Genomic DNA, 53,993 nt, shown 5'->3' with positions numbered 1-53,993 from the left:
CGACCAGCAGGCGCGCTGCGACCGCATCAAGAACAATCCCTATCCCCGGCAATACGCCATCGTCAGTTCCATGTTTGTCATGATCTTCTGCACGCTGCTGCCGTTCGGCGTGGTTCCGGTGTTCGCCGACATGGGCAAGCTGGGGGGAATGCTCGGCTCGATCGGCATCTGGCTGACGATCCCGTTCAGCACGCTGCTGGGCTGGGCCTACATGTCCCTCGATCAGGTCGGCGAGAGCAGCGCCAACCCTTTCGAGGGCAACGCCAACGACGTGCCGATCTCGCAAATCTGCCGCGACATCGAGATCGAGATGCGCGCCGGGCTCGGCGAGAGCGATCTTCCCAAGCCATTGCTGCCGGTCAATGACATCGCGACGTGAGGTCGGGCGCCGGAGTCGGGCAGAGCCATGCCTTCTCCGCGCCTAGCGGCGGGACATCACCCTCAGCCACGGCGCCAGATGGAAAGCGCTCATCAGCAGATACATGGCCGGCATGCCGGTCAGGATCGAGCCGGCCAGCGGCGAGGCGCCCATGCACAGCATGGTCCCGTCGCCGCCGTGAAGACGGGAAAGCAGCGCCATCACCGCAAAGGTCGGCGCCGCGGCGAGGCATAGCCAGTCGGCTATGCCATGGGGGACGACATTTTCGGGGGTCACGCTGCCGATGCCGGAAGGGATATCGCTCATGATCTTATTCCCTTGATGGTTGCGGCCCGTCATGACCTGGGGTCCTCGGCCCTGCCGGAGGCGGGAAGAGGAACCCAGGCTGGACGGACTTGCGCCAGCTTACTGGTTGCCCTTGTCGCGGAACGCGGCCTCGCCGGCAGCTGACACTTCGGCCCATTTCTTGTCGGCTCCGGCATCGTAATTGTCGTGCCAGTTCCACCAGCTGTAGAGTGGCGTCTGCGGGTAGCCTTCGGGCGAGTCTTCCCACACCTCCTGGCGGCCGAGCGGCGTGATGTCGAGATAGCTCCAGACGGTGCCCAAAGCCTCGTCGCCGCGGTTGTTGATGAAATAGGTGCGGAAGATGCGGTTCCCGTCATGGATGAACACGTTGTGGCCGTGCCATTCGTCGACGCCGAAGTCCTTGTCGAAGCTATCGGTGATCGTATACCAGGGCATCTCCCAACCCATCCGTGTCTTCAGCCGCTCGATGTCTTCCTGCGGGGCGCGAGAGGCGTAGGCAAGGGTGGTGTCGCGGGCGTTGAGATGGGCGAGGTGGCCGACCTGGTCGGCGCCGAGCGAGCAGCCGCGGCAGGCATGATCGGGCCAGCCATAGACGCCGGGCTCGAAGAAGGCGCGGTAGACGATGAGCTGGCGGCGGCCTTCGAACAGGTCGAGCAGGCTCACCTTGCCGTCAGGGCCCTCGAAGACATAGGCCTTGTCCACTTCCGTCCACGGCATGCGCCGGCGTTCGGCCGACAGCGCGTCCCTGGCGCGCATCGTCGCCTTCTCCTTCACCAGCATCTTTTCGTGCGCGGCGTTCCAATCCTGCTGTGAGACGATCGGTGGAGTGTTCATGGTCATGGTCATTGGTCTTCTCCTTTGCCAGTCGTGGCGTCGTTGCGATGTGGTGTTGCCTGGGCGTGTGGGGGAGCCGCAGGCGCGGCGAAATCCGAAAGATCCGGCCCGGCGCAGCAGGGGTGGCGTGCGGCGTGCTTGGCCGTATCATTGGCCGCGTCGAGGTCGAGGTCGGTGGAGGCAGGCATTTCTGGTTCTCCCTTGCTGCCGTCATTGCCGGCACGTCTTGCTGGTTGACGGTACTGACGTAAGTTAGGCGGCGCTGCGCCGAGGTGGGAGTTACAAGTGTGACGGGATTTGAATGGACTCGCTGATCACCGCGGCAGCGCTGGCGCTGGCGGCCGGCGATCCGCTCGGCGCGCTCGACCGCGTTGCCCTGCGCGAGGATGCGCCGGCGCTGGCGCTGCGCGGCATTGCCATGGCGCAGCTCGGCGACTTTGATCGCGCCAAGCTCTTGTTGCGACGGGCCGCGCGTGCCTTCAGCCCGAAAGAGGCGGTGGCGCGCGCCAGATGCGTCGTCGCCGAGGCCGAGATCGCGCTGGTTTCGCGTGATTTGGGCTGGCCGGCCAAGGCGCTCGACGCGGCCCGCACGGCGCTGGAAAAGCATGGCGACCGGTTGAACGCGGCCCATGCCGGCCACCTCAAGGTGCGGCGCCTGCTCTTGATCGGCCGCCTCGACGAGGCCGAGCACGTGCTGGCCGGGCTCGACCCGGCGCCACTGCCGCCGGCGGCAAGAGCCGCGCACGAACTTGCCGTCGCCGGCATCGCCATGCGGCGCCTGCGGACCAGGCCGGCGCGCGCGGCGCTGGAGTGGGCGCGCCATGCCGCTCGCAAGGCCGGCATTCCCGGCCTCATCGCGGAGGTCGACAGCGCGTGGCTGGCACTGGAGACACCCGCGGCGCGGCTGATCGCGCAGGGCAGGGAGCAGCCGCTGCTGCTCGAAGAGGTCGAGGCATTGCAGGGATCGCCGGCGCTGGTCGTCGATGCTTTCCGCTACGCCGTGCGCGTTGGGCGGACCACGGTTTCGCTGGCGAGCCGGCCTGTGCTGTTCGCCTTGGCGCGGACGCTCGCCGAAGCCTGGCCCGGTGATGTGTCGCGGGGGGAACTCGTGGCGCGGGCCTTCGGCGGCAAGCATGCCGATGAATCGCATCGCGCGCGCCTGCGCGTCGAGATCGGGCGGCTGCGTGCCGAGCTTCGCGCATTGGCTGGCATCAGCGCCACCAGGCATGGCTTCACGCTGGTGCCGCGCCAGGCCCATGCAGTGGTGGTGCTGGCGCGGCCGATCGAGGAACGGCACGCGGCCGTGCTTGCCTTGCTGGCCGACGGCGAGGCCTGGTCGAGCTCGGCCCTGGCGCTGGCACTTGGAACCGGCCAGCGCAGCGTGCAGCGGGCGCTTGAGCCGCTTGCCGAGGCCGGCAAGGTACAATCCTTCGGCCATGGCCGGGCGCGCCGCTGGATGACGCCGCCGGTGGCGGGTTTCACGACCACCTTGTTACTCCCCGCGCCGCTTCCCAATGGCTAGAAAGTGACGACGACCACCATCGAGGGACAAGGACATGAAACATTCGGCAGCCGAAATCTTGAGGGAATACGGGCCCTTTCCCGGGGCCAATACGGTGGCCGGGGTAAGCTTTGACGGCAAGAATGTCTGGTTCGCCTCGGGCGACAGGCTGAACGCCTTCGATCCGGAGAGCGGGCAGGCCTTGCGCTCGATTGATGTCGCGGCACATGCCGGCACCGCCTATGACGGCCGGCATTTCTTCCAACTCGCCAAGGACCGCATCCAGAAGATCGATCCCGACACGGGCGAGGTGCTTTCCACCATTCCAGCCCCCGGCAATGGCGGCGATTCCGGGCTGACCTGGGCCGAAGGCACGCTATGGGTCGGCCAGCACCGGGAGCGCAAGATCCACCAGATCGACCCCGAGACCGGCGCGATCCTGCGCACCATCGAATCCAACCGGTTCGTCACCGGGGTGACCTGGGTCGACGGCGAATTGTGGCACGCCACCTGGGAGGGCGACGAAAGCGATCTGCGCCGCGTCGACCCGCGGACGGGCAAGGTTCTGGAGAAGCTCGACATGCCTGCCGGCATGGGCATCTCGGGGCTGGAATCCGATGGCGCCGACCGACTGTTCTGCGGCAGCGGAAACGCCGGCGTGGTGAGGGCGGTGCGCCGGCCGAAATAAGGGTCCGCGAATTTTCCCCAATCGACTGGCCGTTGTGCGATGCCAAACCTAGATAGGCTGGACCATCCCCCACAAAAGGATTCTCCCATGCCCGAACAGATCACGTTGAACGACGGCACCGCCATTCCCCAGCTTGGCCTTGGCGTCTGGCAGGTCGATCACGACATCACGGCGCAGGTGGTGGGCTGGGCGATCCAGGCCGGTTACCGGCTGATCGACACCGCCGAGGGCTACCGGAACGAGGAAGGGGTCGGCGAGGCGATCCGCGCCGCCGGCGTGCCGGCGGCAGAGCTGTTCATCACCTCGAAGCTGCGCAACGGCGCCCACCAGCGCGATGCGGCGCTTCGGGCCTTCGACGACACGATGAAGAAGCTCGGCGTCGAGCAGCTCGACCTGTTCCTGATCCATTGGCCGGTGCCCAGCCAGGACAAATATGTCGAGGCCTGGAAGACGCTCGTCGAGCTGCAGCAGGCCGGCCGCATCAAGTCGATCGGCGTTTCGAATTTCAACAGGGATCATCTGGAGCGCATCATCGGCGAGACGGGCGTGACGCCCGTCGTCAACCAGATCGAGCTGCACCCGCGCTTCCAGCAGCGCGATCTGAGGGAATTTCACGCCCGGCACGACATCCATACGGAAAGCTGGAGTCCGCTGGGCAGCGGCCGGTTGCTGAGCGACCCGACCATATCAGGCATTGCCCGCAAACACGGCAAGTCCACCGCGCAGACAATGATCCGCTGGCATCTCCAGCAAGGGCTGATCGTCATCCCGAAGTCGGTGCGCCAGGACCGCATTGCGGCCAATTTCGATGTCTTCGATTTCGAACTGGACGCACAGGACCTGGAGACGATCGCCGGCATGGATTCGGCTGACGGCCGTAACGGTCCGAATCCGGTGACGGCGGCGTTTCTGTTCTGACAGGACGAAGCGGTCGGCGCGCTAAATCCCCGAGCCGTCCAGCTGTTGCGCGTCGTCGCCTTCCCACGGCGCCGGCATCGAGGCGCCCCGGCTGAGATTGGCCGAGGGCATCGGCATCCAGCACTTCAGCTCCGGCTCGGCATATTCGACGACGCGGCCGGGCGAGGAATCGGAGGCGCGCCAGCCCTCGTCACCGAACTGATCGGCGCGTGACCAGTAGGCGAGGTCGACTTCCGCCGGCCCCTGCTCGGATGGGCGGACCGTCACGAGGATCCGGCTGCCGTCTTTTGGCGCGCTCGACATGTGGCGCCAGCGGTCGGGCTCGTCCATCGTATTTCCTCCTGCCTTGCTGTGGGATGAAGTGTCGCCTCGTCGTCGGAGACGGTCAACCCAAACTTTGCGCAACCCATCCTGTTTCGATAGGCTGCTCGTTCCGCCCGGCGCACGGGGAGTGGATGATTTGTCGGATTGCACCAGCCGCATCCGTCCTTGATCTGGCGACGGTCGCCGAGACAAGGAGAGGCATTCATGAGTGACGAAGTCGAGCCGATGCCGGCTGGGGTGGAAACAAAACTGTACTTCAGCCGCAACCCCAATCCGCGCCTGGGGGTCGCGGTGGCGCGTCATCTCGGGGCGAGGGTGACCTTCGAATTCGCGTCGCCGTTCGCGCCGGGGCAAGCGGAGCGATTCCGGCCGCTCAATCCCAATCTTTCCCTGCCCATACTGGTCTGGCCCGGCGGAAGCCTGTGGGAGGCCGACGCCATAGCCTGCCGGTTGTCGCGCGACATGGGTTCCGATTTCTGGCGCAGCGGCGACGATGAGCCCGAGATGATCCGCTGGCTGAGTTGGGGCAAGGAGAATTTCATGCGGGCCTGCGACATGGTGCATTTCGAGCGCGGCACCAAGCAGCGCTATCACATCGGGCCGATCGATCACCAACTGGTCGAGGATGGGCTGAAACTGTTTCACACGACGGCGGCGATCCTGGAAACCGCGCTTGCGGGCCGGCAATGGCTGGTCGGAGACGAAGTTTCTTATGCCGACTTCCGCATGGCGACCTTCCTGCCTTTCAACGATGTCGCGGGCCTGCCGCTCGGCGACTATCGACTGGTCGATCGCTGGTATCGGCGGCTTGAAGCGATCGACGCCTGGCGTGATCCCTTCGAGGGTCTGGACGCGCCGCGATTGCCGCCAGTCCCAGGACAGGTCGAGCCGCATGAGGCGCCGAGGCTGTAGTCGAAAGGGGTGGCGACCGGCGTATACGTTTGGAGAGAAACTTGAAAACGCCGGCCGCCATTTGGGGGCGTTGGGGTGCATCGCTTTGGGGGGCGATGCAGAGGCCAGGCTAAGCGGATGGCCGGCCGCCGCAATCGAAACGCCGGCCCATGGTGAACAGGTGGTTACTATCCACAGGTCAGGGCCGCAATCCGGCAGGCCCGCCGGATTGCGGCCGTCCATCGCGGCCAGATCGTCATTGTCTCGGCTGTGCGCAACGCGAATCGCCGGCCATGCCACGCTCGACGGGCCGCGATCGGATTGCTAAGCCCGTCCGCGAAGGAGCTGATGAGTCTGGCATGACCGTTGCGATCGAGATGGGACACACGACAGCGGGCGCGCCGGCGAAACTCGATCTCGAGGAGTTGCTGGCGACCCGCCTTCTGGTGCAGGGCAATTCGGGGTCCGGCAAGTCGCACCTCTTGCGGCGTCTCCTGGAACAGAGCGCGCCTTGGGTGCAGCAGACCATCATTGATCCGGAAGGCGACTTCGTATCCCTGGGCGAACGCTACGGCCATCTGGTGATCGATGCCGAGGAGCACACCGAGCGCGGCCTGCAGGCGGCCGGCGAGCGGGCGCGCATCCACCGGGTCTCGACCGTGCTCAACCTCGAAGGCCTCGATGCCGAGAACCAGATGCGGCGCGCCGCCGCTTTTCTCGGCGGGCTGTTCGAGGTCGCGCGCGACCACTGGTACCCGATGCTGGTGGTGGTCGACGAAGCTCAGCTTTTCGCGCCGGCGGTGGCCGGCGAGGTGTCGGACGAGGCGCGCAAGCTTTCGCTCGGCGCCATGACCAACCTGATGTGCCGGGGCCGCAAGCGCGGGCTTGCCGGCATCATCGCCACGCAGCGGCTGGCCAAGCTCGCCAAGAACGTCGCGGCGGAAGCCTCCAATTTCCTGATGGGCCGCACCTTCCTCGATATCGACATGGCGCGCGCGGCCGATCTCCTGGGCATGGAGCGGCGGCAGGCGGAGGCCTTCCGCGATCTGGAGCGCGGCCAGTTCATGGCGCTGGGGCCGGCACTGTCGCGCCGGCCGCTCGGCCTGCGCATCGGCCCGACCGACACCAGCCCGCGCAACGGCACGCCCAAGCTGATGCCGCTGCCGGAGGCGGCGCTCGAGGATGCCCGCGCCATCATCCTGGCCGCCCCGCCGCCCGAGACGATGCGCGCGCCGCGCCGGGTGGCGTCGCCGGACCTGCTCGACCAGTTGATAGCGGCGAAGTCGGCTGCGCTGGAAATCCGCCCCGAACCGGCGGAGCAGCAAGTCAGCGCCGAGGATCTGGCGGAGCGGCGCGAGCGGGTGGACCGCGTGCTGCGCGCCATTCTTGCACAACCTGACGCGGGCTTCCGCGTGATCGGGGTGCTCTACCAGGAGTTTGTCGTGCGCTGCCGCATCGAGGGGCTCGCCTCGGTCGTGCCGGACCTGCCCGCCTTCCGCCGCATGTTGACGCGCGCCCGTGCCGGGCTGGGGGCCGAAGCCAGCGAGGACGATGTGTGGCGCGACGTCTCGGTGCGCGCTTCGTTGCTGCCGGAGGACATGCAAGGCGTGTTCATGATGATCGCGCGCGCGGCGAAGGAGGGCTGGCCGTGCCCGAGCGATGGCGCGATCGCCCGTGCCTACGGCTCGCACTCCCTGCGCCGCGCCCGGCGGCTGCTCACCTATATCGAGGAGCAGGGCCTCATCGTCTGCCAGGTCGACGGCACGGGGAAGCGCACCGTGACGCTGGTCGAACTCGCCTGGGCAACGGCGCCCGGCGATCCCAATGCCGAGGGGGCGGAACAGGGAAGCCTGGCTTTGTGAGGGCATCCAACGCGGCCGTGGCGGCATCGCGATTTCATCGACAAACGCTGATCCGCTGGTTCTCGATGGCGGACCTGGCGGCGGCCGGCATCGCCTCGCTGGCGCTTGCGCGGTCCCCGGCAAGCGGCGCCGGGTGGCTGGTGCCGGGAACCTGCGGCTCGATCCTTGCCGGGCTCGGCGTGGCGCTGGTCAATCATCGTATCTGAAGCTTGCTTGCAGACGGCGGGTGCGAAGGCGATGCTGAGGTCGCTGGTCGGCTTCTGGTAAGGTCAGCACCGCGCGATGACGCCGCCCTTACTGGACCGTGATGACACCGTCGACCGCCCGCCATTCCGATGGGGTGATGAGCCGGTGGTGGGCGATGTGGACGGAGTGAAGCGGCCCGTCCAATTCGCGCTCCCAATAGGAGAGAAAGCCCTTGAGTTCGGGGAACTCCGGCGCGAGGTCGTAGTCCTGCCAGACATAAAGCTGCAGCAGGCTCCGATGGTCAGGCAGACGGTAATGGATTTGTGCGGTGGTCAGGCCATAGCCTTCCATCTGGAGGCGGAACTCCTTGCTGACGCTTGCGATCATTCGTGTCTCCTTCCGGTGGCCGCAATGGCGAAAAAGTCTCTCGGCCCATCGATGTGCGCCGCCGGGAAACAACTCCTTGAGAGGGTGAGCGGTTCCGGCGCCGGCGATGGTACCGGCTCGGATAATTTTGCCGGATCTAGGCGTAAATTCAAGCGGCGGCTCCCGACGTAGAGCGAATAAGACCGCTATAACAGTGAGTTGGCACTCCGACGGCGTGAGTGCTAAAATTTTCTGGCCGGCCTCTTGAAACCGAAAAAAGGGAAAACTAGCTCGATATGCGCGCGCGATGCCTGACAAAGGGTCGCCGCATTCCGCATCGGCCCGAATTGCCGGTCCGGTGTGGAAGAAGCTGAAAACCTGTTTGTCCCAAGAGGAGAACGACATGGCGTTCCGTCCATTACATGACCGTATCCTGGTCCGCCGCATCGAGGCCGAGGAAAAGACCTCCGGCGGCATCATCATTCCCGATACCGCCAAGGAAAAACCGCAGGAAGGCGAAGTCATCGCCGTCGGTCCCGGCGCGCGCGACGACAGCGGCAAACTGACCGAACTGGATGTCAGGGTGGGTGACCGTATCCTTTTCGGCAAATGGTCCGGCACCGAGATCAAGCTCAATGGCGAGGACCTGCTCATCATGAAGGAAAGTGACGTGATGGGCGTGATCGAACAGACCGCGCAAGTGAAGAAGGCCGCCTGACGGCTTCTTAGAAAATCCACCAGTCAACGAATGCTGCCTAGAGATAGAGGAGTGATCCAATGGCTGCCAAAGAGGTAAAATTCCATACCGAAGCGCGCGAGAAGATGCTGCGCGGCGTCGATATCCTGGCCAATGCGGTGAAGGTGACGCTCGGCCCCAAGGGGCGCAATGTCGTCATCGAAAAGTCGTTCGGTGCGCCGCGCATTACCAAGGATGGCGTCACTGTCGCCAAGGAAATCGAGCTTGAGGACAAGTTCGAGAACATGGGCGCGCAGATGGTGCGCGAAGTCGCCTCCAAGACCAATGACCTTGCTGGCGACGGCACCACCACCGCGACCGTGCTGGCCCAGGCCATCGTCAAGGAGGGCGCCAAGGCCGTTGCCTCGGGCATGAACCCGATGGACCTGAAGCGCGGCATCGACAAGGCGGTGGACGCCGTCGTCGCCGAGCTGAAGGCCAACGCCCGCAAGGTGACTCGCAACGACGAGATCGCGCAGGTCGGTACCATCTCCGCCAATGGCGACGCCGAGATCGGCCGCTTCCTCGCCGAAGCGATGGAGAAGGTCGGCAATGAAGGCGTCATTACGGTGGAGGAAGCCAAGACAGCCGAGACCGAACTCGAAGTCGTCGAAGGCATGCAGTTCGACCGGGGCTATCTCTCGCCCTATTTCGTCACCAACCAGGACAAGATGCGCGTCGAACTCGACGAGCCCTACGTGCTGATCCACGAAAAGAAGCTCGCCAACCTGCAGGCGCTGCTTCCGGTGCTGGAAGCGGTGGTCCAGTCGGGCAAGCCGCTACTGATCATCGCCGAGGATGTCGAGGGCGAGGCGCTGGCGACGCTGGTCGTCAACAAGCTTCGCGGCGGCCTCAAGGTCGCGGCCGTCAAGGCGCCGGGCTTCGGCGACCGCCGCAAGGCCATGCTGGAAGACATCGCCATCCTCACCGGCGGCACCGCGATCTCCGAGGATCTCGGCATCAAGCTCGAGAATGTGACGCTGGAGATGCTGGGCCGCGCCAAGAAGGTGGTGATCGAAAAGGAAAACACCACCATCGTCGACGGCGTCGGGCGCAAGGAAGAAATCCAGGGCCGCGTCGCGCAGATCAAGGCCCAGATCGAGGAGACCACCTCCGACTATGACCGCGAGAAGCTGCAGGAGCGGCTGGCCAAGCTTGCCGGCGGTGTCGCGGTGATCCGCGTCGGCGGCTCGACCGAGGTTGAGGTCAAGGAGCGCAAGGACCGCGTCGACGATGCCTTGCACGCGACCCGCGCGGCTGTCGAGGAAGGCGTGCTGCCCGGCGGCGGCGTCGCGCTGCTTCGGGCCGCCAAGGCGCTCGATGCTGTCCAGACGGACAATGCCGACCAGAAGACCGGTGTCGAGATCGTGCGCCGCGCCATCGAGACGCCGGTCCGCCAGATCGCGGAAAATGCCGGTTCTGAAGGCTCGATCATCGTCGGCAAGCTGCGCGAGAAGAGCGAATTCGGCTGGGGCTGGAACGCTCAGACCAACGAGTTCGGCGATCTCTATGGCCAGGGCGTGATCGACCCGGCCAAGGTGGTGCGCACCGCGCTGCAGGATGCGGCGTCGGTCGCCGGCCTGCTGGTGACCACCGAGGCAATGGTGGCCGAGAAGCCGAAGAAGGAAGCCGCCAGCCCGGCAATGCCGGCCGGCGCCGGCATGGACTTCTGAGGTCCGACCAGTCCGCCCGCTCCCTCGACAGGGAGCGGGCATCGGTTGAAGGGAGAGAGATATGGATGCGCTTGCTGACCTTGGGCCCGTGCCCGCGCCGACACATCAGGCAAAGGAGTTCCTGGCCTATGAAAGCGAATGCCGCGGTGCGTTGAAGCCGCTGCTGGCGGAACTGCTCGACAGGGCCGAAGCCGCCGGCTGGAAGCGGCGGACCGTTGCCGCGACGCTGATGTTCCTGGCCGCGCAACAGGTGTCGGAGGCGTCCGAGGCCTCGGCCGGCGGCTGAGCGCTGACATTCAGTCCCCTGAACCTTACGGGCAGTCCCATGAACCTTACGCGGCGGGCCGCGCCTTCCGGTGTTCGGCCCGCCGCGGGTCCGCACAATCGAGAGGAGGCACAAGCCATGAATCGCTGGCAGTTTGAAGAACCGGTGACCATTCTGGTCGGAATGGGCTTTCCGAGGAAGATCGAAAGCGTGATGGAAGCCTACGCGCTGTTGCAGGACTGGCCGGCCGCCAGCCGCAACGGCGCTCATGCCGTCGCCCTCAATGCCTGCAAGGCGGGCATCGCCGGTGAGATCGACCCGGAGACGGTGCGCGCGACGCTGGTCACCTTCGCACGCCGCAACGACATATTGCTGCCGGATATGGTTTCGCCGGCCGCTGCGATGGACAATGCGCTGCAGGCGGGGCGAGGCGGCAGGTCCGTCTGATCTTCAGCGATCCGCCTCGCGGCGGTGGCGGGCGCGAGCCCGCGGGGAACCAAGCGATGGCCATCGGGTTGAATCAGCGTTGGTTCCCCGAGGCGAGGCGACGTCATGAGCATCCTGCAAAGCATCAAGAAAGTGGCCGAACAGGTGACCGGTGCCGCAATACCGGACAGCCGTCAGGCGGCCGACCTTGTCAGGCCGCGCAAAGCGAACGAGTTCAGGTTTGGCGATGATGGCCTGGTGCCCAATCATCCGTCCTGGCCGCTGGTCGTCTATCGCGGCGCAGTGAGATTGCCGGAAGACTTCGATCCCGCGGCCGTGTTAGAGGCGCTTTTCTCGGCCAATGGCTGGGGAGACAGCTGGCGCAACGGCATCTACGATTATGTTCACTATCATTCGCGCATCCACGAAGTGCTCGGCGTGGCGCGTGGCACGGCGAAAGTCCGGTTTGGCGGCAAGAGGGGCCGAACGCTGGCGCTGAATGCGGGCGATGTCGCGGTTCTTCCGGCCGGCACGGGGCACCAGCGCATCTCCGCTTCGGACGACTTTCTCGTCGTTGGCGCCTATCCGCCGGCCGGTACCTATGACGAATGCACGACCACCGCGGACCACGCCAAGGCGGTGGTGACGATCCCCAAGGTCGGCCGTCCGCGCAAGGACCCCGTCTATGGAAGCAAGGGCCCGCTGCTGGCAGCGTGGAAGAAAGATTGAGTTCGCCGAAGGCGAAAGAGAGCAGGCCCTGCCTCGGAACGATCGACGGGCAGATCGAAGCATAGTTCATCACTCCGGTGGAACGCTCTCGGGCATTGGAGGTTGATAGCCGTCGAATGCTTTATCAACGGACTGGAAAACGGAGAGAGCCCGCCTTCGGTTGACGCCGGGGCGGGTTCTTTTTTGTCTGAGATTCTCGGGATTGATGGCGCGCGGGAACATGTCCGGCATGCCAGGCGCAATGGGAGCAAGCCTGGAGAAAGCAGGTGGTGAAGAGATTGCGCCTGCCTCGGAGCGGACAGACGACTGATATACCGTCTACATTCCGTAGGTGAGGGCAACATAGATCGCCGGGATAAGCGTCAGGCAGATCGCCATTCCCACGACAACGGCGATGGCCAAGCGCTCGGTTCTCCTGACAAGATCGACCATTGGCGTCTTCGCTCAGACAGACGGGCGGGACCGAGGGGATTTCCGGGGCCTGAACATCATTGTCATTTGCGGGGCGATTGTCGTCGTGGATGCTCGGTCTCTGGGCTGATGTCACTGCTTGCCTCGCTCTCAGCATATCCGGCGGTCGAGCTGGATTCCGCGATGATGGATGATTGGCTGCGTTGCTCCGGCGCGAAACCCAACGTATCGGCAAGAAATGGGTTGCCGCATACGACTTCAGTCTTGCCAATTCTTAGACCTAAGCCTTGCCCGGGAACGCAATGCAGCGGGAGCCGTTGGTGACCGGTGACAACTCAAAGAATAGGAGAGGAGAAAGTCATGGCTGACGGTCCAACTGTTGTTAATTCTGGAGGTGGTGGCGGCACTGCGGTCGCTATTGTTCTTGCGATAATCGCCATCGTTGTCCTGCTGATATTTACCGGTGTCATCAACATCGGTGGCGGCGGCGGGAAGGACATCAACGTGAAGGTTGAGGCGCCAAAGGTGGAAGCTCCGGCCACTTCAGCGCCCGCGAAGCCCGCGGCACCTGCCAATGGTGGCTGATTGGCTGCGGCAGAGGCCAGAATAATTCTGGCCTCTGAAAATGTTTCTTAGTTCACAAAAGGACTTGTCATGAAAAGATATCTTGTCGGCGCTGTCGCGGCCCTCGCGCTTATGGCTGGAATTGGTGCTTCCTTCGCGGGAGACGTCGTAATTCTCAAGCCCGAGCAGCAGACGGTCGTCCGCGAATACATCCACAAGCAAAAACTCGCGTCAGTCAGCCTGCTCGGCGTCGAACTCAACGTCGGCTCCGCTCTCCCTGACACTGTCGAGCTTCATACAATCGACGTCCCCGACGTCAGATACAAATACACTGTTGTCGGCGATCATGCGGTTCTGGTTGACCCCGATACACGCAGGGTCGTGCAGATCATCGAGTGATGCCGGTAGTTCGTCCCTGGCCAACGGGGGCGGCCCGCCGTGCCGCAAAAATGGCGCGGCGGGCTTTCTATACGGAGCCACTTAATCCCTGTGAACATCGCCGAAACCTTCACCCGTCAGGCCTTGGCGTGGGTTAACCGCTCCAGCGCATCGACGATGAGGCCGCAGAATTTCGGATGGTCGAGTTTCATCGCCACGGTATGGCGGAAGTCGACCTGCTCGCTCGCCGTGCCGCCAAAATGGTGCATCCCGCCCATCTTCTCGAAATTGCAGACCGTCATGCCCTTGGTCCACCGCCCGGCGATTTCGACGCGGATATCGGCCTTCTCGGTGGTGAAGACGGTCGGGTCGATCATGGCCGCGACGCAGCACGCGTCGTGGACGGCTGGATACTCGATCTGCAGGAGGCCGCCATGCGTGGTCGCTATGAACTCCCAGATATCGAGGATGAACTTGGCGATCGGGCCGCCGACGGCGCGCACCCTGTTTTGCAGGTCCGGAGTGGCCAGCGCCTGGTGCGTGAGGTCGAGGCCGACCATGGTGACATCCCAATCGGCGCGGAACACGACGTCGGCGGCCTCCGGGTCGCCATAGACATTGAACTCCGCCGCTGGCGTGATGTTGCCGCGCGTGTAGGCTCCGCCCATCGCGACGACGCCCTTCACCCGCCCGATGATGCGTGGGTCCTTGCGAATGGCGAGCGCGATGTTGGTGTAGGGACCGACCGGCACCAGCGTGATGGTTTTCGGCTCGTGTGCCATGACCGTGTCGATGATGAAGTCGACGGCATGCCGCTTGTCGAGTTCGAACGAGGCGGGCGGCAGGACGGGGCCGTCGAGCCCGGTATCGCCATGGATTTCGACGGCCAGCACCTGCTCGCCGATGAGCGGGCCGGGTGAGCCCTTCGCCACCGGCACCTTGATGCCGTAGGCCGTGCATACGGCCAGAGCATTGCGCGTGGTGTTCTCGACATTGTGGTTTCCCGAAACCGTCGTGATGCCGAGAAGGTCGATATTCGGGTTTCCCGCCGCAAGCAGGATGGCGATGGCGTCGTCGTGCCCCGGATCGCAGTCCAGGATGATCTTTTCCATGACTTCGTCTCCTTGTCGGCGGGGCGGCTGCCCCGTGCCAATAGTCCCGGCCCGCGCCTACTTGTCCTCGACAATGCGCAGATAGGCCGCGGTCACGAACAGGACGATCAACCCGAACAGGATGCGCCTTGCTCCCTCCGGCATCTGCAAAATCGTCAGTAGCGTCGTCAGCACCGTCAGGATCAGCGCGCCGATGATGGTGCCGGTGTAGCCGCCGCGGCCGCCGAAGATGGAGGTGCCGCCGATGACGGCGGCGGCGACCGAGGGCAGCACCAGCGGTTCGGCGAGCGACAGCGACGGCGCCTTGATCAGGCCGATATAGAGCAGGCCGGTGACGCCGGCGAGCACGCTGGAGGTGACGTAGAGCGCCGTGATGACCTGCCAGTATTGCACGCCCGACAAGCGCGTCGCGCGCTCATTGTCGCCGACGGCGTAGAGCAGGCGGCCGAAGCCGGTGCGGGCAAGCGTGAAGACGATGAGGGCCGCCAGCGGCACGAACAGCAGCAGGGCGTTGGGGAAGGCAAAGCCGAGTACGGGGGTGACACCGGTACCCAGCCAGGCGAGAAAGTCGGGGATCTTGGCGCCGGACGCGATCACCGTGCGCTGGTAGACCTGCAGGCAGCCGGTGCCGATCAGGCTGGTGCCCAGCGTCATGATCAGCGGGTGGACGCGGAAGACACCGACGCCGATGCCGTTGACGAGGCCGATCAGCACCGCCGGCATCATCGCCAGGAGGAAGGCCACAGCCGGGTCCTGGCTGACGATCTGCGTTGCCATGATGAAGGCGCTCATCGTCGCCACCGTGCCGACCGAAAGGTCGATGCCGCCGGTCAGCATGGTCATGGTCTGGCAGCCGGCGAGGATCGCCAGCGGAATGGCGAATTTGATGGTGTTGGCGATCCAGCGCTCGTTGACGATGCCGGGGCGCAGGATCTGCAGGATCACCACCAGGGTGACCAGCAGGATGATCAGCGGGATGAGAGGCCGGTCGGCCATGAAGCGTTTTATGCGGCGGCCGAAGGGGACCGGCGCGGGCGTGATCGCGGTGGTGCTCATGGGTTGGCTCCTGCTCGCGAGGAGGTGGGCTTGGTGGTGGCGTTCTGGAAGGATGGTGCTCTACGGCGCCGTACAGCGCTGCGGGTGAATTTCATGATTGCCGCCCTCGCATCGTGATGAAGGCGCCGAACATCACCACGGCGACCATGATCAAGCCTTCGATGATGGCGGTGACGTTGGGGTCGATGGCGAGCAAGGTGAGATCCGTGCGCACCAGCCGCAGCACGAAGACGGCGACGATGGGGCCGAGCAGGCCGCCCTTGCCGCCGCCGAGCGCCACGCCGCCCAGCACGACCGCGGCGACGCTGGCCAGGAGATAGGGGCCGGGGATCGGCGCGCCGATGCCTGTGCTCATGGTCAGCGCCAACCCGCCCATGGCCGCGAACAGGCCTGACAGCGCGTAGGCGATGACCCTGGTGCGGGCGACAGGCACGCCGCTGCGGAACGCCGCCAGTTCGCTGGAGCCGATGGCGTAGATGGAAAGGCCGAGGCGCGACCGCCGAAGCGGTATCCAGACGATGCAGAGGCAGACAATCAGCACCAGCAGCGCCTTGGGCAGCCACGCGTCGACGGCGTCGGGCAGGCCCGGGATCGGCACGGTGCCCGAGATCAGCGCCTTCAGCCATTCGGCCGCCGCGCCGCCCGGGGCGCCGAGCACCAGAAGGGCCGCGCCTTGCAGCACGAACAGCATGGCCAGCGTGACGACGATGTCCGGCACGCGGGTGACGACGATCAGCATCCCGTTGAGCGCGCCGAGCACGAACCCCATGGCGAGCACGAAAGGCACCACGAACAGCGCGTATTCCTCGCTCGCGCCCGCCATCATCGAGGCGGCGGTGACGCTGGTCAACGCCATCATGGCGGCGACCGAGAGATCGATGCCGCCGGCGATGACGACGACCGTCTGCGCGGCGACGGCAAAGGCGTAGGGCAGTACGGCCCGCGCCAGCGAGCCGAAATCGCCGCTGCCATAGCCGGGCTGGATGATCTTGGTGGCGATGAACAGGATGACGAGGAGGGCGAACAGGCCTGTTACCCAGCCTTGCCGGCGCAGGAAATGGCTCATGGCGTTGCCTCCGGCGCATCGGAGGCATTCGCGGTGGGTGCGGCCAAAATACCGACATCCGCCTTGACGCCGCGCGGCAGGCCGTAGGCGGCGCGCATCAGCGTCGGCTCGTCGGCCTCCTCGACAGGGAAAATATCGACCAGGCGGCCGCCGAAGATGACGATGACGCGGTCGCAGACGCGCTGCACTTCTTCCAGTTCGGAGGTGTAGAACAGAACCGACTTGCCGTTGCCGGCGAGCTCGCGCAGCAGACGATAGATCTCCTGCTTGGTGCCAACATCGATGCCGCGCGTCGGGTCGAAACACAGGATGGTGCGCGCGTCGGCCGCGATCCAGCGGGCGATGGTGACCTTTTGCTGGTTGCCGCCGGACAGGCGCTGCACCTCGCCTTGAGCGCGGGTGTCGATCTGCAGGCGCTGGATGGCGCTCGCGACAGTGGCGCGCTCCTTGGGCATACGAATAGGCCCCCAGTTGCGCAAGGCGGCACTGAAGGGGAGCGCAATGTTCTCGCGCACCGAGCGCTGCATGGCGAGCGCCTCGGAACGGTCGCCCGGCACATAGGCGACCCCCGATCGGATGGCGTCGATCGGGTGGGCGAATTTCACCGGGCTGCCGTCGACTTCGATCGTGCCGCCCGATGGTTTGATCGAGCCGGCAAGGGCGGCGAACAGTTCGTCCTGGCCCTGGCCTTCCAGCGCCACGACGCCGGCCACCTCGCCATCGCGGAGATCGAAGGAGACGTCGCTGAGCTTGGTCCCGACGCGCAGGTTTCGCACGGCGATGCGCGGGCGGGCAGGGGGGCGGGCCTCTTCGCTGGCGCCGCGGGCGGCGACATGGGTCTTGACGATGCGAGTGCCGAGCATCAGCTCGACGATCTTTTCCTCGACGCCCGGCACGATGTCGACGACGCCGACGGTCGCGCCGTCGCGCAGCACCGTGGCGCGGTCACAAAGGGCCGAGATTTCGACGAAGCGGTGGGAGATGAAGATCACGGCGCGGCCGGCGTCGCCCTGCCGGCGCACCACTTCCAGCACCTTTTCGGCAAGGTTGGCGGGGAGTGCGGCCGTCATCTCGTCGAGCAGCAGCACGTCGGGCTCGACGGCCAGCGCGCGGGCCAGGTCGAGCACGCGCAGGATGGCGAGCGGGATGTCGCGCGCGGTGTCGCGCAGGTCGAGGTCAGGTATGCCGAGTTCGCGTACCCAGGCGCGGAACGGCTCGACCGGCGTGCCGGTCAGCCGCAGATTGGACAGCACATCGAGATCGGGGATCAGCGACGGCTCCTGGTAGACAGGCAGCAGCCCGGCCCGGCGCGCGGCGGCCGGCGAGCGTATGTCGCGCGCCTCGCCACGGATCAGGATGCGTCCGGCATTGGCTGATATCGCGCCGGTCAGGATCTTCACCAGCGTCGACTTGCCGGCGCCATTGGCACCCATCAGCGCGTGCACCTCGCCCGGCAGCACGGAGAGCGACGCATCGCGGAGAGCCGCGACCGCGCCGTAGTTCTTGGCGACGCCTGACGCGTCGAGGAGGGGACTGGTGATCAAATGATTTGGGTCTCGATTTATGTGCCTAATAACCGCGAATGTCAGCGCCGCCCCTCACCTGCCTGCCGGCATCCTCTCCCCGTATAGAGACGGGGAGAGGGGCTTGCCTCCGGCGTTGCGGCCAGCTTCTCTCGCCCCGTTTTACCGGGAGAGATGTCCGGCAGGACAGTGAGGGGCGGCGCCGACCATGGTCAGCAAAGCCGCTGCTTACTCGCCCGGGCCCTTGCAGGCCACGATCTGGTCCTTGGTATACGTCGTCCAGTCGGGGATCATGATCGAGACCGGCCATTCAGGGCTCAGCGACGGGTCGGCGGCGGCTTTCAGCTTGGCCTTGCCTTCCTCGGTGGCATTCTCCCACAGCTGCGGGTCGACCAGCACGGTCTGCTGGGCCGGCTTCTTGCCGTCGAGGATCTGCAGCGCCAGCGTCACGCCGGCACCACCGATCGAGCCGGGGTTGGTGACGGCGGCACCCACGAGGCCCTTGACCGAGCTCAGCTGGCCGACGAAGCCGGCATTGTCGGCGCCGACCACGGGCACCAGCGGCGCCTGCGATTCGACCAGCGCGTCGACGATGACGTTATCGATGCCCGACGTCCACACGCCGTTGAACGGCGTGCCGGTGGCCAGGAAAGACAGCATCTGCTGCTTGGCCTGGTCCTGCTGCCAGCCGGTGAAGACCTCCTGCGCCACCTTCACGTCGGGGAATTCGGCCAGTGCCTTCTTGAAGCCTTTGTCGCGATCGCTATCGGCCGAAGCGCCCGCCGCGCCGCGCATGTAAAACACCTCGCCCTTGCCGCCCATCTGCTGGAACAGCCATTTGGCGCCGAGATACGCATACTGCTCCTGATTGTTGGAAATGATGTAGGCCGACGGCTCGGTGACCGCCTGGTCGACGGCGACGACGACGATGCCGGCCTTGGTGGCTTCTTCCAGGCCGGCCTTGATGCCGGCCGGGTCGGCGGGGTTGACGACGATGGCGTCGACCTTGGCACTGATCAGGTTGCGGATGTCTTCCAACTGGCCGGCGGCATCGGTGTTGCGGTGGGCGATGTTGAGCTTGGTCACTTCGCCGGAGGCGAGCGCCTGCGCCTTCATGGCGCAAACCATTTCCTCGCGCCAGCCATTGCCCTGCACGGTGTTGGAAATGCCGATCGTGTATTTGCCGGCAGCGGACGACACGCCCACCGAGGCCAGCAGCGCCGCGCTGGCAAGCAGCGGGACCATGGTCAGATAGTTCTTCATTTCAGTCTTCCTCCACATTGTTTTTCAGTTCAGTTTTAACCTGTTGGGCCGCGCCACTCACAATCAGAGTCAAGTGGCTCGCTTTGCCGTTACTTGACGAAGGGACGCAGCACGTCGCGGGCGAGCAGAAAGCCCCGCTTCACCTGCTCGTCGCTGCCTTCAAATCGCCTGTCCTCGTGTTCGATGATGACCGATCCGTCATAACCGGCGCGGTAGAGGCCCGAGAAGAAGCCGCTCCAGTCGACATCGCCCAGCCCCGGCATGCGCGGCACCTGCCAGCCTATGCCCGCCGACAGAATTCCGCGCTCGTACAAACCATCACGATCAATCATCAGGTCCTTGGCGTGGACATGCAGCATATAGGGGCCGAATTCCCGGATGAAGCGGGCCTGGTCGATCATCTGCCAGACCAGATGCGAGGGGTCGAAATTCATGCCGACATCGCCGCCCCAGGCTTCGAGAATGCGACGCCAGACCTGCGGCGAATAGGCGATGTTGTGCCCGCCCGGCCATTCGTCATGGCTGAAGATCATCGGGCAGTTTTCGAAGGCGAGTTTTATCCCATGGTCGCGCGCATGGGCAACGATTTCCGGCCAGACTTTCAGCGCGTCCTGCCAGTTGACGTCGACTGTCTTGGAGGCATCGCCGCCGCAGAAGGTGTTGACCAGGGGAACGCCCATGTTGGCGGCCAGGACGATGACCTTCTTCAGGTGGCCGATGACCGCCTCGCGATGGGCGGTATCCGGGTGCAGCGGGTTGGGGTAATAACCGAGACCGGAGACCGTGAGGTTCTTTTCCGCCAGCGATGCAACGATTTCTTTCGCCCGCGAGGCCGAAGTGCCATCGACATCGATATGGCTGGTGCCGGCATAGCGGCGGGTCGCGCCGGAGGTTTTCGGCCAGCAGGCGATTTCCAGTGCCTCGAAGCCGACAGAGCTTGCCCAGCCGGCGACCTCGCCAAGCGGCGTGTCCGCGAACGGTGCGGTGAGCAGTCCAAGTTTCATCATGCCTCCCCTGGCCGCGAACCCGCGATCGATGCCTATAATGCCGATTGTTTGGATCGCTTCAACCTCGCGACCTCATCTTGTTCGAGACTGTGACGGACTGCCGCCATCGGATCGCCCGAAAGCAGTTCGCCAAGCGCTGACGTGACGGCCTGCCGGAACGTCTCGTCCGCGGCAAGGCCCGGGTCGAATATCGTGTCGATGGCCAGGATGGCGGAAGCCAGCGCCCGCGCATCGTGGCCGGTTTCGTCCGCAATCGCGGCGACCTTGCCGGCATAGGGATCCGACACCGGCCAGCGCTTGCCGAAGCGCGCCGAGGCCAGGATCAGATAAGCCATCCAGCCGGCGACCGGCACCGACAGCAGGCCGATGCTGGCCCCCAGGTTCAGGCGGTCGCGGATCGGGTTGAGCAGGCGCTGCACGATTTTTTGCGAGCCGTCGGTGGCGATCTGGTGGTTGCGATGGCGGATCGCGGTGTTCTTCAACCGGCCAAGGCTCTGCTCGACATAAGCAGATGGATTCATGCCAGCCACCGGCATCAGTGTCGGCAGGGTTTGCTCGACCAGCATGCGCCTGACAAAGACCGAAAGCAGCGGGTCGGCGATGGCATCCGACGTGTGTTCGAGGCCGGCCAGTACGCCGAGCGTGGCGAGTGTCGTCTGGGCGCCGTTGAGCACCCGCATCTTGAGATGCTCGAACGGGGTGACGTCGTCGACAAAGGTCGCGCCGGCCAGGTCCCAGCGCGGCATGCGGCCGGCGAACTTTTTCTCGATCACCCATTGCCGGAAGGGTTCGCCGACGGCGACGGCGGCGTCGCGATAGCCGAACCGTCGCTCGACGCTGTCGAGATCGTCCTGTGTCACCGCCGGAGCGATGCGGTCGACCATGGCCGAGGGGAAGGCGGCATTGGCCGCGATCCAGTCGGCCAGGCCATTGCCGCGCCGTTCGGCAAAGCTCCGCACGACATTTTCCAGGATGACGCCGTTGGTCGGAATGTTGTCGCAGGAGAGCAGCGTCAGCTTCCGGCCATGCGTGGCCCTGCGTCGCTCCAGCGCCCGCGTGAGGATGCCGGGCACGCTGCGGGGCGCTTCTGGGTTGGCGAGGTCGTGGACGATGTCGGGATGATCGAGGTCGAGCGCGCCAGTCGAGGGCACATGGCAATAGCCTTTTTCGGTCACCGTCATCGTCACCAGTTCGATGTCGGCGGAGACGAGCACCTCGAGCGCCGGTGCGGCGCTGTCCTGGCTGTCGACCACCTTCACGATGCTGCCGATGACGCGTGCCTCGACATCATCGTTCTCGCGGATCAGCCTTGTGTAGAGGCCGTCTTGCCGGCCAAGCGTCTCGGCCAGGGCGGGCGGGCGAATGTTGATGCCGACGATGCCCCAGCGGTCGAACCGTCGCGAAAGCAGGTCGTCGGTGTATTCGGCCTGGTGACAGCGATGGAAGGCGCCGACGCCCAGATGCGCCATGCCTGGTGAGAGCACCGCGCGGTCGTATGACGGCTTTTGCACGGCTGCGGGGAGCCGCTCCAGCAGTCTGGGCCCGAGCCTTTCGATGGCGTTCACCGGTTGGCCCCGATCACCGACTGTTCCTGGTCGATCACCGCGCCGGTCATCGGCCCGGCCGCGTCGGAAAGCAGGAACACGGCGAGATTGGCGATATCGTCCGGCTTGAGCAGCCGACCGAAGGGCTGCGCGGCATTGGCGGCGTCGAGCCATCCCGGGCCATTGCCCAGCGTCTGCGCCTGCATGATGCGTTCGGCCGGCGTGTCGGTCCAGCCGACATTGATGCCGTTGACGCGGATGCGGTCGAAGCGGTGGGCGTTGGCGGCGTTCTTGGTCAGCGTCGCCAGCGCGCCCTTGGTGGCGGAATAGACGGCGAGTTCCGGCGAGCCGCAATGGGCGTTGATCGACAGGATGTTGACGATGGCGCCGCCCTGGCCACGCTTCTTCATGTCGGCGATCGCGGCCTGCATCAGGAAGAAGGGCGCACGGGCGTTGACGGCAAACAGCGCCGACCAGTCGTCCGGCGTGGCGTCGAGGAAGGAGGCGCGGTCGGTCAGGCCGGCGGCGTTGACGAGGCCGTCGATGCGGCCGAAACGCCCGATGCAGGCCTGCGCCAAGAGGGCGGGAGTTTCCGGGTCTCCAAGGTCGGCGGCGACGAAGAGCGTCGGCGTACCCAGGGCCGACAGTTCCGCTGCCACGGCCTCGCCGCGCTTGCTGTCGCGCCCGGTGATCAGCAGGCCGGCAGCGCCGGAGCGCGCCAGCGTGTCGGCGATGGCACGGCCGATGCCTTGCGTCGACCCGGTGACCAGCGCCACCTTGCCTTCGAGCCTGATCTCCATTCCTCCTCCCGGAACAAAGTTTCTATTTCTTGAAATATGGAACGCCAATTCCCGATAGTCAATTGGACCAGCGGCGCCTCATGTGCCGCGGCGCGCCGCGACGCCTTGGACCAGCGCCATGCCCACCGCCAGCGACGCCGCCAGCGAGCGGAAGCCGGCGAAGTCCGACTCCACCACTTCCAGCCAGCTGTCCGACAGCCGGATCAGCGGCGAGAAGGTGCTGTCGGTGATGGTGACGATGCGCGCCTTGCGCTCATGCGCGACGGCCACCAGGTCTGGCGTGATCGAATTGTAGGGGCTGAAGGACACCGCCAGCACGGCGTCGCGTGCGCCAATGCAGCCGACCTGATCGAGCGCGGTCGAGCCGACATTGTCGACCAGCACATTGCGCACGCCTTGCTGCGAAAGCGTCAGCGAAAGATAGGTGGTGACGGGGAAGGCGCGCTTGGAGCCGATGACGTAGATCAGGTCCGCCTTGGCCAGCGTCGCCACCATCTTCTCGAAGCTTTCGATATCGAAGCCGCTTTCGATGCGGCCGAGCGAGGCCTGCGAGGCGCCGACCATGCCGCGCAGGAAATGCGTGGCGGCACTGGGCTCGGCCTCGGCGCGCTGCTCGCCGCGGCCTTCCGGCCACGATCCCTTGACGTGGTCCTTGAACAGGCCCTGGAAATCGGAAAAGCCGGAATAGCCGAAGATCTGGGCGAAGCGCACCAGCGTCGAGGGCTGCACGCCGGCCTGTGCCGCCACTTGGGCAATGGTGCCGAGCGCCACCTCGCTCGGGTGCTGCCATAGGAAGATCGCTACCTGGCGCAGGCGCTTGGGGAAATGCACGGTGCCGGAAGACAGCACCGCGCGCAGCTCCTCATAGGTTCGCGGCTGTATATAGCCAAGTGCCGCCAGCGAACGGCCGCGTTTGCGCGTCGCTGCCTCGTCGGCACTGGATCGTCCGGATGGTTTTCTCGCCCCGCTCATGAATTCAGGCTAGCGCGATACGATCGTTTTACAATATGGATTTTGGAAATGGTGTTCGATGAGGATAGGGCGAGGCTCGGCGATTTCGTCATCCCATGGCGAAGCAGCCGCGCAGATCCTGGGTCTACGCGCGTCGCTTCGCTCCTTGCTACGCCCTGGGATGACGACCCCGCTAGTGATCAGCCCCGAGGAGAAAACATGGTCTATGCAACATCGGATGGATCGACGCGCCAGCGTCTGTGCGTCGGCATGGTCGGCGGCGGCCGCAATGCCTTCATCGGCGCCGTGCACCGGCTGGCCATGCGCCTCGACGACCAGATCGCGCTGGTTGCTGGCGCGCTGTCGTCCGACCCGGACAATGCCGCCGCCTCGGCCGCCGAGATCGGCATCGCGCCGGAGCGCAGCTATGCCGATTACCGCGCCATGGCCAAAGCGGAGGCCGCGCGGCCGGATGGCATAGAGGCGGTCGTCATCGTCACGCCCAACCATCTGCACGCGCCGATCGCCACCGCCTTCCTCGAGGCCGGCATCGACGTGATCTGCGACAAGCCGCTGTCGACGACGCTGGCCGACGCCGAGGCACTGGTTGCACTCGCGAGGGCGAAAAACCGCCGCTTCGTCGTCACGCTCAACAACACCGGCTACGCGATGGTGCGCCAGGCGCGCGAGATGGTGATGGCGGGCGAGCTTGGCCGGATCGTGTCGGTGCATGGCGCCTACATCCAGGACTGGCTGACCAGGCCGATCGACGCCGACGGCCAGAAGCAGGCGGAATGGCGCACCGATCCGGCGAGGGCGGGGCAGTCGGCGGTGCTGGCCGATATCGGCGTGCATGCCTTCAACCTGGCAGGCTTCATTTCGGGCCGCGAGGCCGAGACGGTGTCGGCCGACCTGTTCACCGCGGTGCCAGGACGTCGGCTCGACGACAATGCCCATGTGCTGGTGCGCTGGACCGATGGCGCACGCGGCACGATCCTGGCCAGCCAGACGTCGCCCGGCCACTACAACGACCTCTCCGTGCGCATCTATGGCGACAGGGCCGGGCTCGAATGGTCGGGCGGCCGGCCGGAGGAACTGCGCTTTTCCAGATATGGCGAGGAAACCCGCACGCTGGTGCGCGGCGGCCATGGTTCGACGGAGGAATCCCGTCGCGTGTCGCGCATGCCGGCGGCGCATCCCGAAGGCTATATCGAGGCCTTCGCCAATTTCTACCGCGACGCCGCCGACATCATCCGAGCCCACCGCTCGGGCGGCGCGGTGGATCCCGCCCGCGCGGCGCGGGTGCCAGACGTGATCGACGGCGCGCGCGGCGTGAAGTTCGTCGCCGCCGCGGTGGAGTCGAACGCGGCGGGCGGGGCGTGGACGGCGGCAAGGTTTGCGGGATGAACAGCCGATCTTCCCCTTTGGGGGGAGATCGGCGGCTTTTGCCGTCGGCAATTATTCGATATCCAACTGTTCCGCCAAGTCCGACAGCATCGGGCGCTGACCCTGCAGAATCTTCACCCCGGCTTCGGCCAAGGTGAACCAGCCGGCTCTGTCGACCTCCGGGAATTCCTTCATCGATCCGGACCGCGGCGGCCATTCCATGGTGAAGGTGTTGCTCTTGATGGCGGCCACATCGATGTCGGTCTCGACCGACCAGGCGATGACGATCTTGCCGCCCGGCTGCCTGTAGTCGCCGAGGCGAGCGAAGGGGCCTTCGACCTTGATGCCGAGCTCTTCCTCGGTCTCGCGTCGTGCCGCCGCCAATTCGTCCTCATCCCCGTCGACGAGGCCCTTCGGGATCGACCAGGCGCCATCGTCCTTCTTTGCCCAGAAGGGGCCGCCCGGATGAACCAGCAGCACCCTTATACCATCATCGCTCCGGCGATAGATCAGCAGACCCGCGCTGCGTTTTGCCATGTTTGCATGTCCGTTTGCGGCACCGGTGCGAAGCCGGCCGATTCTGAGCGATCATGGCTGCCGATCTTGCACCTGAAAATTGCGACGCTATGTCAGATGCATCCGCATTGCACCTCATACGCGAGTCCGGCAAACTGATAGCATCGTTTCTGGGGCGGCGTCGAAAATCAGGTGAGGCGTCCGAATGCAGCTGGGTCTGATCGGCTACTACAGCGATTTCGTGGTCTATCCCCTGGTGATCGCCATACTGGGGGTGGCCGGACTGATCGAGGCCGGAGAAGAAAGCGCGCCGGACTGGGTCGGCACGATGCTGATCTGCCTTGGCCTGTGGACGCTGATCGAATATATGCTGCACCGTTTCGTGCTGCACCACGTCCCCTGGATCCGGGACCTGCACGACCGTCACCACGTCGAGGAGCGCAGTCCGGTGGGCACGCCGACCTGGCTCAGCCTGGGCGTGCATGCGCTGGTGGCGTTCCTGCCCGTCTGGATGGTCTCCGACTTCGCGACCGCCAGCGCGGTGAGTTGCGGGTTGATGCTGGGCTATCTCTGGTACATCAGCGTCCACCACATGATCCATCACTGGCATCCGGCCCATCCGAGCTATCTCTACACGCTCAAGCGCCGCCACGCGGTGCACCACCATATCGACGACAACGCCAATTTCGGCGTGACGTCGATATTCTGGGACCGGATTTTCGGCACCGCCAGGCTTTGACGTTGGGATGGGTCTTTCGCCGGCAACCGATAGTCTGCCCGGTGGTCGAGCGACGAGAAACGCCAAGCCTGAAATCTAGGCTGAGCGATCTGGCCAGAATAGCCAGATGAGCGCGGCGGCCATCAAAACCCAAAGTCCGACAATGAATGCGAGACCGCCGCGGCTGGTCGGCCTCGATCGGCGAATGGCCTCCGCGCGAAACTCCGCCATCAGATCGGCGGGGATCAGCTTCACCGCAAGCAGGATGCCAAGCGGCACGATGATCAGATCGTCCAGATATCCGAGTACGGGAATGAAATCGGGTATCAGATCGATAGGACTGAGCGCGTAGGCGGCGACCATGCCGGCGGCAAGCTTGGCGTACCAGGGAACGCGAGGATCGCGGGCGGCCAGCCACAGGGCCATCACATCGCGCTTGGTGACTTTCGCCCATTGCTTTGCCTTGTCGAGGACAGTCACCCGGCAACTCTCTTTAGAAGGCCCCGAACATCGGCGTCTCCGCTCCTTCCCTCGATCATTGCAGCGATGTCGACGATCTGCAAACTGACCCCGCCGCGCAACGGGCGTGCCGTGAAGAAGACCCATTGAAAGCCGGCGCTGGTGACGACCACCGCGCCGCCTGGTTCGGGACATCGATCCGCAAAGCGTGAGCGACGGGGAGGGCTCCTCCGCTCACAATTCCTTCTCCGCCAGTTCCCTGAATGCGTCGGGCACCGAGCGGGCCGCTTCCAGGGCCACCGTACCGTAGCCGACCGCCTGTTTGCCGAAACGCTGGCGGATCTTGTCGATGGCGCGGTCGGCGCCAAAGCGCGCGAGGCCTTTTTGGCTGCCCGGGCGGCGCTTCTCGTCGGCGAGGCCGAGCGGCAGGTCGAGCTGCAGTTCGGTGCTCTCCTCCAGGTGCGAGACCGAGATCGCCAGCAGCGAGATCGTTTTCTCCCGGGGATGCTCGGCGAGCACGCCGCGCACCAAATCCCCTGCGATCTCGGCCAGCATGGCGGTCGCCGAGATCGGCTGTTCCAGCGTGATCGAGCGCGTGACGGCGCTGAGATCGGCAAAGCGCACGCGCACGGTTACCGTGCGGCCGGGGCGGTTCTTGGCGCGCAGCCGGCTGGCGACGCGATCGGCCAGATGCAGCAGTGTGGGCACGATCACTCGCGCCACGGCCGGCTTTTGCCCGAGAGCCGATTGCGCGCCGGCCGAGTGCGCCCGGCGCTTCGTCTCCAGCTTGCGCGGATCGCGGTTCCACGACAGCGCCGCGAGCTTTTCGCCGGCCGCGGGGCCTAGCAGCCGGGTCAGGGCGCCGCTGTGGGTCCGGGCCAGCTCGCCGATGGTCTCGACGCCGATCTCGGCCAAGCGCGCCCTGGTGGCCGGCCCGACGCCCCACATCAGCGAGACCGGCAAATCGTGCAGGAAGGCAAGCTCGGTGCCGGGCTCGACCACCACCAGCCCGTCGGGCTTGGCGACTTGCGAGGCGATCTTGGCCAGATGCTTGGTGCGCGCCACGCCGATCGAGATCGGCTGGCCGAGTTCGGCCCGCACACGGCCCCGGATCGCCGTCGCGATTTCCCGCGGGGAGCCGAACAGATGCGTGCAGCCGGCGACATCGGCGAAGGCCTCGTCGATGGAGATGCGTTCGACCACCGGCGTGAAATCGTCGAGCACCTTGATCGCCGCGTCGCCCAGCCGCTGGTAGTGGCTGAAATTGCCGCCGACGAAGATCAATTGCGGGCAAAGCTCGCGCGCCTTGCGTCCCGGCATGCCGCCGCGCACGCCAAAGGCGCGCGCTTCGTAAGAGGCGGCGAGCACCACGCCGCCGCCAACCGCGATCGGCTTGCCGCGCAGCGACGGGTCGAGCAGTTGCTCGACCGAGGCATAGAAGGCGTCGAGATCGGCATGCAGGATGGTGGCCGTCGTTTCCATCCTGTTCCGCTCATCCGCGATTGCTGATAGACAGGAACCTATAGTGAACAAACAGAGATCGTTGTCAATTGGGTCTTTGCTGCATCGGTGTCCTTTGGGCGTAACCGAGGCGCGTAAAGTGCCTCCTTTTCCACAGGGCGGAAGGAGGCAGCGCCACTTCCTAGACAACATGCTCCGCCCGCAGTGCCGCCTTCATCCGTTCCAGCGCCGGCTCGCCGCCGGCCGCCAGTTCGTCGGCGATACGGGCGAGTTTGTCGTCGGATTTGCGGTGCTTGCTGCCCCAAGCGCCGAGCGTGGCCAGCACCGGCAGGAGATCGATGCCGGCTTCGGTCAGCCGGTAGATCGCCTTCAGCCCGTGGCTAGGGTCGTCGCAGCGGGTGAGGATGCCTTCGTCCTGCAGCGTCTGCAGCCGCTCGGCCAATGTGCGCGAGGAGATGCCTTCATCGGATTGCAGGAACTCGCGAAAATGCTTTTTGCCGGCGAAGACCAGGTCGCGGATGATGAGCAGCGTCCAGCGGTCGCCGAGCAATTCCAGCGACAGGCTGATCGGGCAGCCGGATCTTTCACGCGTCGACATCTCTACGGTTCCATTTTTAAATCACTTTACTATTGACATCGTTCTTTCCATCAGTCAAATGGTTCCAAAAGTAAATCGTTGGGCCGCAACTTGGCCAGCAGGAGGACGTCATGAGTCAGGCCGTCGGGAAAATCAGCTCACCAAGAACCGTCGTGGTCATCGGGGCCACCAACGAGGTTGGCAAGGCGGTCGCCCAGGTCCTGACCAGGCAGGGGCATATTGTGCGCGGCGTGGCGCGCAGCCTGGGTGTCGCGCTTGACGATAGCGACGCGCTCGCCTCCGCCTTTTCCGGTGCCAACAGCGCCTATGTAATGATTCCGTTCGACGTCACGGCGCCAGATCTTCATGGCTTCGAGGATGAAGTCGGCGCGCGGCTGGCGGCGGCGATCGCGAAGTCAGGCGTGCGCCGCGTCGTGCTGCTCAGCGGCCTCAACGCCCATCTCAGGATGGGAACTTCGCTCGGCGCCGCCTTGATGGAGGACCGGCTGGCGGCGCTCGGCCTCGACGAACTGGTGTTTTTGCGCGCCTCATTCTTCATGGAGAACTTCGCCAAGGGCATGGGCTTTGTCCAGCAGGCCGCTTCCGGCATCTTCATGACGCCGTTCCGTGGCGATCTGCCGATGCCTTTGATTGCCGCCAGCGATGTCGGCCAGCGCGCCGCCGCGCTGCTGGACGCCACGCGCTTTCCAAGCGAGCGGATTATCGAATTGCATGGCGGCGGCTATTATACCTTCGAGCAGGCCACCGCGATCCTGGGCAGCGCGATGGGGAGGCAGGTCACTTACAAGGCGGCTCCATTCACTGAGGCGCGCGCCGGGATGATCGCCAACGGCCTGTCACCGAGCTTTGCCGATGCGCTCGGCGAAACGGCGGCGAGTTTCAACAAGGGTGAACGCTGGGCACTTGAGACACCGTCAATCCGCAACGCCACGCCGACCACTTTCGAGAGCTGGGCACAAGCCTTTGCCCGTGCGCAAAGCGCGGCGTGATCCTTCCTGCCTGGAATCCGGAAACGAGGAGAACCCCATGAAAAAGCTGATCCTTCAGATGCAGATGTCGGTCGACGGCTTTGTCGGTGCCAATGAGAACCACCCCTGGCAACTTTGGGGATGGGGCGACGACATCGGCTGGGACGAGGAACTGAAGCGTGATTTCAACGCGGTGTTTGCCGGCATCGACACCATCCTGCTCAGCCGCAAGATGGCTGAGGAAGGTTACCTCACCCATTGGGGCAACGCGGCGCGGAAATATCCGGCCGATCCGTTCTATGCCTTCGCCCAGCGTATCGTCGAAGCGCGCAAGGTGGTGCCGAGCGACAGGCTCGAGACCTCGCGATGGGAGCGCACGACGGTGGTAAGCGGCGACCTGCCGCGCGAGGTCAACGCATTGAAGGCGGGTGAGGGCGGCGACATGGCCGTCTTCGGCGGGGCGGGCTTTGCGTCGGCGCTGATCGCGGCCGGGGTGGTCGACGAGTTCCAGCTGTTCGTCAATCCGGCCGTGCTGGGCGCCGGCCGCCGCATCTTCGACCAAGGCGGGTTCCGAAACCTGCTTCTGCTCGGCTCGAAGTCTTATGCCTGCGGCATGGTGGTCAGCCGCTACGCGCCAGCGGGCTGATTACCGGCGTGCGGGCCGCACGCCGGTAAAAAGACGTTTGGCCGGAATCCTTTGCCCGCTTCTCTTCGTCTTCAAAGTGGGTCGCCGGAAGGGCGGCTGCATCAATGCTGAATGGAGAGACAGATGATCCTGGTGACAGGCGCCACCGGCCTGAACGGCAAGGCAATCGTGCGCGAGTTCGCGCGGCAGAAGCATCAAGTGAGGGCGCTGGTTCGCGATCTCAACCGGGCATCCGGGGCAGGGCTCGGCGGACTTGCCGGCGTCGAGCTGGTCGACGGCGACATGCGCCGGGCGGAGACGCTCGGCGCGGCCCTCGATGGTGTCGATCGCGTGCTGATGATTTCGACCGCCGCGCAAGACATGGTAGAGACGCAGTGCCGTTTTATCGATGCCTGCAGGCAGGCCGGCGTCGCGCATGTGGTGAAGTTTTCCGGTGCCGAATCCAACATCGGCTATGACGCGATGAAGTTCCGCTTCACGCGCATGCATGAGCAGGTCGAGCGCTATCTCGAAGGAGCCGGCATGGCGTGGACGCATCTGCGCCCCAGCCAGTTCATGCAGGCCTATCTGCGCGACGCGCCGACCATCGCCGCCGAGGGCGCCTTCTATCTGGCGCTTGGCGGCACCGAACTGTCGCCGGTCGATGTCGAGGACATCGCCAAGGTCGCCGTCCGGCTGCTGCGCGATGGCGGCCATGAAGGCGAGAGCCTCGACATGACCGGACCCGAGGCGCTGACGATGAGCGACATCGCGGCGCGGATTTCGCAGGCGATCGGCAAGCCGGTCCGCTACGTCGACATCAGCCCGCAGGACCGCCGGCGCAACCTGCTGGCCGCCGGCGTCCCCGCCGACTTCGCCGATGCGCTGGACGAGCAGTTGACCGAGCGCCTGCGGCGGCCGAAATCGCGGGTGCATCTGGCCACCCACGAGATGTTCGGCGTGCGCGCAACGCCGTTCGTCGAATTCGCCCAACGCCACGCGGCAATGTTGCGGGGCGGGGCGTAGGCCGCCGAAAAAACGCGGGCCGGCACGTATCCTTTTTGCCTGCCCGTCCGTCTCTTACCTGAAGGTCGCGCCGGACCGCGATCGGCCACCACGGAGAAACGGTCATGGCGAGCATGCAAAGTCAGGCAAACAGGAACCATTACGCCGCGCTCGCGGCCAATGCGGGCAAGTTGACCAGCCCGCAGGCGGTCATCGACTACAACGACGTCAATTGGACGGCGCTGACCGGCGAACCGGGCGGCGTCGACTATGTCGAGGTCGATGCCGGCGGCGTGCCGGCGATGTGGGTGGTGCCGAAGGGCGCCGACGAGCAGCGGGTGCTGTTTTACGCGCATGGCGGCGGCTTCATCGGCGGCTCGATCTACACGCACCGCAAGCTGGTCGGTCATCTCGCCAAGGCCATCGGCTGCCGGGCGCTAATCTACGACTATCCGCTGGCGCACCAAGCGAAGCATCCGGCCCAGATCGAGGCCGCGACATCGGCCTGGCACTGGCTCGTCGACCAAGGCTTCGACCCCAAGCGGATCGTGATCGCCGGCGACTCCTGCGGCGCGGTGCCGACCTATGACGTCCTGCAGCGGCTGCGCGCGCAAAGGCGGCCACTGCCGGTCGCCACGCTGATCATCTCCGGCTGGTTCGACATGGCGTTGACCGGCGCCAGCTACGAGACCAACCGCGACAAGGACCCGGCCTTCGCCAGGGAAGCCGTCGACTGGCTGGCGGCCAATTTCATCGGCGATGCCGATCGGCGCGATCCCGAAGTCAGTCCGCTCTACGCCGACCTCTCCGGCTTTCCGCCCGTCTTCCTGCAGGCCGGCGCCGACGAGACGCTGGTCGACGAAAGCCGCATGTTCGCCGAGCGGGCGAGGCAGGCGGGCGTCGAGACGCGGCTCGACGTCTTTGACGGCATGCTCCACTCCTTCCAGATGATGGCAGGGCGGGCGCCGGAGGCCGATGACGCCATTGCCCGCTTCGCCGCCTGGGTGCGGCCGAGACTGGGGCTGCCGGCTCCCGGTGAGAAGACCAGCGAAAAGGCGGCGTGAGCATGCGGCGGCTGATCGTGTCGAGTTTCGTCTCGCTGGATGGCGTCATCGAGGCGCCGATGACGTGGGCGTCGCCATTCTTCGTCGGAGAGAATGTGGACCATGCCTTGCGGGCGCTTTCGAACGTCGAGTTCTTCCTGCTTGGCCGCGCCACCTACGAGATGTTCTTCGCGCGCTGGCCCGGGACCAAGGGTCCGTACATGGACCGCATCAACGGCCTGAAGAAGCTGGTCGCCTCGACGACGCTGAAGACGGTGTCGTGGAATGCCGCGCTGATCGAGGGCGACGTCGCCGAGGCGCTCGCGGCGCTGAAACGCCAGCCGGGGGGCGACATCCTGAAATATGGCGTGTCGCAGCTCGACCGCACCTTGCTTTCCACTGGGCTGGTGGACGAGTATCATCTGTCGATCGTGCCGACATGGGTCGGGCAGGGCAAGCGCGCCTTCGACGACGTCGGGCCGATCGATCTCGAACTGGTCGACATCAACCGTTTTGCCAATGGCGTGGTGACCCTGACCTATGTGCCGCGATGAACCAGCAGATCCGCAAATCCCCCGACACGGCACGAGGCATGCGGGTCTGGCCTGAGCCCGACCGCGTGTTCGACCTGCGCTATGCCGCGTTCCTGGAGACGGTTTCGCATCTGCGCGCCAGGCTGCATCGCTATTGCGCCCGCATGACCGGCTCGGCGCTGGATGGCGAGGACATCATGCAGGAGGCGCTGTTCGAGGCCTATCGCAAGATCGAGCTGCTCGACGATGCGCAGGCGCTGCGGCCGTGGCTTTTCCGCATCGCGCATAACAGGTGCATCGATTTCATCCGCAATCGCCGCACGCGGCACGCGGCAGAGGCCTTCTATGCCGACGACGACGTGGTGCAGCCGGTCGAGCCGGCCGGTCCGGGCGCCGGCCGCGCCATCGAGCGGTTGGTGGTGCATCTGCCACCGAAGGAGCGCGCCTGCGTGCTGCTCAAGGATGTCTTCGACCATTCGCTGGAGGAGATCGCCGAGCTGGTCGGCTCGACACCGGGCGGCGTCAAATCGGCGCTCAATCGCGGCCGCGCCAAGCTCGCCGCTCTACCCGCGCAACCGGCCGCGGCGCCGCCACACGATCCCGAACTGGAGCGGCTGCTTGATCGCTATGTCGCGCTCTTCAACGCCAGGGACTGGGACGGCGTGCGGGCACTGACCAGCGCCGATGCACGCCTCCAGGTGTCGGACTGCTACAGCGGCTTGCTGTCGGGTTCGCCCTACTTCGTCGAATATGAGCGCAGCGACCTGCCCTGGCGCGTGCGGCCAGGCGCGTTCGAAGGGGAGATGGTGCTGGTCGTCGACAGGCAATATGGCGAGGTCTGGCGGCAGGCATATCTGGTCCGGATCGGCGCCACGGGCGGGGTGATCGACAGCATCAGCGACTATTATTCCTGCCCGTGGATCCTGGAGATGGCAAACGCGGAGGGGATCTATCCTGGCCTCCTCGCCGGTATCGTTTCCCTGCCTACTTCACCGAGTCCACCGCCGCCAGGATAACATCGGCGACTTCGCGGGGCTTGGCGAGCATGGCGACGTGGCTGGTCGGCAACTCGGTGACCTTGGCGCCGATCGCCTTCGCCATCGCGGCCTCGGCCGCCGGCGGGATCATTCCGTCGTGCCTGGCGACGATGTACCAGCTCGGCTTTGTCTCATACGCGGCCGCGGTGAGCTTTTCGTCGAAGATACCGGAGAAGGCTGGTCCCTGGGTGGCGGCGATCACCCCGATTTCCGCCGGCGGCAGGTCCTGCGCGAAATATTTGGCGACACCCTCGGCGCTCAACCTGAGATAGCCGCCGCTGTCGGGTTGCAGCGCGCTTGCCCAGGGCGGCGGCGGCTGACCCTTGCCAAGCTCGTTGATCGACACGCCCTTTGGCGGCGCGAAGGCGGCGACGTAGACCAGCGCCTTGACCTTGTCGTTCACGCCGGCCTGGCTGATGACGACGCCGGCCCAGGAGTGACCGACGAGAATGACCGGACCCGGCTGGGCATCAATGACGCGCATGGTTGCGTCGACATCGGCGGCAAGCGAGCTCAACGGATTTTGCACAGCCACCACATTGAGCCCCTTGGCCTGCAGCAAGGGAATGACCTTGCTCCAGCTCGATCCGTCGGCGAACGCGCCGTGCACCAAGACGACCGTTTTCTTCGGGACATCGGCGGCTGACGCCGGTGCTGTCGCCGCCAGGAGAACGGCGCTTCCAAGAGCCAGGAAATGCGTTAACGGCATAGAATGTCTCCCATCGTCGCGACGGGCCGCACCCTTGCTGGGCGCGATCCCGTTCGGCTTCATCGTTACAAAGGTCGGCCCTGGCAGAGCCCGCGGTGGTCGCTGAAGCCGTGCTGTTACTTGGCGAGGAAGTCTGTAATCAGCGTGACGGTGGCGTCCGGGTTTTCCTCCATGATCCAATGGCCCGATGCAGGCACGATGGCTCCGGTCACGTCACTGGCGACCAACCGCAAGATGTCGGCCTGCGTCGTGCCGGCCGATTTTTCCGCACCCGCCGCGAGCACTGGCATGGTCAGCTTGCCGCCCGTGGTGAGCATCGCCTGATTGTCGATCGCATCCTGGTCGAATGCCTTGAACTGCTCGAAGGCGTCGTGCATGGCATGTGGCCGGGCGTAAAGCTTGGCGTAGTGGACGCGCGTCGCCTCGTCGATTTTCTTGGGATCGGCCGACAATTCGTTGTAGAAGCGGTCGAGGTAGATGCGCTCGCGGCCCGCCACCAGCCGTTCCATGTCGGGGCCGCGGAAGTTGAAATGCCACAGCAGCGGGCTCTGCTTGATCTTGTCCCAGTCGCCTATGCCCGGCAGCGGCGCGTCGATGACAACCCATTTGGTGATGCGCTTCGGATACTGCGCGGCCAGCGCATAGCCGACCATGTTGCCGATGTCATGGGTGACCAGGTCGGCGTTGTCGATCTTCAGCGCGTCCATCACGCCGGCGATGTCGACGGCTTGGTTCTTCTTCGTGTAGCCGTCGTCGGGATGCGCCGAAAGGCCCATGCCGCGCAGGTCCGGCACGATCACGGTGTGGTCCTTCATCAACGCTATCGCAGCCGGCGCCCACATGTCGCCGGTGTCGGCGAAACCATGCAGCAGCACGACCGCCGGCCCTTGTCCGCCGACACGGACGTTCAGGCTGGTGCCGTTGGTCTCGATCGTCTGCGTCTTGAAGCCGGCCGGAAACGCGACAACGCGCGCAGAGGCCGGAACACTCATGGCCAGCAGACCAAGGACGACAACGAACGGACGAAACATGCTGCACTCTCCGAGCTTTTGTTCTGTGATCGCGGTATCGCGACCTGCACAATTATGGCACCATGTCCTTGATTTCGTTAGGTGGCTGTCGCCTGATGGTGAATTTGGGAAAGCCGAACAATGCTGAAGCTCGAATCGGCCGCCGCGTTTGTCGCCGTAGCGGAATCCGGTTCGATCAGCGAAGCGGCCAGGCGCATGAGCCTGTCGAAATCCGTCATCAGCGAGCGACTGTCGGAACTGGAGCGCGGCCTCGGCACAAAGCTGCTGGACCGCACCACCCGCAAACTCTCCATCACCGAGGCGGGACGAGGTTTTTACGAGCGCGCCAAGCGCATCATGCAGGAGGTGGCCGATGCCCGCGCCGAAATCGCCGAGCGCCGCGGCGAACTCGCCGGGCCGCTCAGGATATCGGCGCCGACCAGTTTCGGCATCCTCCATCTCGGCCCGGCGCTATATGGCTTCCTGGCCAAGCACCCGGGAATTGAACTGACGCTCGATCTCGAGGATCGTTTCGTCAGCATGGTGGCCGATGGCTACGATGCCATTGTGCGTCATGGGCCGGTCGTCGAAGATGGACCTGTCATCGTCAAGAAGCTGGCTTCCAGCCGTCGCTTCCTGGTGGCCTCGCCGGATTATACCGAGCAATTCGGGTTGCCGGTGACCACCGATGACTTGAAGCGCCACAAGGGCATCATCTATTCCATCCGAGGTGCCGCCGACTGGCGGTTCAAGATTTCGCGGCGGCTGGTGACGATCCGCCCGGAAACCGCGCTGCGCGTCAACAATGGGATTTTGATGCGCGACGCCGCGCTTGCCGGCCTGGGCCTGGCGCTGCTCCCCGCCTACTTCATCCGCACCGAGATCGCCGACAAGCGATTGACGGTCGTCGATGTGGATGCGGAGCCTGAAGGAGCCACCATCTATATCGCTTGTCCCGAGGATCGGCGCGGATCCGCCAAACTGCGCGCACTTACCGCATGGCTGCGCAACGCTTTCGGCGATCCGCCCTATTGGGAGCATGAGCCGGCGCTCACTTCGCATCGTGAAAAATGATGCCGACCGTGTGGCGCATGCCGGAGCGCAGGCGGCTGACGCCGTGGCGCAGGTTGACGCGGTAATTGCCCTTCGTGCCCTGCACCGGCCGGTTGTGGACCGCGAAAGCCACCGCATCGCCCTGGCGCAAAGGCACCACTTCGACCCGGCTCTGCATGCGCGGCCGCTGTTCGGTCAGGGCGAATTCCCCGCCGGTGAAATCCTCGCCCGGTTCGGAAAGCAGGATCGCCACCTGCAGCGGGAAGGCAAGGTCGCCATAGAGGTCCTGGTGCAGGCAGTTGAAGTCGCCGGGCACATATTTCAGCAAAAGCGGCGTCGGCCTGACCTGGCCCGCGGCATGGCACTGGTCGAGAAACGCGCCATGCGTGGCGGGGTAGCGCATGGCGATCCCCATGCGCTCGTTCCAGCGGTTGGCGACCGCGGCCAGCCTGGGATAGAGCGCGCCGCGCAGGCCGCCGACCAGATCGGGCAAGGGATAGCGGAAATAACGGTATTCGCCCTTGCCGAAACCGTGCCTGGCCATGTGGATGTGGCTGCGGAAATGTTGCTCCTGCGGATAGAGGCCGGCGAGTTGCCGGCACTCATCGGCCGAGAGCAGCTTTTCCATCACCGCGCAGCCGAAGCTGTCGAGCTCGGTGGCGAGCGCCGGCCAGTCATAGGCGGCGATGCGTGTCTCGGCGGCTGCGACCAGCGATGGCGCGACCCTGGCGTCGGCGTTCATATCGCGGCCTCCCTTTCCAGCAAGGCGCGCTTGCGCTCGATGCCCCAGCGGTAGCCGGACAGCGAGCCGTCGGCGCGCAACACCCGGTGGCAAGGAATGCCTAGCGCGATGACGTTGGCGGCACAGGCCGTCGCCACGGCGCGGGCGCCATCCGGCATGCCGAGGCGCCGGGCAAGGGCGGTGTAAGTGACGGTGGCACCGCATGGGATGGCGCGCAGCGCCTCCCACACGCGCTGCTGGAAGGGCGTGCCGTGGCGCATGTCGAGCGGCAGGTCGAGACCGGCGCCGGGCGTTTCGATGAAGCGCGCTATCGCCGCGAGATCATCGCGCAGGCCGGCCGCGTCTTCGAGCAGCACCCTGCCGGGGAAGCGGTTGGCGAGGTCCTGCCGCAACGTGCCGGCGTCGGAGCCGATGAGGATGGCGCAGACGCCGATGGGGCCGCGCGCCGCCAGGATGTTTCCAAGCGCGGACTGGCCGATGGCGTAGCTGATGGTGTCAAGGACGCTGGTGGTTGTCGCCTGCATATCGGTCTGAATGTGGTTCATTGCCTTCACTCCTGTCTATGCCTTGACCCTAACGAACTGGCCGGTGCCGCTCACTCCGATGCTTGCTTTCAAATTCAATCCAGGGGGCTGAACGGCGAAAGCAAGTGCGGTTTTGGACCGCCTCAAGCGACACGGGTGACGCCGACCTCGTCCAGCAAAAAAACTTCGCCTGATATCAGCCGCAGCTCGAACTCGCCGGTCGTCGTGCGGCTCCACTCGGCCTTGCCATCCTCGACAAGCGTGCCGATGACGGCCAACACCAGCGCCTTCGCGTCCTCCAGGCTGACGGCAGCGCCGTTGGCGACCTGACCGTTCGCACCGGTGGTGGAAGAACTGGCCATCGCGCGCATTGCCGTCAGGCCCGCGAGGACCGCGAGGCATTGTCCGCAGCATCGCCGGCCTCGCGGTCGAGCAGCGCGCGTTTGCGCTCGGCGCCCCAGGCATAGCCCGACAGGGCGCCATCCTTCCTGATCACACGGTGGCAAGGGATGGCGACCGCGAGGGCGTTGGCGGCACAGGCGGCGGCGACGGCGCGGGTTGCGTTCGGCGCGCCGATACGGCCGGCGATCTCGGCATAGGAAACCGTGCGGCCAGCCGGGATGTCCCGCAAGGCCTGCCAGACGCGCTGCTGGAACGCGGTGCCGCGCACGTCGAGCGGCAGGTCGAGACCGAGCGCCGGCGCCTCGACGAGGCCAACGACGCGGGCCACCAGCGCCTCGTAGTCGCTGTCGGCACCGACCAGCCGCGCCTTGGGGAAACGGTCCTGCAGGTCGCGCACCAGCGCGTCGGGGTCCTGGCCGAGCAGGATCGAGGCGACGCCTTTCCGGCTCGATGCGACCAGGATGGTGCCGAGCGAGGTTTCGCCGACGGCGAAGCGGATCTCTTCGTTGGCGCCGCCGGCGCGATAGCGCGTCGGCGTCATGCCGAGCATGCCGGTCGATTTCTCGTAGAAGCGCCCGCTCGAATTGAAGCCCGCATCGTAGATCGCCGATGTCACGCTGACGCCGTTTTCCAAGCCCTGGCGGACCCGGGCGGCACGCCGGGCCGCTGCATAATCCTTCGGCGTCAGCCCGGTGACCGCCTTGAAAATGCGGTGGAAATAGCCGGGGCTGCGGCCGGCGGCATCGGCCAGTTCGATCAGCGACGGTTCAACCTCGCTCTGCCCGATCCTGCGGCAGGCATCGGCGATCATCGCGGCGTTGGCGACCTCGAGCGAAGGGCCGTCCGGATTGCAGCGCCGGCATGGGCGAAAGCCTGTCGCCCTCGCCGCCTGTAAAGTGTCGTGCAACTGGACATTGGCTGGGTTGGCGCGCCGCGACGGACAGGAGGGCCGGCAATAAATCCCCGTCATCGCCACCGAATACCAGAATGCGCCGTCGGCCGACTTGTCGCGGGCGACAATGCGCGCCCAGCGTGGATCGTCGGCCAGCAGCGGCGCGGGTTGCAGATGTTTGGCCAGAGCGATGAACATGGCTGGCATTGAAGCCGCCAGAAGCCAGCCCCGCCACCCGTTTCCTGCCAACTGTCAGGAGGCGCACGCGTGATTGGAACCGGGATGTTGCATGTGAGCGCAGCCGAGACGCCTGCACAGACGGGACCGGCTCCTACGCCGCGCGTTTGGGTTCCACCGCGAACGGGCTCAGCCCCAGCCAGGCCTGCATCTTCCTGCCGATGGCCTGGTCGCCGGTCAGGGCGACCTTCGGGCCGGCCTTCTCGACGGTGAGCACTCCCATCCAGATCGCCGTCATCGTGTGCAGGTCGGTCGAGACATAGAGGTCGACGTCGAAGCCCGGATCATACCAGCACAGATCGACTTCGCCGTGCTTTTCGACGATCAGCCACCAGGAGCGTTTGGAGGCGGGGAGTTCCTGATACAGAAATTGTATCACCGTTCGTCCTTCCGGCAGCGGCGAGGGGTTCAAATTGCGCCGCATGTCCCACATCAGCAGCGACGGATCGAGGTTCTTGAGGGACAGGCGGGACTCGACCCATTTCTGCCCCCAGAAGCCCATCGCCTCGACGACCGGGCGCAAATCGCGGCCGGCTTCCGTCAGCCGATAGTCAAAAATTCCTCTTTCTCCCGGGACCTCCTTGCGCTCGACGATCCCCGCCAGCTCGAGCTCCTTAAGCCGTTGCGACAGAAGGGTCGGCGACATTTTGGGCACGCCGCGGCGCAAGTCGTTGAAACGGGTCGAACCGGCCACAAGCTCACGCATCAGCACCATCGTCCAGCGGGTGCACAGCACCTCGGCGGCCATCGATAGCGGGCAGAACTGTTTGTATCCGTGCTGGGTCATGACCGTGCCTCTCCCTAGAACCTGCGGGCAACATTAGTCCTTCGTGATTGAAGCGGCGAGTACAGAAACTGTACCGGCCTAGTACAGATCGCGGACTGGTCGGCTCGGGTCCCGCCATGCGAGCCCTCTGGACGGTTGCACGGATATCCCTGTGCGCCGCAACCAGGAGACGACAATGACTGCTTACGTTATCGCCGACATCAAGATGAAGGACCCGAAATGGGTGCCGGCCTATGCCGCCTCGGTGCACGACCTCGTCCACAAGCATGGCGGCAAATATCTGTCGCGCAGCGGCAATGTGAAGACGCTCGAAGGCAAGCCGCTCGACACCACGCTGATCGCCCTGATGGCGTTCCCGTCGGAAGCAGCGGCGCGCGCCTTCACCACCGATCCGGCCTACGCGCCTTTCGTTTCGGCCCGCCAGGGCGGCAGCGACAGCCGTTTCCAGCTGATCGACGACACCGATCTGGCCGGAACGATCCCGTATCTGCCGAAGGGATGATCCCTCCCGGCATTCCTTGCACCGTATCCGGGATCACCAAGCAACAACAGCCACGGCGCTTGCCTGCCGGGCCTCCGTATTTTCGGCGGCCGGCCCGCTGTGCTTTTTTAAGAAGAATGGAACAAACATGATACGCGATTTTCGCAACGGGCTTTTCGTGGCAGGGGCCATTCTGGCCGCCTGCACCACCTTTGCCCAGGCGCATCAGGAGGCGGCTGAAACCACGTCCGGTGCCAATCCGCTGGCCGAAAAGGTGCGGGCCGCCAACAGCCGGTTTCTCGATGTCAACGCCGCGACGGCGGAAGGCTATGCGCCCATTCCCTGCGCCAGCGGCATCACCGGCGGCGCCATGGGCATCCACTATGTCAATGGCGGGTACCTGAAGGACGACAAGATCGACATCGCCCGTCCCGAAGCGGTGATGTACGAGCCGATGGCCGACGGCACGCTGAAGCTGGTGGCGGTCGAATACATCACCTCGAAGGGGCCGGCGTCGCTCGAGGGACAGCTGTTCAACTTCAACAGCGCGCCCAACCGCTATGGCCTGGGTGAGTTCTACGAACTGCATGTCTGGGCCTGGAAAGGCAACCCGACCGGCACGTTCGCCGACATGAACCCGAAAGTGTCGTGCGAACACGCGATGGCGCCGAGCCAGTAAGCGGCATAGCCAGGCGGCGGCAATGCCGCCTGGCCCCCACCTCGGTTCTGCGTGAGATTTCTCAGGCGGGCTTGATGAGGCCGAGCTGGGTAAGGGCGGTGACGCCGTCGTCGAGACCGATTTCCTCGACGATCCTGCCGTCGATCACCTTGAGCACCGTGGTGCCGGTGAAGCGCATCATGCGGCCGGTGGCGGCGGGCAGCGAACCGATGAGAAAATCGCCGAAGGCCGGGCCGGTATGCGTGCCGCCGCCCTCCCATTGGCCGACGACATAGTCGCCCTCGGCGATGAGATCGGCGGTGGCCCAGAAGTTGAGATCCGGGAAGGCTGCGCGAAAATCGGTCATGAAGGCCTTGATGTCGTCGCGCCCGCGGCGCGGCTCGTGCAGCGAGTATTTGAGCAGCATATCGGGGGCCGCGACGGCGTCGACGACGGAGAGGTCGCAGGTTTCACCCCAGAAGTCGGTGAACCATCTGATGACGACGGCCTTGTTGTCTTCCTGCTTGGTCATTGGGAGGTCCTTTTCCTGTCTTGCTTCGTGATCACCGGACTGGCTGGTGAACACGGCCATTCCTATGACCAATCGAGCCGGGCCAAACTCCGGTTCTTGCCGGCTAATCGAAAGGCTGATGCCAAGATTGTCGCTAGGAGCGTGGACATCCCCCCTCCGCGGCCCGGTAACGGTTTCTTTTCTGGTTTTGCCGCAGATTGCCGCGGGTGGAGCGGGCAAAACGGACGAATGGCGGGTCAGGATAAGAAAAGTCGCAGCGGAGCGTTCTGGGCCAAGGCCTTGGAGCGCGCCCATCTTGGCGTCTGGGACTGGGATCTCAGCACGGGGGACTGCTTCTATTCGGCGACCTGGGCCCGGATGCTGGGTTACGAGGACGGCGAACTCGCCAATACCAGTGACCTGTGGCTGCAGCTTACCCATCCCGACGACCGGGAACGGGCGCAGGCCAGCGGCGACCGCCACATTGCCGGGCTGACCGACGCCATCGAGACCGAACTCAGGCTCAAGCACAAGCAGGGCCACTGGGTTTGGGTGCTCGACCGAGGCGGCATCGTCGAGAGCGACGCCGACGGGAAGCCGCTCAGGCTGATGGGCGTGCAGACCGACATCTCCAAGCAGAAGGCGGCCGAAGCCGCGCTCGAACAGGTCAATATCCGCTTTCGCCTGGCGCTTGCCGCCAGCGGCACCGGCATCTGGCACTACGACATCGCTACCAACAAGAGCTATTGGGACGCGCGCACAAGAGAGATATTCGGCCTCGTCGCAGTGACCGACGAGGTGACGGCCGATCTCTGGCACAGCTACCTGCATCCCGACGATAAGGACGCCGCCGAACGCGCCCACAGGGTGCCATTGGGAACCGACGGCGTCATCGCCGCGCAGTACCGCATTATCAAGCGCGACGGCCAGATCCGCCATGTCGAATCGCTGCTGCGCTTCATCGCCGCCGCCGGTGCCACCGGCCAGGTGCTGGGCACCGTGCGCGACATCACCGAGGACAAGCTGCGCGAACAGGAGCTTGCCTTCGCCGCCCGCCACGACGCGCTGACCGGCCTTTGGAACCGCGCCGCCTTCGACCGTCTGCTCGCCCACCATATCGCCACGGCCGTGCCGCTGGCGGTGTTCTATGTCGACCTCGACTACTTCAAGGCCCTCAACGATTTCGCCGGCCATGCCGCGGGCGATCTGGCGCTGAAGAGCGTCGCGGCGGGTATCGGCCGCTGCCTGCCGCCATCGGCGCATGCGGCGCGGCTCGGCGGCGACGAGTTCGCCCTGATGGTGCCCGATTGCGACGCCGTGCAAGCCGAAGGTCTGGCCGGCGCCATCCTGGCGGCCGTGCGCGACGCCGATCTCGGCCTTGCCGCGACGTCGCGCCGGCTGGCGGCCAGCATCGGCATCACCGTCGTCCGCGACCGTGCCACCACGGTTGCCGACGCGCTGGCCTGCGCAGACGATGCCTGCTACGCGGCCAAGGCCGCCGGGCGCGATCGCTTCGCGCTGTTTTCGACCGATGCCGTCTCCGGTTCGGCCGGCCTCAACGCGGCGCGGCTCGCCGCCGACACGGTCGACGCCATGGATGACGGCAGGCTGAAATTGTTCGGCCAGCAGATCCACCGGCTGGGCAGGCCCTGGGAAGAGAGCCGCCATGTCGAGGTGCTGGCGCGGCTTGCCGGACAAGGCGGCCGGCTGATCCCGCCCGGCGAGTTCATTCCGGCGGCGGAGCGCTTCGGCGTTGCCGCGCGGCTCGACCGCTGGATCATCCGCACCGCCCTGTCTCGGCACGGCGCGGCGATGAAGGCCGGCGCGATCACGCTCGGCTTCAACCTGTCGGCGCAGACGCTGAGCGATCCGGGACTATGGGACTTTGTCGACCGGGTCATCGAGGAAACCGGGACGCCGCATTCCGGCATCGGCTTCGAGATCACCGAAACCGCCGCCATCACCAATTTCGACGCCGCCGAGGCGTTCGTGCGCAAGGCGCGCGAGCGGCGCTGCCGGGTCAGCCTCGACGATTTCGGCGCCGGCATGAGTTCGTTCGAATATCTCAGGCGCTTTCCGGTCGACGCCATCAAGATCGACGGCTCCTTCATCGAGCACGTCACCGAAAGCCGCTTCGACCGCGAGATCGTGCTGGCCATCACCAGCATTGCCCGCAGCCTCGGCTGCGCCGTGGTGGGCGAGAAGATCGAGCGGCAGGACACGGTGGCCATGCTGGCCGATATGGGCGTCGAGTTCGGTCAGGGTTTTCTGCTGCACCGGCCCGAACCGCTGGAGCGGGTCGTGGCGCAATCGGCGCGAATGGCGGGTGCCGCGTCGAGACGCAAGGCGTCCTGAGGGATCAAATGCATGTCGCTCCAAAAGCGGCCCGGAGCGACATGCGTGAAGACGAAGATTTGATCCGCGCGGGCTGAACAACGCCACGCGTGCTGTTCAGCCGAGTCGGCGTGCCGACGCTCGCGGAAATTCCAGCACCCCGGGTTCCGGCTTCCTGTGTTGTGCTTCCGCTACCATCTCGATCAACAGGTCGAGGGCCTCGCATGTGGCGCGGCTCGTCTCGTCATTGCCGCGCAGATAGTGGTAGGCGCGTTCGAGATGGAGACGGGCGGCTGAAAAATCGCTGGTCAATGGTTCCCTCCATGATCCCGCCCTGATGGATATTGGCCTGCCTGGCGCAAGGTGGGGTAAATATCCACAGGCGCCTTTTATTCAAATGCCGGCGAACGTCGTGCTGCTGGCGGCGCCATCGTGTCAGGAGTGACGGCCCTGCCGGCTTTGCGCGGTTTGGCGGCTTGTCTAGACTGCGCTCTTTTGCCCGAGGTGAAATCGATGATCGTCCAAGCCTGCATCAACGGCGCGCGTTCGCGCGATTTCCATCCCAGGCTGCCGCTGACGGCAAAGGCAATGGCCGGCGATGCGGCTTCCTGCGTCGCCGCCGGTGCCGCCGAACTGCACATCCATCCGCGCGGCGCCGACGGGCGCGAAAGCCTGGCGGCGGCGGATGCGACGGTCCTTGCCGTGCGCCAGGCCTGTCCGGGCACATTGATCGGCGTGTCGACCGGCGCCTGGATCGAGAACGATGTGGCGCGCACCCGCGCGGCGATCGCCGCCTGGCGGGAACTGCCCGACTATGCCTCGGTCAATCTTTCAGAAACCGACGCGCCCGCCGTGATGGAGTTGTTGCGCAAGCAGGGCGTCGGCATCGAGGCGGGGCTGGCCACGACGGAAGATGCCGAGCGCTTCGTGACGCTCGCCGATCACGGCCGCGTACTGCGCATCCTGATCGAGATCGACATACCGGACCTGCCTGCAGCCCTCGACGAGGCGCACGGCATCGCCGCCATTCTCGAACGCGCAGGCGTGCGGCGGCAGATCCTGCTGCACGGCGTCGACGGCACGGTCTGGCCGTTCGTGGACCTTGCGCGGCAAAAGCGCTGGTCGACACGGGTCGGGCTGGAGGACGGCAAGACACTCGCCGATGGAACGGTGGCGAGGGACAATGCCGAGATCGTGGCCGCGGCCGCCGCGAATTTCCACTCCACGAGTATGAGCTGAACCTTGTCGGGCCGCGCGCCGGCGAACTCGGCGATGCCATTCGCTCGGGCAAGGCGATTGAGGAACAGCTGAAATAAGGCCACATTCGCGGGCGAGGAGAGATGTCCAACGTTTCGGAGCTCTCGCATGTCATTGTCCGGCACGACAACCCGCTATGGGCGCCTCGCCCAGGCATTTCATTGGCTGACGGCATTGCTGGTGCTCATTGCCTTCCTGGTCTCGGCGGGCGGTCCGCCGGAGCGGGTCTATTCAGCGGCCAGGGCGTCGACGCTGCTGCTGCACGAGTCGCTCGGCTTCACCGTTTTCTGCTTGCTGGTCGTTCGCCTGATCTGGCGCCGGTTCGACCGCATTCCCGATGCCCCGGCCATGCCGTCCTGGATGGAGGTCGCCTCGAAGGCAACGCATTGGGCGCTTTATGCGCTGCTGTTCGCCGTTCCGGCGACAGCCATGATCGGCGCCTTGTTCGGCGGCCACCCGGTCACTGTCTATGGGCTGGGAGCTATCGGTCCGTTTTCCGGCAGCTGGGGCGCGCCGCTGGCGGAGATTCACGGCACGCTCGGCGACGTCATGATGTGGATCGCCGGCCTGCACGCGGCCGCCGCCATCTTCCACCATTTCTTCCTTCGCGACCGGGTGCTGAGCCAGATGCTGCCGGGCCTGCCCGATCCATCGTCGCGGCAGGGCGGCTGAACGCGGTCAGTCGAGAATGATGCGGATCGCCCGATCGACGACCGGGTGCAGGCCGCTGGCCCGTCGAAGCCGCAATACGGAAGTTTCTGAAATAGCCGAACCCTTATTTCAGAAACCTGGTGAGAAATTGAAATACCTTTTGGAAGTTGGTCGAATCTGACATAACGATTTTCTTATTGTAGAAATCGTGGACGTTTCTGAATTATGGATTTGTCGTCTTACAAGGCGGGGCAGTACGAAAAGCGGTTGGAACATCGCAGCTTCGTGCCGACCTCGATCAATCATCCCTGGATCGTCTCCGACCCGAACATCATAGAGGTGCTTGGCCGCGCCGATCGAGCATTGGGTGAATTGAATGCGTTCGCACAACTCGTTCCCGACATCGATTTTTTCATCAGCATGTATGTTGCGAAGGAAGCAACCCAGTCCAGCCGGATCGAAGGCACCCACACCAATATCGAGGACGCTTTCAAGCAGATCGAAGATTTGTCTCCTGAGGCACGCGACGACTGGGAGGAGGTGCAGAACTATATCCAAGCGATCAATAGCGCCATTACCAGCCTGGAGCGCCTGCCTTTCTCCAACAGGCTACTGAAGGAAACTCACGCCATCCTCATGCAGGGGGTGCGCGGCGACACCAAGCAACCCGGCGAATTTCGAACCAGTCAGAACTGGATTGGCGTGAGTCTAAGAAACGCGGTCTTCGTGCCCCCGCATCACGAGCATGTTCCCGAGCTCATGAGCGATATGGAAAAATTCATCCATGCCGACAGCCTGCGCGTACCGCCACTCATCCGCATTGCGATCGCCCACTATCAATTCGAAACCATCCATCCGTTCCTGGATGGCAACGGGCGGCTGGGCCGCCTGATGATTTCGCTTTACCTCGCCTCGCAGGGGCTTCTTGTCAAACCCGCGCTCTATCTGTCCGACTATTTCGAGCGCAACAAGACAGCGTATATCGATCACCTCATGGCCGTACGCGAGGGCAACCATATGCGCGACTGGCTGATTTTCTTTCTCCACGGAGTTGAAGAGACAGCGCGTGCGTCTGCTGACGTGTTCCGCAAAATTCTGGTGCTTAAAGAGCGGATAGAACGGGAAACGCTGCCGCGCTTCAGCCATCGCCGTCAAGGAAACGCGCAACAACTTGTAAGACATCTCTACAGGCAACCATTGGTCGACGTGAAGGGTGTCACCATTCTGTTGGACACGACGACAAACACGGCTACGTCATTGATTGCCGATCTCATAAGCCACGGCGTTCTAATCGAAGTCACCGGCCAAAGACGCAATCGGTTTTTCGTGTTCGAACGATACCTCCAGCTCTTCGAGAGGCGCAGAGATGGCTGACGTCCGCGCATAGATCGCGTGAGGCCCTCTGACGGCAGCAGTTCGATTTCCTACCCCTCCCTAAGATCACAGCCGCAAGATTGTCGCGATCGCTTGATCCACCACCGGATGCATGCCGCTCGCCTGGAAGGAGAGGCGATTGCCGGAGCCGACATTGCTGGTCATGGCGATGGTGAGGTCCGTCTCGGGATCGTGCAGCATGACGGCGACATAGCCCGGAATGCTGCCCTGGTGCCCGTAGAAGGCGCGGTCCGCATAGGTGCTCTGGAACATGCCCGCGCCCGTCTCGCGCATGCGGGTGCCGGGGAAACTCGCCGGCACGCGGTGTTCGAACATCTCGGCGAAGAACCGCAGCGACAACAGTCCGCCGGAGAACAGGCCGCGCATGAAACCCACCATGTCTGACGGCGTCGACACCATGTCGCCGCAACCATAGGCGGCGCCGAAGGGGAAGGAGTCGGAGGAATCCTGCAGTTCATTGGAGTAGGGCAGCACGCCGTCCATGCGCCACATCTCGCCGCCCGAGGAGATGTCGGTGGGCGCGTTCGGCGCCGGCGGCGGCCGGTGGTAATAGCCGCGCACCATCGATTTATCGGGGAAGGCCTCGGTCGCCGGCGACCAGGTGTTGTTCAGGCCGAGTGGCTCAAGGACCGCGCTTCTGACATAGGCGCCCAGCTTCTGGCCGGTGACGGCCTCGATCACCATGCCGGCCAGGACATAGCCGGTGTTGTTGTAGACGGCCGGTCCGCCCGGTGGCTTCTGTTTGTCGGAGGCGAAGGCGATGTCGACCAGCTGTTGCGGCGTCCATTGCCGGCTCGGGTCCATTGGAATGTAATATTCGAATTCCGGCAGGCCGCTGCGATGGTTGACCAGCTGGCGTACCGAAATGGTTTTGGCGCCAGGCAGGTCCGGGAACCAGGAGGCGATCGGCGCGCCAAGGTCGAGCTTGCCGGTCTCGGCGAGCTTGACCAGGGCCGCGGCGACGAAGGTCTTGGTGCAGCTGCCGATCTTGAACAGCTGGTCCGACGTGACGGGCGTGCCCTGCGCGCGATCGGCGAGGCCTGATGTGAGCGCGGTTGGTGTGGTGTCACCCCTGGCATAGGCGATCGACGCACCCACCGCGCCATCGGCGATGTAGGTGGCGAGAAGAGCGTTCAGGTCTTTTGGCATGGTGGTCTCGCTTTGTGGATCGCGGGATCTTCGCAAAATCGGCCGCGTAGGGGCCGGATGAGGGGGACACCCAGCGTGACAAGCCTCACTCCGCAATATCGACGGCGGCGAAATTCTGCCGGCCGAAGGGGTCGAGCACGTAATTCAGCACGCTCTTGCGGATCGGGATCGCCACCATCGAATGGGCGATCGGCGCAACCGGCACCTCGGCCTTCAGGATGGCCTGCGCCTTTCCATAGATCGCGGCGCGTTCCTTCGGGTCGGCGGCAACGCGGCCCTCGTCGAGCAGCTTCTCGAAATGCTTGTCGCACCAGCGCGAGCGGTTGGAGCCGCCCTTCACGCCGTCGCAGGAGAGCAGATAGCTCAGCATGTTGTCGGGATCGCCATTGTCGCTGCTGCCGCCGAGCAGGAAGGCGTCCTGTTCGCCCGCCGCGGTGCGCTTGAGGTATTCGCCCCATTCGAAGCTGACGATCTCCGATTGCACGCCGACCTTCGCCCAGTCGGCCTGGATCATCTCGGCCATGCGCTTGGCGTTGGGATTGTAGGGGCGCGACACCGGCATCGCCCACAGGCTGATCTTGAGGCCGCTTTCATGGCCCGCTTCCTTGAGCAGTTTCTTGGCGCCATCCGGATCGTACTCGATGCCGGCATCGGTGACGGCGCCGAGCTGCGCCGGCGGCACGACGCTGCCGGCCACCGTGCCGGCGCCGGCATAGACCGCATCGACGATCGCCTTGCGGTCGACGGCCTTGGCCAGGGCCGTGCGCACGCGCACGTCGCCCAGCGGCTGGTGCTCGACATTGAAGCCGAGGATGCCGATGTTCTGGCCCTTGAGATCGAGAACCGTGATGTCGGGATCGCTGCGCAGGTCGGCGACAGCACTTGGCGGCGGCGGCGCGGCGACCTGGCATTCATTGGCCTTGATGCGCTCGACGCGGGTGGTCGGCTCGGGCGTGACGGCGAAGACCAGCGTGTCGATCTTCGGCGCGCCGCGCCAGTAATCCTTGTTTGCGGCATAACGGACCTGGCTGTCGGGCACATAGGCCTCAAGCACGAACGGTCCGGTGCCGACCGGCATGCTGTCGATCAGCTCCGGCGTGCCGGCCGCGACCATCTTTTCGGTCTGCTCCAGCGACAGGATGGAGAGATAGTCGAGTGCCAGCCCGGCCAGGAATGTGACGTTGGGAGCCGTCAGCGTGAAGCGCACGGTGTAGTCGTCGACCTTGTCTATTCTGTCGATCAGCGTGCCCATGCCCAGCGCGTTGAAGTACTCGTAAGAGCCGCCGCCAAGCTTGTGATAGGGATTGTTGGCGTCGCGCTGGCGGTTGAAGGTGTAGAGCACGTCGTCCGCGTCGAAGTCGCGCGTGGGCGAAAAATGCTCGTTCGACTGAAACTTCACGCCGTGCCTGAGATGGAAAGTGTAGGCCTTGCCATCCGACGAGACATCCCAGCTTTCGGCGAGCGCCGGGCCGACCTCGGTGGTGCCCGGCTTGAACTCGACCAGCCGGTTGAAGATCGTCTTGGCGGCGGCGTCCATGGTGGAATCGGCGATGCCGATCGCCGGGTTGAAGGTCTCGGGATTGGCTTCCGAGCAATAGACCAGCGTCTTGGCGTAGGCCTGTCCGCCGAGAAGGACGGATGAGGCCAGAACGGACGTGGCCAGGAGGGACGTGGCCAGAAGGGACGGGGCAAGCACCGCGCGCAGAGATTTCATCGCAAACGCTCCTGATGACACTTCGGGGTTGAGGGAAGGAACTTCATGGCGTCGTCGCCGGGGTAAGGAAGCGATCGGGCGCCAGCGCCCCAGCGGTGACGCCGAGTGCGGTGACGTCGTCGGGCAGGGGCTCGCCGCGCATCAGCGCCGCGCTCAGCCTGGCCAGCGTCAGCGACACCTGAAAACCGTAGCCACCTTGGCCGCCGAGCCAGAAGAAGCCGGGCAGGCGCGGGTCGAAGCCGGCGACCGGCGTGCGGTCGGGAGCGAAGGTACGCAGGCCCGCCCACGGCGTCGACGGGCGGCCGATGCGCATAGACGTCGCCTGTTCGATGCGGTCGACGGCGATGGCGACGTCGATATCCTCGGGATACGCATCGCAAGGCTCGGAATCCGTCTCGTCGGCGAGCGAACCGATCAATCTGCCGGCATCGGGCTTGAAGTAGAACTGCTCGTGCAGGTCGACCACCAGCGGCCAGCCGGCGATGTCCAACCCGGCGGGCGGATCGAACAGGAAGGCGGTGCGCCGTTTCGGCTGGAAGCCGAGGCCCGGGAGTCCCACCATGCCGGCGACGACATCGACCCAGGCGCCGGCGGCGTTGACGATGATGTCAGCCGAGTAGACGCCGGCGCTTGTTTCAACCCGAAAAGCGCCGCCGTCGCGTGAGATGGAGCGGACCTCCTCGCCGGTGCGGATGGTGCCGCCGCTGGCTTTGAGCTTGGACGCGCAGGTCGCCAGCATCTTGTCCGTGTCGACATCCACCGCATCCGGCTCATAGACGCCGCCGCAGGTGGCTTGCTGGGCAATGACTGGAACCAGCGCGTGGAGCTCGGCCGCCGAGAGGCGGCGCACTGATGGCACCAGCGCCTGCAAATCACGAGCCAGCTTGTCGATGGCGGCATCGTCACCGGTCCATCCGACATGCAGCGCGCCACGCCGGTGGGCGACGAAACCGCCCTCGACGATTGCCTGCCGGCTGGCCAGCGTCAGCCCGCGCACGAGGCGGTTGCCATAGGTCTCGGTGAACAGAGCGGCGGAGCGTCCGCTGGCGTGGTAGCCGAGATGCGGTTCGCGCTCGATGACGGTGACTTCGGCCGAGGCCGCCACCTCGGCGGCAAGTGAGAGGCCGGCAATGCCGCCGCCGATGACGACAATCTTTTGGAAGGACTTTGACTGCATTCATCAGTCGTAAAAATATTTTCGTATCCAGTCAACATTTAGCGTATAAGAAAATTTCGGTGTTGTTGATGGCTGCGGGGAGTTCGACTACCTAGGGTGGAGCGGCGCGATCCCGCGCCTTGGAGCTGGCAATGTCGGAGCAACCCAATCTCGGTGATTGTCTGCGGGCTTTGAGAAAAACCCATGGCTGGACCTTGCAGGAGGTCAGCGCGCTGACCGGCGTCGCGGTGTCGACGCTGTCCAAGGTCGAAAACGACCAGATGTCGCTGACCTACGACAAGCTGCTGCAGATCTGCGAGGGGCTCGGCATCCATGTGACGGAACTGCTGAGCGGCGACCGCAAGCAGCCGGCAGCGCGCACCCGCCGTTCGGTGACCTCGCAGTCCAACACGCTGCGCCAGCTGACCCGAAATTATGACTACCGGTATCTCGCCACCGACTTGGTGCGCAAACGCATGGTGCCGATTCACGCCTATGCGCGCGCCCGCACGCCGCAAGAATTCGGCCCGCTGACCAGGCATGCCGGCGAGGAATTCCTGATCGTGCTCAAGGGCGAGATCGAACTGCATACCGACCAGTACGCGCCGGTGCGGCTGAAAGCGGGCGAGAGCGTCTACATCGATTCCACCATGGGCCACGCCTATCTGTCGGTGGGCGAGGGCGACGCCGAGATGCTGTGCGTCTGCTCCGGCGACGAGCCCGATATGGAAGGCACGCTGCTGAGCGAGCTGGAGACGGTTGAAGGATAGGGCGCAGCTCACCGCGCAAGTTTTCTGCAGCTCGATTCAGGCTTTCTCGTTCGAATTGCGCGGCGAAACCGGCTATAGGACCGCTGAAACCGTAGCTCTCGCCAATCTGAAAAGGAAATCCGATGAGTGTAGAAAAGACAGCCGTCATCGTGGCCGGCGGCAGCGGCATGGGGGCGGCGACGGCCAAACGGCTGGCGGCGGATGGTTTCAAGGTCGCCATCCTGTCCTCGTCCGGCAAGGGCGAGGCGCTGGCCAAGGAGCTTGGCGGGCTCGGCGTCACCGGCTCCAACCAGTCGAACGACGATCTGCAGCGGCTCGCCGACCTGACCCTGGAGCGCTATGGCCGCATCGACGTGCTGGTCAACAGCGGCGGCCATGGACCGCGCGCGCCGATCCTGGAGATCACGGACGAGCAGTGGCACACCGGCATGGACGTCTACCTGATGAACGTCATCCGGCCGGTGCGCATCGTGGCGCCGCAGATGGTCAAGCAGAAGGGCGGCGCCATCATCAACATCTCGACGGCCTGGGTAGCAGAACCGAACGCGATGTTCCCGACGTCGGCCGTGTTCCGCGCCGGCCTTGCCGCCTACACCAAGATTTTCGCCAACACCTACGCGGCCGACAATGTGCGCATGAACAATGTGCTGCCCGGCTGGATCGACAGCCTGCCCGCCACCGAAGAGCGCCGCGACAACGTGCCGATGCAGCGCTATGGCACATCAGAGGAGATCGCCGCGACGATCGCGTTTTTGGCGTCGGACGGGGCAGGGTATATTACCGGGCAGAATATCCGCGTGGATGGGGGTGTGATCCGGGCGCTGTGAGAGGCGGCTGGCGGCGATCCCATACCTCTCAGATTAGCCGAAGCCCTCCCTCCCTTCGTCATCCTAGGCGTAGCAAGGAGCGAAGCGACGCCGCGCAGACCCTAGGATCCATGCCGCGACGTGGGCCGAAAAAATACGGCGAACGAGGATAGTCCCCGGACGGGTTGGCGGTTACCGTCAACGCATGACCGGCTATGTTTACATGACCGCGAGCCAGAAGGGCGGCACCATCTACATCGGTGTCACCAACGATCTCGGTCGCCGCATGCCGGAGCACAAATCCGGCGAAGGTTCGCGCTTCACCAGGCGCTACGGTGTGCAGCGGTTGGTCTGGTACGAGGAACATTTCGACATTCGTGACGCCATTCAACGCGAGAAATCGCTGAAGCGCTGGTCGCGACAATGGAAGATCGAACTGATCGAGAAGACCAATCCGGAATGGTTCGAGCTGTTTCGCGGAACAGGTTGGTCGCGGTTTGATGGCGTTTCGTCGGAGGTTGGAGCCAGGTTCGGCACAGTTTTACCCGTCGCAAGCGTCGCGGCATGGATCCTAGGTGTCTAGTCCCGGAGTGTGGGGGAATCAGTCATGCTGATCCTTCATTCAGGGATAAGCTATGGGACAGATA

The 53,993-nt window shown here is 64.9% G+C and carries 61 protein-coding genes and 1 pseudogene (1 of these 62 running past the window's edge); 32 read left to right on the top strand and 30 right to left on the bottom strand.

Annotated elements, in window-relative coordinates; genetic code table 11:
• Nucleotides 1-379: the end of a bestrophin family ion channel gene (locus FJ954_RS23060; protein ID WP_140663355.1), read on the top strand. The gene continues 620 nt to the left of window position 1, outside the view; 379 of the gene's 999 nt are visible here — the last part of the coding sequence; its start codon lies off the left edge, out of view; its stop codon occupies nt 377-379.
• Nucleotides 380-421: 42 nt separating this feature from the next.
• On the opposite strand, the gene FJ954_RS23055 is transcribed toward FJ954_RS23060, so the two are convergent.
• The 3 genes from FJ954_RS23055 to FJ954_RS23045 form a co-directional block, all read right to left on the bottom strand.
• Nucleotides 422-685: a hypothetical protein gene (locus FJ954_RS23055; protein ID WP_140663353.1), complete on the bottom strand. Its 264-nt coding sequence runs from the start codon at nt 683-685 to the stop codon at nt 422-424.
• Between the two features lie 99 nt (nt 686-784).
• Nucleotides 785-1,531, bottom strand: a complete 747-nt coding sequence (locus FJ954_RS23050; RefSeq protein WP_140663351.1) for a thioredoxin family protein — start codon at nt 1,529-1,531, stop codon at nt 785-787.
• Nucleotides 1,528-1,707, bottom strand: coding sequence for a hypothetical protein (locus FJ954_RS23045; RefSeq protein ID WP_015316954.1), 180 nt, complete (start codon nt 1,705-1,707; stop codon nt 1,528-1,530). The genes FJ954_RS23050 and FJ954_RS23045 overlap by 4 nt, the downstream gene beginning before the upstream one ends.
• 113 nt (nt 1,708-1,820) lie before the next feature.
• On the opposite strand from FJ954_RS23045, the gene FJ954_RS23040 reads away from it, so the two are divergent.
• The 3 genes from FJ954_RS23040 (at nt 1,821) to FJ954_RS23030 (ending at nt 4,626) form a co-directional block, all read left to right on the top strand.
• On the top strand, nt 1,821-3,041 hold the full coding sequence (locus tag FJ954_RS23040; RefSeq protein ID WP_140663349.1) for a helix-turn-helix domain-containing protein: 1,221 nt from the start codon (nt 1,821-1,823) through the stop codon (nt 3,039-3,041).
• Nucleotides 3,042-3,075: 34 nt separating this feature from the next.
• Complete coding sequence (locus FJ954_RS23035; protein ID WP_140663347.1) at nt 3,076-3,708, top strand: PQQ-binding-like beta-propeller repeat protein; 633 nt, start codon at nt 3,076-3,078, stop codon at nt 3,706-3,708.
• 87 nt (nt 3,709-3,795) lie between these two features.
• A complete protein-coding gene (locus FJ954_RS23030; RefSeq protein WP_015316957.1) occupies nt 3,796-4,626 on the top strand; it encodes an aldo/keto reductase in 831 nt (276 codons plus the stop codon).
• A 21-nt stretch (nt 4,627-4,647) separates the two neighbouring features.
• Here the strand turns inward: FJ954_RS23030 and FJ954_RS23025 are convergent, their stop codons facing one another.
• Complete coding sequence (locus FJ954_RS23025) at nt 4,648-4,956, bottom strand: hypothetical protein (protein WP_015316958.1); 309 nt, start codon at nt 4,954-4,956, stop codon at nt 4,648-4,650.
• Nucleotides 4,957-5,154: 198 nt separating this feature from the next.
• Here FJ954_RS23025 and FJ954_RS23020 point away from each other — a divergent pair, with 198 nt between their 5' ends.
• From FJ954_RS23020 to FJ954_RS23010, 3 genes are all read left to right on the top strand, one after another.
• The gene (locus FJ954_RS23020; protein WP_181177900.1) at nt 5,155-5,862 is read left to right on the top strand and encodes a glutathione S-transferase family protein; all 708 of its coding nucleotides are present in this window, start codon (nt 5,155-5,157) and stop codon (nt 5,860-5,862) included.
• 338 nt (nt 5,863-6,200) lie between these two features.
• Nucleotides 6,201-7,703, top strand: coding sequence for an ATP-binding protein (locus tag FJ954_RS23015; protein ID WP_140663346.1), 1,503 nt, complete (start codon nt 6,201-6,203; stop codon nt 7,701-7,703).
• Nucleotides 7,700-7,909, top strand: a complete 210-nt coding sequence (locus tag FJ954_RS23010) for a hypothetical protein (protein ID WP_181177899.1) — start codon at nt 7,700-7,702, stop codon at nt 7,907-7,909. The genes FJ954_RS23015 and FJ954_RS23010 overlap by 4 nt, the downstream gene beginning before the upstream one ends.
• Before the next feature lie 88 nt (nt 7,910-7,997).
• Here FJ954_RS23010 and FJ954_RS23005 read toward each other — a convergent pair whose 3' ends face one another.
• On the bottom strand, nt 7,998-8,276 hold the full coding sequence (locus tag FJ954_RS23005) for an usg protein (protein WP_015316961.1): 279 nt from the start codon (nt 8,274-8,276) through the stop codon (nt 7,998-8,000).
• A gap of 382 nt (nt 8,277-8,658) precedes the next feature.
• On the opposite strand from FJ954_RS23005, the gene FJ954_RS23000 reads away from it, so the two are divergent.
• From FJ954_RS23000 to FJ954_RS22970, 7 genes are all read left to right on the top strand, one after another.
• Nucleotides 8,659-8,973 carry a co-chaperone GroES gene (locus FJ954_RS23000; protein ID WP_015316962.1) on the top strand — a complete coding sequence of 105 codons (315 nt, stop codon included), beginning with the start codon at nt 8,659-8,661 and terminating at the stop codon, nt 8,971-8,973.
• A gap of 59 nt (nt 8,974-9,032) precedes the next feature.
• Nucleotides 9,033-10,664: a chaperonin GroEL gene (gene groL, locus FJ954_RS22995; protein WP_140663344.1), complete on the top strand. Its 1,632-nt coding sequence runs from the start codon at nt 9,033-9,035 to the stop codon at nt 10,662-10,664.
• A gap of 61 nt (nt 10,665-10,725) precedes the next feature.
• Complete coding sequence (locus FJ954_RS22990) at nt 10,726-10,950, top strand: hypothetical protein (RefSeq protein WP_015316964.1); 225 nt, start codon at nt 10,726-10,728, stop codon at nt 10,948-10,950.
• Between the two features lie 117 nt (nt 10,951-11,067).
• On the top strand, nt 11,068-11,376 hold the full coding sequence (locus FJ954_RS22985) for a DUF982 domain-containing protein (RefSeq protein ID WP_140663343.1): 309 nt from the start codon (nt 11,068-11,070) through the stop codon (nt 11,374-11,376).
• A gap of 105 nt (nt 11,377-11,481) precedes the next feature.
• The gene (locus tag FJ954_RS22980; protein ID WP_140663341.1) at nt 11,482-12,084 is read left to right on the top strand and encodes a cupin domain-containing protein; all 603 of its coding nucleotides are present in this window, start codon (nt 11,482-11,484) and stop codon (nt 12,082-12,084) included.
• A 771-nt stretch (nt 12,085-12,855) separates the two neighbouring features.
• Complete coding sequence (locus FJ954_RS22975; RefSeq protein WP_023782864.1) at nt 12,856-13,080, top strand: hypothetical protein; 225 nt, start codon at nt 12,856-12,858, stop codon at nt 13,078-13,080.
• Nucleotides 13,081-13,149: 69 nt separating this feature from the next.
• Nucleotides 13,150-13,458: a DUF1236 domain-containing protein gene (locus FJ954_RS22970; RefSeq protein WP_015316968.1), complete on the top strand. Its 309-nt coding sequence runs from the start codon at nt 13,150-13,152 to the stop codon at nt 13,456-13,458.
• Between the two features lie 116 nt (nt 13,459-13,574).
• Here FJ954_RS22970 and FJ954_RS22965 read toward each other — a convergent pair whose 3' ends face one another.
• From FJ954_RS22965 to FJ954_RS22925, 9 genes are all read right to left on the bottom strand, one after another.
• Nucleotides 13,575-14,549, bottom strand: a complete 975-nt coding sequence (locus FJ954_RS22965) for a nucleoside hydrolase (RefSeq protein WP_140663339.1) — start codon at nt 14,547-14,549, stop codon at nt 13,575-13,577.
• Nucleotides 14,550-14,606: 57 nt separating this feature from the next.
• Nucleotides 14,607-15,605 carry an ABC transporter permease gene (locus tag FJ954_RS22960; RefSeq protein ID WP_140663337.1) on the bottom strand — a complete coding sequence of 333 codons (999 nt, stop codon included), beginning with the start codon at nt 15,603-15,605 and terminating at the stop codon, nt 14,607-14,609.
• 91 nt (nt 15,606-15,696) lie between these two features.
• On the bottom strand, nt 15,697-16,671 hold the full coding sequence (locus tag FJ954_RS22955; RefSeq protein WP_140618012.1) for an ABC transporter permease: 975 nt from the start codon (nt 16,669-16,671) through the stop codon (nt 15,697-15,699).
• The gene (locus FJ954_RS22950) at nt 16,668-18,215 is read right to left on the bottom strand and encodes a sugar ABC transporter ATP-binding protein (protein WP_140663335.1); all 1,548 of its coding nucleotides are present in this window, start codon (nt 18,213-18,215) and stop codon (nt 16,668-16,670) included. Before FJ954_RS22950 ends, FJ954_RS22955 begins: the two co-directional genes overlap by 4 nt.
• 207 nt (nt 18,216-18,422) lie before the next feature.
• Nucleotides 18,423-19,457: an ABC transporter substrate-binding protein gene (locus tag FJ954_RS22945; RefSeq protein ID WP_015316972.1), complete on the bottom strand. Its 1,035-nt coding sequence runs from the start codon at nt 19,455-19,457 to the stop codon at nt 18,423-18,425.
• Nucleotides 19,458-19,546: 89 nt separating this feature from the next.
• Nucleotides 19,547-20,461, bottom strand: coding sequence for a sugar phosphate isomerase/epimerase (locus FJ954_RS22940; protein ID WP_140663333.1), 915 nt, complete (start codon nt 20,459-20,461; stop codon nt 19,547-19,549).
• 35 nt (nt 20,462-20,496) lie between these two features.
• Nucleotides 20,497-22,029: a mannitol dehydrogenase family protein gene (locus FJ954_RS22935; protein WP_140663332.1), complete on the bottom strand. Its 1,533-nt coding sequence runs from the start codon at nt 22,027-22,029 to the stop codon at nt 20,497-20,499.
• Complete coding sequence (locus tag FJ954_RS22930) at nt 22,026-22,808, bottom strand: SDR family oxidoreductase (RefSeq protein WP_140663331.1); 783 nt, start codon at nt 22,806-22,808, stop codon at nt 22,026-22,028. Before FJ954_RS22930 ends, FJ954_RS22935 begins: the two co-directional genes overlap by 4 nt.
• A gap of 78 nt (nt 22,809-22,886) precedes the next feature.
• Entirely contained in the window at nt 22,887-23,780 is an 894-nt protein-coding gene (locus tag FJ954_RS22925; RefSeq protein ID WP_140663329.1) for a MurR/RpiR family transcriptional regulator, read from the bottom strand.
• A gap of 198 nt (nt 23,781-23,978) precedes the next feature.
• Here FJ954_RS22925 and FJ954_RS22920 point away from each other — a divergent pair, with 198 nt between their 5' ends.
• Complete coding sequence (locus FJ954_RS22920; RefSeq protein ID WP_140663328.1) at nt 23,979-25,166, top strand: Gfo/Idh/MocA family oxidoreductase; 1,188 nt, start codon at nt 23,979-23,981, stop codon at nt 25,164-25,166.
• A gap of 51 nt (nt 25,167-25,217) precedes the next feature.
• On the opposite strand, the gene FJ954_RS22915 is transcribed toward FJ954_RS22920, so the two are convergent.
• Nucleotides 25,218-25,682, bottom strand: coding sequence for an NUDIX domain-containing protein (locus FJ954_RS22915; RefSeq protein WP_140663326.1), 465 nt, complete (start codon nt 25,680-25,682; stop codon nt 25,218-25,220).
• A gap of 184 nt (nt 25,683-25,866) precedes the next feature.
• Between FJ954_RS22915 and FJ954_RS22910 the strand changes: the two genes are divergently transcribed.
• A complete protein-coding gene (locus tag FJ954_RS22910; protein ID WP_140663324.1) occupies nt 25,867-26,400 on the top strand; it encodes a sterol desaturase family protein in 534 nt (177 codons plus the stop codon).
• 75 nt (nt 26,401-26,475) lie between these two features.
• On the opposite strand, the gene FJ954_RS22905 is transcribed toward FJ954_RS22910, so the two are convergent.
• The 3 genes from FJ954_RS22905 to FJ954_RS22895 all read right to left on the bottom strand — a co-directional run bounded on the left by FJ954_RS22905 (nt 26,476) and on the right by FJ954_RS22895 (nt 28,897).
• Nucleotides 26,476-26,859 carry a YkvA family protein gene (locus FJ954_RS22905; RefSeq protein ID WP_140663323.1) on the bottom strand — a complete coding sequence of 128 codons (384 nt, stop codon included), beginning with the start codon at nt 26,857-26,859 and terminating at the stop codon, nt 26,476-26,478.
• A gap of 213 nt (nt 26,860-27,072) precedes the next feature.
• A complete protein-coding gene (gene dinB, locus FJ954_RS22900; protein ID WP_140663322.1) occupies nt 27,073-28,320 on the bottom strand; it encodes a DNA polymerase IV in 1,248 nt (415 codons plus the stop codon).
• 160 nt (nt 28,321-28,480) lie between these two features.
• Nucleotides 28,481-28,897: a helix-turn-helix domain-containing protein gene (locus FJ954_RS22895; protein ID WP_140663321.1), complete on the bottom strand. Its 417-nt coding sequence runs from the start codon at nt 28,895-28,897 to the stop codon at nt 28,481-28,483.
• 110 nt (nt 28,898-29,007) lie between these two features.
• On the opposite strand from FJ954_RS22895, the gene FJ954_RS22890 reads away from it, so the two are divergent.
• From FJ954_RS22890 to FJ954_RS22865, 6 genes are all read left to right on the top strand, one after another.
• Nucleotides 29,008-29,886, top strand: coding sequence for an NmrA family NAD(P)-binding protein (locus tag FJ954_RS22890; RefSeq protein WP_140663319.1), 879 nt, complete (start codon nt 29,008-29,010; stop codon nt 29,884-29,886).
• 37 nt (nt 29,887-29,923) lie between these two features.
• Complete coding sequence (locus FJ954_RS22885) at nt 29,924-30,511, top strand: dihydrofolate reductase family protein (protein WP_140663317.1); 588 nt, start codon at nt 29,924-29,926, stop codon at nt 30,509-30,511.
• Nucleotides 30,512-30,634: 123 nt separating this feature from the next.
• Entirely contained in the window at nt 30,635-31,516 is an 882-nt protein-coding gene (locus FJ954_RS22880) for an SDR family oxidoreductase (RefSeq protein ID WP_140663315.1), read from the top strand.
• Between the two features lie 104 nt (nt 31,517-31,620).
• Nucleotides 31,621-32,559, top strand: a complete 939-nt coding sequence (locus FJ954_RS22875) for an alpha/beta hydrolase (protein WP_140663313.1) — start codon at nt 31,621-31,623, stop codon at nt 32,557-32,559.
• A 2-nt stretch (nt 32,560-32,561) separates the two neighbouring features.
• Entirely contained in the window at nt 32,562-33,092 is a 531-nt protein-coding gene (locus FJ954_RS22870) for a dihydrofolate reductase family protein (protein ID WP_015316987.1), read from the top strand.
• Nucleotides 33,089-34,087, top strand: coding sequence for a sigma-70 family RNA polymerase sigma factor (locus tag FJ954_RS22865; RefSeq protein ID WP_140663311.1), 999 nt, complete (start codon nt 33,089-33,091; stop codon nt 34,085-34,087). Before FJ954_RS22870 ends, FJ954_RS22865 begins: the two co-directional genes overlap by 4 nt.
• On the opposite strand, the gene FJ954_RS22860 is transcribed toward FJ954_RS22865, so the two are convergent.
• Together FJ954_RS22860 and FJ954_RS22855 are read right to left on the bottom strand one after the other, a co-directional pair.
• Entirely contained in the window at nt 34,056-34,817 is a 762-nt protein-coding gene (locus FJ954_RS22860) for an alpha/beta hydrolase (RefSeq protein WP_140663310.1), read from the bottom strand. The genes FJ954_RS22865 and FJ954_RS22860 overlap by 32 nt on opposite strands.
• 116 nt (nt 34,818-34,933) lie before the next feature.
• Nucleotides 34,934-35,848: an alpha/beta hydrolase gene (locus FJ954_RS22855; RefSeq protein ID WP_140663308.1), complete on the bottom strand. Its 915-nt coding sequence runs from the start codon at nt 35,846-35,848 to the stop codon at nt 34,934-34,936.
• A 120-nt stretch (nt 35,849-35,968) separates the two neighbouring features.
• Here FJ954_RS22855 and FJ954_RS22850 point away from each other — a divergent pair, with 120 nt between their 5' ends.
• Nucleotides 35,969-36,901: a LysR family transcriptional regulator gene (locus FJ954_RS22850; RefSeq protein WP_140663306.1), complete on the top strand. Its 933-nt coding sequence runs from the start codon at nt 35,969-35,971 to the stop codon at nt 36,899-36,901.
• Here the strand turns inward: FJ954_RS22850 and FJ954_RS22845 are convergent.
• From FJ954_RS22845 to FJ954_RS22825, 5 genes are all read right to left on the bottom strand, one after another.
• On the bottom strand, nt 36,879-37,622 hold the full coding sequence (locus FJ954_RS22845; RefSeq protein WP_140663304.1) for a 2OG-Fe(II) oxygenase: 744 nt from the start codon (nt 37,620-37,622) through the stop codon (nt 36,879-36,881). The two genes, FJ954_RS22850 and FJ954_RS22845, sit on opposite strands and share 23 nt — an antisense overlap.
• Complete coding sequence (locus FJ954_RS22840) at nt 37,619-38,167, bottom strand: methylated-DNA--[protein]-cysteine S-methyltransferase (RefSeq protein ID WP_140663302.1); 549 nt, start codon at nt 38,165-38,167, stop codon at nt 37,619-37,621. The genes FJ954_RS22845 and FJ954_RS22840 overlap by 4 nt, the downstream gene beginning before the upstream one ends.
• Before the next feature lie 122 nt (nt 38,168-38,289).
• Entirely contained in the window at nt 38,290-38,508 is a 219-nt protein-coding gene (locus tag FJ954_RS22835; protein ID WP_224526894.1) for a hypothetical protein, read from the bottom strand.
• 14 nt (nt 38,509-38,522) lie between these two features.
• A complete protein-coding gene (gene ada, locus FJ954_RS22830) occupies nt 38,523-39,638 on the bottom strand; it encodes a bifunctional DNA-binding transcriptional regulator/O6-methylguanine-DNA methyltransferase Ada (RefSeq protein ID WP_140663604.1) in 1,116 nt (371 codons plus the stop codon).
• A gap of 133 nt (nt 39,639-39,771) precedes the next feature.
• On the bottom strand, nt 39,772-40,464 hold the full coding sequence (locus FJ954_RS22825) for a helix-turn-helix domain-containing protein (protein ID WP_140663300.1): 693 nt from the start codon (nt 40,462-40,464) through the stop codon (nt 39,772-39,774).
• Nucleotides 40,465-40,639: 175 nt separating this feature from the next.
• On the opposite strand from FJ954_RS22825, the gene FJ954_RS22820 reads away from it, so the two are divergent.
• The gene (locus FJ954_RS22820) at nt 40,640-40,966 is read left to right on the top strand and encodes a DUF1330 domain-containing protein (protein WP_015316997.1); all 327 of its coding nucleotides are present in this window, start codon (nt 40,640-40,642) and stop codon (nt 40,964-40,966) included.
• Nucleotides 40,967-41,093: 127 nt separating this feature from the next.
• Nucleotides 41,094-41,624, top strand: coding sequence for a hypothetical protein (locus tag FJ954_RS22815; protein ID WP_181171340.1), 531 nt, complete (start codon nt 41,094-41,096; stop codon nt 41,622-41,624).
• A 61-nt stretch (nt 41,625-41,685) separates the two neighbouring features.
• On the opposite strand, the gene FJ954_RS22810 is transcribed toward FJ954_RS22815, so the two are convergent.
• Complete coding sequence (locus FJ954_RS22810; protein WP_140663299.1) at nt 41,686-42,135, bottom strand: ester cyclase; 450 nt, start codon at nt 42,133-42,135, stop codon at nt 41,686-41,688.
• 228 nt (nt 42,136-42,363) lie between these two features.
• Between FJ954_RS22810 and FJ954_RS22805 the strand changes: the two genes are divergently transcribed.
• Nucleotides 42,364-44,469 (top strand): EAL domain-containing protein, encoded by a 2,106-nt coding sequence (locus FJ954_RS22805; protein WP_140663297.1) that lies wholly within the window; start codon nt 42,364-42,366, stop codon nt 44,467-44,469.
• Between the two features lie 96 nt (nt 44,470-44,565).
• Here FJ954_RS22805 and FJ954_RS22800 read toward each other — a convergent pair whose 3' ends face one another.
• Nucleotides 44,566-44,760, bottom strand: a complete 195-nt coding sequence (locus FJ954_RS22800; protein ID WP_023774040.1) for a hypothetical protein — start codon at nt 44,758-44,760, stop codon at nt 44,566-44,568.
• 201 nt (nt 44,761-44,961) lie between these two features.
• Here FJ954_RS22800 and FJ954_RS22795 point away from each other — a divergent pair, with 201 nt between their 5' ends.
• The 3 genes from FJ954_RS22795 to FJ954_RS22785 all read left to right on the top strand — a co-directional run bounded on the left by FJ954_RS22795 (nt 44,962) and on the right by FJ954_RS22785 (nt 47,730).
• Nucleotides 44,962-45,687 (top strand): 3-keto-5-aminohexanoate cleavage protein, encoded by a 726-nt coding sequence (locus FJ954_RS22795; RefSeq protein ID WP_015317001.1) that lies wholly within the window; start codon nt 44,962-44,964, stop codon nt 45,685-45,687.
• A 126-nt stretch (nt 45,688-45,813) separates the two neighbouring features.
• Nucleotides 45,814-46,377: a cytochrome b gene (locus tag FJ954_RS22790; protein WP_140618036.1), complete on the top strand. Its 564-nt coding sequence runs from the start codon at nt 45,814-45,816 to the stop codon at nt 46,375-46,377.
• A gap of 204 nt (nt 46,378-46,581) precedes the next feature.
• Nucleotides 46,582-47,730 (top strand): Fic family protein, encoded by a 1,149-nt coding sequence (locus FJ954_RS22785; protein ID WP_015317003.1) that lies wholly within the window; start codon nt 46,582-46,584, stop codon nt 47,728-47,730.
• 66 nt (nt 47,731-47,796) lie between these two features.
• On the opposite strand, the gene FJ954_RS22780 is transcribed toward FJ954_RS22785, so the two are convergent.
• From FJ954_RS22780 to FJ954_RS22770, 3 genes are all read right to left on the bottom strand, one after another.
• Nucleotides 47,797-48,900, bottom strand: coding sequence for a serine hydrolase domain-containing protein (locus tag FJ954_RS22780; RefSeq protein ID WP_140663293.1), 1,104 nt, complete (start codon nt 48,898-48,900; stop codon nt 47,797-47,799).
• Between the two features lie 85 nt (nt 48,901-48,985).
• A complete protein-coding gene (locus FJ954_RS22775; protein WP_140663291.1) occupies nt 48,986-50,614 on the bottom strand; it encodes an ABC transporter substrate-binding protein in 1,629 nt (542 codons plus the stop codon).
• A gap of 43 nt (nt 50,615-50,657) precedes the next feature.
• Nucleotides 50,658-51,791, bottom strand: a complete 1,134-nt coding sequence (locus tag FJ954_RS22770; RefSeq protein ID WP_140663289.1) for an FAD-binding oxidoreductase — start codon at nt 51,789-51,791, stop codon at nt 50,658-50,660.
• Between the two features lie 131 nt (nt 51,792-51,922).
• Here FJ954_RS22770 and FJ954_RS22765 point away from each other — a divergent pair, with 131 nt between their 5' ends.
• From FJ954_RS22765 to FJ954_RS22755, 3 genes and pseudogenes are all read left to right on the top strand, one after another.
• Nucleotides 51,923-52,540, top strand: coding sequence for an XRE family transcriptional regulator (locus tag FJ954_RS22765; RefSeq protein WP_015317007.1), 618 nt, complete (start codon nt 51,923-51,925; stop codon nt 52,538-52,540).
• Nucleotides 52,541-52,662: 122 nt separating this feature from the next.
• A complete protein-coding gene (locus FJ954_RS22760) occupies nt 52,663-53,367 on the top strand; it encodes an SDR family oxidoreductase (protein ID WP_140663287.1) in 705 nt (234 codons plus the stop codon).
• 184 nt (nt 53,368-53,551) lie between these two features.
• Nucleotides 53,552-53,836, top strand: a pseudogene (locus FJ954_RS22755) (GIY-YIG nuclease family protein); the annotation flags it as partial.
• Nucleotides 53,837-53,993 lie beyond the last annotated feature (157 nt).

Source organism: Mesorhizobium sp. B2-3-15, from assembly GCF_006442875.1.
GTDB lineage: Bacteria > Pseudomonadota > Alphaproteobacteria > Rhizobiales > Rhizobiaceae > Mesorhizobium > Mesorhizobium australicum.
The sequence above is the reverse complement of the archived record's forward strand: the minus strand, read 5'-3'. Positions and strand labels throughout refer to the sequence as shown.

Bases quoted from the DNA above. Each gene is read 5' to 3' on its own strand.
- FJ954_RS23055 (WP_140663353.1), bottom strand. From the start codon at position 685: ATGAGCGATATCCCTTCCGGCATCGGCAGCGTGACCCCCGAAAATGTC.
- FJ954_RS23050 (WP_140663351.1), bottom strand. From the start codon at position 1,531: ATGACCATGACCATGAACACTCCACCGATCGTCTCACAGCAGGATTGG.
- FJ954_RS23045 (WP_015316954.1), bottom strand. From the start codon at position 1,707: ATGCCTGCCTCCACCGACCTCGACCTCGACGCGGCCAATGATACGGCC.
- FJ954_RS23040 (WP_140663349.1), top strand. From the start codon at position 1,821: ATGGACTCGCTGATCACCGCGGCAGCGCTGGCGCTGGCGGCCGGCGAT.
- FJ954_RS23035 (WP_140663347.1), top strand. From the start codon at position 3,076: ATGAAACATTCGGCAGCCGAAATCTTGAGGGAATACGGGCCCTTTCCC.
- FJ954_RS23030 (WP_015316957.1), top strand. From the start codon at position 3,796: ATGCCCGAACAGATCACGTTGAACGACGGCACCGCCATTCCCCAGCTT.
- FJ954_RS23025 (WP_015316958.1), bottom strand. From the start codon at position 4,956: ATGGACGAGCCCGACCGCTGGCGCCACATGTCGAGCGCGCCAAAAGAC.
- FJ954_RS23020 (WP_181177900.1), top strand. From the start codon at position 5,155: ATGAGTGACGAAGTCGAGCCGATGCCGGCTGGGGTGGAAACAAAACTG.
- FJ954_RS23015 (WP_140663346.1), top strand. From the start codon at position 6,201: ATGACCGTTGCGATCGAGATGGGACACACGACAGCGGGCGCGCCGGCG.
- FJ954_RS23005 (WP_015316961.1), bottom strand. From the start codon at position 8,276: ATGATCGCAAGCGTCAGCAAGGAGTTCCGCCTCCAGATGGAAGGCTAT.
- FJ954_RS23000 (WP_015316962.1), top strand. From the start codon at position 8,659: ATGGCGTTCCGTCCATTACATGACCGTATCCTGGTCCGCCGCATCGAG.
- groL (WP_140663344.1), top strand. From the start codon at position 9,033: ATGGCTGCCAAAGAGGTAAAATTCCATACCGAAGCGCGCGAGAAGATG.
- FJ954_RS22990 (WP_015316964.1), top strand. From the start codon at position 10,726: ATGGATGCGCTTGCTGACCTTGGGCCCGTGCCCGCGCCGACACATCAG.
- FJ954_RS22985 (WP_140663343.1), top strand. From the start codon at position 11,068: ATGAATCGCTGGCAGTTTGAAGAACCGGTGACCATTCTGGTCGGAATG.
- FJ954_RS22980 (WP_140663341.1), top strand. From the start codon at position 11,482: ATGAGCATCCTGCAAAGCATCAAGAAAGTGGCCGAACAGGTGACCGGT.
- FJ954_RS22975 (WP_023782864.1), top strand. From the start codon at position 12,856: ATGGCTGACGGTCCAACTGTTGTTAATTCTGGAGGTGGTGGCGGCACT.
- FJ954_RS22970 (WP_015316968.1), top strand. From the start codon at position 13,150: ATGAAAAGATATCTTGTCGGCGCTGTCGCGGCCCTCGCGCTTATGGCT.
- FJ954_RS22965 (WP_140663339.1), bottom strand. From the start codon at position 14,549: ATGGAAAAGATCATCCTGGACTGCGATCCGGGGCACGACGACGCCATC.
- FJ954_RS22960 (WP_140663337.1), bottom strand. From the start codon at position 15,605: ATGAGCACCACCGCGATCACGCCCGCGCCGGTCCCCTTCGGCCGCCGC.
- FJ954_RS22955 (WP_140618012.1), bottom strand. From the start codon at position 16,671: ATGAGCCATTTCCTGCGCCGGCAAGGCTGGGTAACAGGCCTGTTCGCC.
- FJ954_RS22945 (WP_015316972.1), bottom strand. From the start codon at position 19,457: ATGAAGAACTATCTGACCATGGTCCCGCTGCTTGCCAGCGCGGCGCTG.
- FJ954_RS22940 (WP_140663333.1), bottom strand. From the start codon at position 20,461: ATGAAACTTGGACTGCTCACCGCACCGTTCGCGGACACGCCGCTTGGC.
- FJ954_RS22930 (WP_140663331.1), bottom strand. From the start codon at position 22,808: ATGGAGATCAGGCTCGAAGGCAAGGTGGCGCTGGTCACCGGGTCGACG.
- FJ954_RS22925 (WP_140663329.1), bottom strand. From the start codon at position 23,780: ATGAGCGGGGCGAGAAAACCATCCGGACGATCCAGTGCCGACGAGGCA.
- FJ954_RS22920 (WP_140663328.1), top strand. From the start codon at position 23,979: ATGGTCTATGCAACATCGGATGGATCGACGCGCCAGCGTCTGTGCGTC.
- FJ954_RS22915 (WP_140663326.1), bottom strand. From the start codon at position 25,682: ATGGCAAAACGCAGCGCGGGTCTGCTGATCTATCGCCGGAGCGATGAT.
- FJ954_RS22910 (WP_140663324.1), top strand. From the start codon at position 25,867: ATGCAGCTGGGTCTGATCGGCTACTACAGCGATTTCGTGGTCTATCCC.
- dinB (WP_140663322.1), bottom strand. From the start codon at position 28,320: ATGGAAACGACGGCCACCATCCTGCATGCCGATCTCGACGCCTTCTAT.
- FJ954_RS22895 (WP_140663321.1), bottom strand. From the start codon at position 28,897: ATGTCGACGCGTGAAAGATCCGGCTGCCCGATCAGCCTGTCGCTGGAA.
- FJ954_RS22890 (WP_140663319.1), top strand. From the start codon at position 29,008: ATGAGTCAGGCCGTCGGGAAAATCAGCTCACCAAGAACCGTCGTGGTC.
- FJ954_RS22885 (WP_140663317.1), top strand. From the start codon at position 29,924: ATGAAAAAGCTGATCCTTCAGATGCAGATGTCGGTCGACGGCTTTGTC.
- FJ954_RS22880 (WP_140663315.1), top strand. From the start codon at position 30,635: ATGATCCTGGTGACAGGCGCCACCGGCCTGAACGGCAAGGCAATCGTG.
- FJ954_RS22875 (WP_140663313.1), top strand. From the start codon at position 31,621: ATGGCGAGCATGCAAAGTCAGGCAAACAGGAACCATTACGCCGCGCTC.
- FJ954_RS22870 (WP_015316987.1), top strand. From the start codon at position 32,562: ATGCGGCGGCTGATCGTGTCGAGTTTCGTCTCGCTGGATGGCGTCATC.
- FJ954_RS22865 (WP_140663311.1), top strand. From the start codon at position 33,089: ATGAACCAGCAGATCCGCAAATCCCCCGACACGGCACGAGGCATGCGG.
- FJ954_RS22860 (WP_140663310.1), bottom strand. From the start codon at position 34,817: ATGCCGTTAACGCATTTCCTGGCTCTTGGAAGCGCCGTTCTCCTGGCG.
- FJ954_RS22855 (WP_140663308.1), bottom strand. From the start codon at position 35,848: ATGTTTCGTCCGTTCGTTGTCGTCCTTGGTCTGCTGGCCATGAGTGTT.
- FJ954_RS22850 (WP_140663306.1), top strand. From the start codon at position 35,969: ATGCTGAAGCTCGAATCGGCCGCCGCGTTTGTCGCCGTAGCGGAATCC.
- FJ954_RS22845 (WP_140663304.1), bottom strand. From the start codon at position 37,622: ATGAACGCCGACGCCAGGGTCGCGCCATCGCTGGTCGCAGCCGCCGAG.
- FJ954_RS22840 (WP_140663302.1), bottom strand. From the start codon at position 38,167: ATGAACCACATTCAGACCGATATGCAGGCGACAACCACCAGCGTCCTT.
- FJ954_RS22835 (WP_224526894.1), bottom strand. From the start codon at position 38,508: ATGGCCAGTTCTTCCACCACCGGTGCGAACGGTCAGGTCGCCAACGGC.
- ada (WP_140663604.1), bottom strand. From the start codon at position 39,638: ATGTTCATCGCTCTGGCCAAACATCTGCAACCCGCGCCGCTGCTGGCC.
- FJ954_RS22825 (WP_140663300.1), bottom strand. From the start codon at position 40,464: ATGACCCAGCACGGATACAAACAGTTCTGCCCGCTATCGATGGCCGCC.
- FJ954_RS22820 (WP_015316997.1), top strand. From the start codon at position 40,640: ATGACTGCTTACGTTATCGCCGACATCAAGATGAAGGACCCGAAATGG.
- FJ954_RS22815 (WP_181171340.1), top strand. From the start codon at position 41,094: ATGATACGCGATTTTCGCAACGGGCTTTTCGTGGCAGGGGCCATTCTG.
- FJ954_RS22810 (WP_140663299.1), bottom strand. From the start codon at position 42,135: ATGACCAAGCAGGAAGACAACAAGGCCGTCGTCATCAGATGGTTCACC.
- FJ954_RS22805 (WP_140663297.1), top strand. From the start codon at position 42,364: ATGGCGGGTCAGGATAAGAAAAGTCGCAGCGGAGCGTTCTGGGCCAAG.
- FJ954_RS22795 (WP_015317001.1), top strand. From the start codon at position 44,962: ATGATCGTCCAAGCCTGCATCAACGGCGCGCGTTCGCGCGATTTCCAT.
- FJ954_RS22790 (WP_140618036.1), top strand. From the start codon at position 45,814: ATGTCATTGTCCGGCACGACAACCCGCTATGGGCGCCTCGCCCAGGCA.
- FJ954_RS22785 (WP_015317003.1), top strand. From the start codon at position 46,582: ATGGATTTGTCGTCTTACAAGGCGGGGCAGTACGAAAAGCGGTTGGAA.
- FJ954_RS22780 (WP_140663293.1), bottom strand. From the start codon at position 48,900: ATGCCAAAAGACCTGAACGCTCTTCTCGCCACCTACATCGCCGATGGC.
- FJ954_RS22775 (WP_140663291.1), bottom strand. From the start codon at position 50,614: ATGAAATCTCTGCGCGCGGTGCTTGCCCCGTCCCTTCTGGCCACGTCC.
- FJ954_RS22770 (WP_140663289.1), bottom strand. From the start codon at position 51,791: ATGCAGTCAAAGTCCTTCCAAAAGATTGTCGTCATCGGCGGCGGCATT.
- FJ954_RS22765 (WP_015317007.1), top strand. From the start codon at position 51,923: ATGTCGGAGCAACCCAATCTCGGTGATTGTCTGCGGGCTTTGAGAAAA.
- FJ954_RS22760 (WP_140663287.1), top strand. From the start codon at position 52,663: ATGAGTGTAGAAAAGACAGCCGTCATCGTGGCCGGCGGCAGCGGCATG.